The 57,671-nt window shown below is 54.7% G+C and carries 45 protein-coding genes and 1 pseudogene (2 of these 46 cut by a window edge); 31 read left to right on the forward strand and 15 right to left on the reverse strand.

Going from position 1 to position 57,671, the window contains the following annotated elements; genetic code table 11:
* Positions 1 to 1,072 carry the 3' portion of an FAD binding domain-containing protein gene (locus ABH912_RS31910; protein ID WP_429512850.1) on the forward strand. The gene continues 71 nt to the left of window position 1, outside the view, so 1,072 of the gene's 1,143 nt are visible here — the last part of the coding sequence; the start codon falls outside the window, past its left edge; it ends in the stop codon at positions 1,070 to 1,072.
* Positions 1,073 to 1,219: 147 nt separating this feature from the next.
* On the opposite strand, the gene ABH912_RS31915 is transcribed toward ABH912_RS31910, so the two are convergent.
* Both ABH912_RS31915 and ABH912_RS31920 read right to left on the reverse strand, forming a co-directional pair.
* Positions 1,220 to 1,477, reverse strand: coding sequence for a DUF2790 domain-containing protein (locus tag ABH912_RS31915; RefSeq protein ID WP_429512851.1), 258 nt, complete (start codon positions 1,475 to 1,477; stop codon positions 1,220 to 1,222).
* 232 nt (positions 1,478 to 1,709) lie between these two features.
* Positions 1,710 to 2,630 carry a LysR substrate-binding domain-containing protein gene (locus ABH912_RS31920; RefSeq protein ID WP_429512853.1) on the reverse strand — a complete coding sequence of 307 codons (921 nt, stop codon included), beginning with the start codon at positions 2,628 to 2,630 and terminating at the stop codon, positions 1,710 to 1,712.
* Positions 2,631 to 2,744: 114 nt separating this feature from the next.
* Between ABH912_RS31920 and metC the strand changes: the two genes are divergently transcribed.
* The 5 genes from metC (at position 2,745) to ABH912_RS31945 (ending at position 7,422) form a co-directional block, all read left to right on the forward strand.
* The gene (metC, locus tag ABH912_RS31925; protein WP_429512854.1) at positions 2,745 to 3,899 is read left to right on the forward strand and encodes a cystathionine beta-lyase; all 1,155 of its coding nucleotides are present in this window, start codon (positions 2,745 to 2,747) and stop codon (positions 3,897 to 3,899) included.
* A gap of 219 nt (positions 3,900 to 4,118) precedes the next feature.
* Positions 4,119 to 4,769: an amino acid ABC transporter permease gene (locus ABH912_RS31930; RefSeq protein WP_429512856.1), complete on the forward strand. Its 651-nt coding sequence runs from the start codon at positions 4,119 to 4,121 to the stop codon at positions 4,767 to 4,769.
* Positions 4,766 to 5,551 carry an amino acid ABC transporter ATP-binding protein gene (locus ABH912_RS31935; protein ID WP_429512858.1) on the forward strand — a complete coding sequence of 262 codons (786 nt, stop codon included), beginning with the start codon at positions 4,766 to 4,768 and terminating at the stop codon, positions 5,549 to 5,551. Before ABH912_RS31930 ends, ABH912_RS31935 begins: the two co-directional genes overlap by 4 nt.
* A complete protein-coding gene (locus tag ABH912_RS31940; protein ID WP_429512859.1) occupies positions 5,490 to 6,362 on the forward strand; it encodes a transporter substrate-binding domain-containing protein in 873 nt (290 codons plus the stop codon). Before ABH912_RS31935 ends, ABH912_RS31940 begins: the two co-directional genes overlap by 62 nt.
* Before the next feature lie 43 nt (positions 6,363 to 6,405).
* The gene (locus tag ABH912_RS31945) at positions 6,406 to 7,422 is read left to right on the forward strand and encodes a succinylglutamate desuccinylase/aspartoacylase family protein (RefSeq protein ID WP_429512861.1); all 1,017 of its coding nucleotides are present in this window, start codon (positions 6,406 to 6,408) and stop codon (positions 7,420 to 7,422) included.
* A gap of 185 nt (positions 7,423 to 7,607) precedes the next feature.
* Here the strand turns inward: ABH912_RS31945 and ABH912_RS31950 are convergent, their stop codons facing one another.
* Complete coding sequence (locus ABH912_RS31950) at positions 7,608 to 8,729, reverse strand: amidohydrolase family protein (protein WP_429512862.1); 1,122 nt, start codon at positions 8,727 to 8,729, stop codon at positions 7,608 to 7,610.
* 275 nt (positions 8,730 to 9,004) lie between these two features.
* On the opposite strand from ABH912_RS31950, the gene ABH912_RS31955 reads away from it, so the two are divergent.
* The 5 genes from ABH912_RS31955 to ABH912_RS31975 all read left to right on the forward strand — a co-directional run bounded on the left by ABH912_RS31955 (position 9,005) and on the right by ABH912_RS31975 (position 16,472).
* A complete protein-coding gene (locus ABH912_RS31955) occupies positions 9,005 to 9,904 on the forward strand; it encodes a LysR family transcriptional regulator (protein WP_429512864.1) in 900 nt (299 codons plus the stop codon).
* A gap of 319 nt (positions 9,905 to 10,223) precedes the next feature.
* On the forward strand, positions 10,224 to 11,357 hold the full coding sequence (locus ABH912_RS31960) for an efflux RND transporter periplasmic adaptor subunit (RefSeq protein WP_429512865.1): 1,134 nt from the start codon (positions 10,224 to 10,226) through the stop codon (positions 11,355 to 11,357).
* A 2-nt stretch (positions 11,358 to 11,359) separates the two neighbouring features.
* The gene (locus ABH912_RS31965) at positions 11,360 to 14,518 is read left to right on the forward strand and encodes an efflux RND transporter permease subunit (RefSeq protein WP_429512867.1); all 3,159 of its coding nucleotides are present in this window, start codon (positions 11,360 to 11,362) and stop codon (positions 14,516 to 14,518) included.
* Complete coding sequence (locus tag ABH912_RS31970; protein WP_429512869.1) at positions 14,515 to 15,900, forward strand: efflux transporter outer membrane subunit; 1,386 nt, start codon at positions 14,515 to 14,517, stop codon at positions 15,898 to 15,900. The genes ABH912_RS31965 and ABH912_RS31970 overlap by 4 nt, the downstream gene beginning before the upstream one ends.
* Positions 15,901 to 16,061: 161 nt before the next feature.
* The gene (locus ABH912_RS31975; RefSeq protein WP_429512871.1) at positions 16,062 to 16,472 is read left to right on the forward strand and encodes an SRPBCC family protein; all 411 of its coding nucleotides are present in this window, start codon (positions 16,062 to 16,064) and stop codon (positions 16,470 to 16,472) included.
* Positions 16,473 to 16,741: 269 nt separating this feature from the next.
* Here ABH912_RS31975 and ABH912_RS31980 read toward each other — a convergent pair whose 3' ends face one another.
* Positions 16,742 to 18,196, reverse strand: a complete 1,455-nt coding sequence (locus ABH912_RS31980; RefSeq protein ID WP_429512873.1) for a tyrosine-type recombinase/integrase — start codon at positions 18,194 to 18,196, stop codon at positions 16,742 to 16,744.
* A gap of 714 nt (positions 18,197 to 18,910) precedes the next feature.
* Positions 18,911 to 19,079 (reverse strand): annotated as a pseudogene (locus ABH912_RS31985) (DDE-type integrase/transposase/recombinase); the annotation flags it as partial.
* Between the two features lie 250 nt (positions 19,080 to 19,329).
* Here ABH912_RS31985 and ABH912_RS31990 point away from each other — a divergent pair.
* From ABH912_RS31990 to ABH912_RS32025, 8 genes are all read left to right on the forward strand, one after another.
* The gene (locus ABH912_RS31990; protein ID WP_429512875.1) at positions 19,330 to 24,735 is read left to right on the forward strand and encodes a sacsin N-terminal ATP-binding-like domain-containing protein; all 5,406 of its coding nucleotides are present in this window, start codon (positions 19,330 to 19,332) and stop codon (positions 24,733 to 24,735) included.
* Between the two features lie 200 nt (positions 24,736 to 24,935).
* On the forward strand, positions 24,936 to 26,054 hold the full coding sequence (locus tag ABH912_RS31995) for an HNH endonuclease (RefSeq protein WP_429512876.1): 1,119 nt from the start codon (positions 24,936 to 24,938) through the stop codon (positions 26,052 to 26,054).
* A 227-nt stretch (positions 26,055 to 26,281) separates the two neighbouring features.
* Positions 26,282 to 27,352, forward strand: a complete 1,071-nt coding sequence (locus ABH912_RS32000) for a hypothetical protein (RefSeq protein WP_429512878.1) — start codon at positions 26,282 to 26,284, stop codon at positions 27,350 to 27,352.
* Positions 27,349 to 27,885 (forward strand): hypothetical protein, encoded by a 537-nt coding sequence (locus ABH912_RS32005; protein WP_429512880.1) that lies wholly within the window; start codon positions 27,349 to 27,351, stop codon positions 27,883 to 27,885. The genes ABH912_RS32000 and ABH912_RS32005 overlap by 4 nt, the downstream gene beginning before the upstream one ends.
* A complete protein-coding gene (locus ABH912_RS32010; RefSeq protein WP_429512882.1) occupies positions 27,882 to 28,319 on the forward strand; it encodes a hypothetical protein in 438 nt (145 codons plus the stop codon). Before ABH912_RS32005 ends, ABH912_RS32010 begins: the two co-directional genes overlap by 4 nt.
* 4 nt (positions 28,320 to 28,323) lie before the next feature.
* Positions 28,324 to 31,653, forward strand: coding sequence for a DEAD/DEAH box helicase (locus tag ABH912_RS32015; RefSeq protein WP_429512884.1), 3,330 nt, complete (start codon positions 28,324 to 28,326; stop codon positions 31,651 to 31,653).
* Positions 31,654 to 31,886: 233 nt separating this feature from the next.
* Positions 31,887 to 32,432: a hypothetical protein gene (locus ABH912_RS32020; protein ID WP_168224076.1), complete on the forward strand. Its 546-nt coding sequence runs from the start codon at positions 31,887 to 31,889 to the stop codon at positions 32,430 to 32,432.
* On the forward strand, positions 32,429 to 33,586 hold the full coding sequence (locus ABH912_RS32025; protein ID WP_429512885.1) for a DGQHR domain-containing protein: 1,158 nt from the start codon (positions 32,429 to 32,431) through the stop codon (positions 33,584 to 33,586). Before ABH912_RS32020 ends, ABH912_RS32025 begins: the two co-directional genes overlap by 4 nt.
* Positions 33,587 to 33,968: 382 nt before the next feature.
* On the opposite strand, the gene ABH912_RS32030 is transcribed toward ABH912_RS32025, so the two are convergent.
* The 6 genes from ABH912_RS32030 to ABH912_RS32055 form a co-directional block, all read right to left on the reverse strand.
* Entirely contained in the window at positions 33,969 to 34,715 is a 747-nt protein-coding gene (locus tag ABH912_RS32030) for a hypothetical protein (protein WP_429512887.1), read from the reverse strand.
* Between the two features lie 188 nt (positions 34,716 to 34,903).
* Positions 34,904 to 35,500 carry a class I SAM-dependent DNA methyltransferase gene (locus ABH912_RS32035; protein WP_240961756.1) on the reverse strand — a complete coding sequence of 199 codons (597 nt, stop codon included), beginning with the start codon at positions 35,498 to 35,500 and terminating at the stop codon, positions 34,904 to 34,906.
* A gap of 11 nt (positions 35,501 to 35,511) precedes the next feature.
* Positions 35,512 to 36,567: a hypothetical protein gene (locus tag ABH912_RS32040; RefSeq protein ID WP_429512888.1), complete on the reverse strand. Its 1,056-nt coding sequence runs from the start codon at positions 36,565 to 36,567 to the stop codon at positions 35,512 to 35,514.
* A 453-nt stretch (positions 36,568 to 37,020) separates the two neighbouring features.
* Entirely contained in the window at positions 37,021 to 37,230 is a 210-nt protein-coding gene (locus ABH912_RS32045) for a hypothetical protein (RefSeq protein WP_429512890.1), read from the reverse strand.
* 119 nt (positions 37,231 to 37,349) lie between these two features.
* Positions 37,350 to 38,540, reverse strand: a complete 1,191-nt coding sequence (locus ABH912_RS32050; protein ID WP_429512891.1) for a hypothetical protein — start codon at positions 38,538 to 38,540, stop codon at positions 37,350 to 37,352.
* A 91-nt stretch (positions 38,541 to 38,631) separates the two neighbouring features.
* Positions 38,632 to 40,086, reverse strand: a complete 1,455-nt coding sequence (locus ABH912_RS32055; protein WP_429512893.1) for a tyrosine-type recombinase/integrase — start codon at positions 40,084 to 40,086, stop codon at positions 38,632 to 38,634.
* 480 nt (positions 40,087 to 40,566) lie between these two features.
* On the opposite strand from ABH912_RS32055, the gene ABH912_RS32060 reads away from it, so the two are divergent.
* Positions 40,567 to 41,055 carry an aminotransferase class III-fold pyridoxal phosphate-dependent enzyme gene (locus ABH912_RS32060; protein WP_429513192.1) on the forward strand — a complete coding sequence of 163 codons (489 nt, stop codon included), beginning with the start codon at positions 40,567 to 40,569 and terminating at the stop codon, positions 41,053 to 41,055.
* Positions 41,056 to 41,434: 379 nt separating this feature from the next.
* Here the strand turns inward: ABH912_RS32060 and ABH912_RS32065 are convergent, their stop codons facing one another.
* From ABH912_RS32065 to ABH912_RS32075, 3 genes are all read right to left on the reverse strand, one after another.
* The gene (locus tag ABH912_RS32065; RefSeq protein ID WP_429512894.1) at positions 41,435 to 42,406 is read right to left on the reverse strand and encodes a YCF48-related protein; all 972 of its coding nucleotides are present in this window, start codon (positions 42,404 to 42,406) and stop codon (positions 41,435 to 41,437) included.
* 14 nt (positions 42,407 to 42,420) lie between these two features.
* Complete coding sequence (locus tag ABH912_RS32070) at positions 42,421 to 44,781, reverse strand: efflux RND transporter permease subunit (RefSeq protein ID WP_429512896.1); 2,361 nt, start codon at positions 44,779 to 44,781, stop codon at positions 42,421 to 42,423.
* Between the two features lie 67 nt (positions 44,782 to 44,848).
* Entirely contained in the window at positions 44,849 to 45,544 is a 696-nt protein-coding gene (locus tag ABH912_RS32075) for a DUF1302 family protein (protein WP_429512898.1), read from the reverse strand.
* A 925-nt stretch (positions 45,545 to 46,469) separates the two neighbouring features.
* Here ABH912_RS32075 and ABH912_RS32080 point away from each other — a divergent pair.
* From ABH912_RS32080 to ABH912_RS32120, 9 genes are all read left to right on the forward strand, one after another.
* Entirely contained in the window at positions 46,470 to 47,246 is a 777-nt protein-coding gene (locus ABH912_RS32080; RefSeq protein WP_429512900.1) for a transporter substrate-binding domain-containing protein, read from the forward strand.
* A gap of 64 nt (positions 47,247 to 47,310) precedes the next feature.
* Positions 47,311 to 47,988 (forward strand): amino acid ABC transporter permease, encoded by a 678-nt coding sequence (locus ABH912_RS32085; RefSeq protein WP_180202993.1) that lies wholly within the window; start codon positions 47,311 to 47,313, stop codon positions 47,986 to 47,988.
* The gene (locus ABH912_RS32090) at positions 47,985 to 48,719 is read left to right on the forward strand and encodes an amino acid ABC transporter ATP-binding protein (protein ID WP_429512902.1); all 735 of its coding nucleotides are present in this window, start codon (positions 47,985 to 47,987) and stop codon (positions 48,717 to 48,719) included. Before ABH912_RS32085 ends, ABH912_RS32090 begins: the two co-directional genes overlap by 4 nt.
* Before the next feature lie 21 nt (positions 48,720 to 48,740).
* Positions 48,741 to 49,976 (forward strand): cysteine desulfurase-like protein, encoded by a 1,236-nt coding sequence (locus tag ABH912_RS32095; protein ID WP_429512904.1) that lies wholly within the window; start codon positions 48,741 to 48,743, stop codon positions 49,974 to 49,976.
* A 36-nt stretch (positions 49,977 to 50,012) separates the two neighbouring features.
* The gene (locus ABH912_RS32100) at positions 50,013 to 50,882 is read left to right on the forward strand and encodes a MurR/RpiR family transcriptional regulator (RefSeq protein ID WP_429512906.1); all 870 of its coding nucleotides are present in this window, start codon (positions 50,013 to 50,015) and stop codon (positions 50,880 to 50,882) included.
* Between the two features lie 53 nt (positions 50,883 to 50,935).
* Entirely contained in the window at positions 50,936 to 51,832 is an 897-nt protein-coding gene (locus ABH912_RS32105; protein ID WP_429512908.1) for an allantoinase PuuE, read from the forward strand.
* A 176-nt stretch (positions 51,833 to 52,008) separates the two neighbouring features.
* Complete coding sequence (locus tag ABH912_RS32110; RefSeq protein ID WP_429512910.1) at positions 52,009 to 53,142, forward strand: aminotransferase class V-fold PLP-dependent enzyme; 1,134 nt, start codon at positions 52,009 to 52,011, stop codon at positions 53,140 to 53,142.
* 114 nt (positions 53,143 to 53,256) lie between these two features.
* The gene (gene hydA / locus ABH912_RS32115) at positions 53,257 to 54,693 is read left to right on the forward strand and encodes a dihydropyrimidinase (RefSeq protein WP_109786217.1); all 1,437 of its coding nucleotides are present in this window, start codon (positions 53,257 to 53,259) and stop codon (positions 54,691 to 54,693) included.
* The gene (locus ABH912_RS32120; protein WP_429512911.1) at positions 54,690 to 55,436 is read left to right on the forward strand and encodes a 2-keto-4-pentenoate hydratase; all 747 of its coding nucleotides are present in this window, start codon (positions 54,690 to 54,692) and stop codon (positions 55,434 to 55,436) included. Before hydA ends, ABH912_RS32120 begins: the two co-directional genes overlap by 4 nt.
* 188 nt (positions 55,437 to 55,624) lie before the next feature.
* Here the strand turns inward: ABH912_RS32120 and ABH912_RS32125 are convergent, their stop codons facing one another.
* Positions 55,625 to 55,801 carry a hypothetical protein gene (locus ABH912_RS32125; protein ID WP_429512913.1) on the reverse strand — a complete coding sequence of 59 codons (177 nt, stop codon included), beginning with the start codon at positions 55,799 to 55,801 and terminating at the stop codon, positions 55,625 to 55,627.
* Between the two features lie 419 nt (positions 55,802 to 56,220).
* Here ABH912_RS32125 and ABH912_RS32130 point away from each other — a divergent pair, with 419 nt between their 5' ends.
* Both ABH912_RS32130 and ABH912_RS32135 read left to right on the forward strand, forming a co-directional pair.
* Complete coding sequence (locus ABH912_RS32130; RefSeq protein WP_429512915.1) at positions 56,221 to 56,757, forward strand: dihydrofolate reductase family protein; 537 nt, start codon at positions 56,221 to 56,223, stop codon at positions 56,755 to 56,757.
* Positions 56,758 to 57,115: 358 nt separating this feature from the next.
* A protein-coding gene (locus ABH912_RS32135) for a cystathionine gamma-synthase family protein (protein ID WP_429512916.1) crosses the window boundary here: on the forward strand, positions 57,116 to 57,671 show its beginning. Its footprint extends 722 nt past the window's final position; 556 of the gene's 1,278 nt are visible here — the first part of the coding sequence; the start codon lies at positions 57,116 to 57,118; its stop codon lies off the right edge, out of view.

Raw genomic sequence — 57,671 nt, forward strand, 5'->3', positions numbered from 1 at the left:
GTTACGCGCGATTGGTTGGCACGTCGATATTTTCGAGCGGTCGCCGGCAGCGATGGATAGCCGTGGCGGTGGCATTGTTCTGCAAGCGGACGTCCTGCAACATTTCCGCTATGCGGGCATTCATCATGCAGGCGCGCTCGGTGTCCGGTCCCATGATCGTCTCTATCTGGATCGAGCCGGTACCGTCGTGCATAAAGAGCCGATGCCGCAAACCCAGACGTCCTGGAACACACTGTACAGCTCATTGTTTTCTGCATTTCCCGCCGAACATTATCACCGTGGCAAGACGCTGGTGGATCTGGCTCAGAACGAGCACCGAGTGACTGCGATTTTCGCCGATGGCAGCAGTGCCGAGGCAGACCTGCTGATTGGCGCTGATGGCGCGGGTTCAACCGTGCGAAGCGTGGTGTTGCCTGGAACAGTACCCAGCTATTCGGGGTATGTGGTGTGGCGCGGGCTGGTCGATGAAGAGCAACTTCCAGACTTCGCCAAAATGCAGCTTTACGAGGACTTTGTTTTTCAGCAAGACCCTGAATCGCTGATGCTGGAATACATGGTGCCGAGCGTGAGTGGCTCTGTGAATCCTGGCGAGCGTCGGTTCAATTGGCTGTGGTATTTGAAAGCTGCACAAGGGGCGGAACTGGACGCTGTGCTCACTGACAGTGATGGCCATCGGCGTAGTCATTCCATTCCACCCGGGGCCTTGGCCACTGGGCAGGATGCTTACATACGGGACATGGCGCAGCGGCAGGCGAACCCGGCTTTTCGTGAACTGATTCGCCAGACACAGGATATTTTTGTGCAAGCGATCCTTGACCTGAAAGTCCCTCAAATGGTGTTTGGCCGTGTGCTGTTGACTGGCGATGCCGCCTTCGTGCCGCGTCCTCACACCGCCGGAAGCACGGCCAAGGCTGCCCGCAATGCATTTTCCCTGGCTCAAGCCATCAACGACACTGACGACCTCGACAATGCCCTGCAGACCTGGCAGCAACAGCAACTTGCAGAAGGCAAGCGCATGGGGGATTGGGGCGTGAGTATGGGCAATCGGATTATGGGTATTGCTCAAGCCTGATTCGATGGCTCACACCGGATTTATTGGCGGGATGAAAGCGGGGTGTAACTGTGGAATGAGTGCAGTTTTCCAGACTGAATAAAAAAGAGGAGATTAGCTTCAGATCGAAGCTATCTCCTCTTTTTTGCATCTGTATCCTTTGACGCATTAACCATTCTGGCAGTCGCCACCCAGTATCTTGTATTGCAGGTTGTGCGTCGTGCCCTTGTGATCCACATACACCATGTGCGCGTCCACCGGGCCGCAAGCGTTCTGAGTGTCCTCGACCGAAGTGATGTCGATGACCTTGGCGATATCCAGGTGTTCGGAATAGTTGTACTGCTCAGGTTCAGGGATCGAGGCGGTGTTGTTGGCGCCGTCATGGGCTGAAGCGTAAACGCTAAACATCATGAGTGAGGCGAGCATTGCATATTTCATCAGGGTGTCTTCCAGTAAGAGTCAGAGAGGAAGCAAGATCTCTTGGTTGCTTCTGGCGCTGATTGTGAGACTGAAAAGTGTTTTAAAAAAATCTTCAGTTTGGATACTCGGCATCATCGGAATTGATGTGGCGCGGGTGGACTCATGAGTGCGCAATCCTGATGGATTGAATAATCCTTGATAGTGAAAGAGTTTTCTCTGTCAGGTTTTTGCGGGCGTTCTATTGGATGGCTGACACTTTGCTTCGAGCTCTTTTCAGATCTTTGTTCAACTGGATACGCATGGCACTAATGAACTGTCTGGCGTTATCGGGCAAGGGTTTACCGGGGCGAAAGATAAGAATGCTGGAAAAGCGCACGTCGATGCTGAAAGGCTTTACAACCAATCCCCGGTCAAGAAAATCACACACCGTAATCGGCGCTACCACGCCTACGCCCTGTCCGAGCAGGGCCAGTTCGCAGATGGTGTGTGCGTAAGGGGTCTCGATGCGTACTTTTAACTTTACCCCTGCCGCCGCCATTGAGTCCTCGAGCCGGTGTCTGCTGCTGTCTTCGGGGTTGAGGGCTATAAAGTCGACATCGGCCAGATCGGCGGGATGGATGATTTTGCGCTTGGCCAGCGGGTGGGAGGCATGCATCACTACGTAGCCCATGGTGTCGACAAAAGGCGAATGCTCTAGCCCCGCGACAGGCATCTCATCGGCCATCAGGCCAAAGTCACATTGGCCGGCGGCCACTTCCTGATGCACTTCACGGGAGCTGAGGATTTTCAGCGAAACCTGGATATCTCTTTTGCCGGGCTCGAAAGCCGCCAATGCACGGGGTACGAATGAATTGCCCAAGGCTGGGTGGGCGGCCACTACCAGGCGCCCGATACCGTATTGGCGCAGGCTTTTGATGCGGTGCTCGATCGCCTCGAAGCCCATGTAGAACTTGTCGACATCCACCATCAGTGCCGTGGCTTCCTGGGTTGGCACCAGGCGCCCACGGGCACGAACGAACAGTTGCAGGCCCGAACTGTCTTCCAGTTTACGGATGGCCTGACTGACCGCCGGCTGGGAAATACCCAGCATGTTGGCAGCCTTGATGGTGCTGCCGGCGTTCACCACCGCGCGAAAAATCTCGATCTCACGAAAGCCCATGCCAGTTCCATCACCCTATAAGTTCAGCTTATAGGGTAAATAGTTTCCAGTGTTGTTGCCAGTTGCTTTCAAGAACAGACTCGGTTCACACAACAACACGGGGTTTTTTCCATCATGAGCTTTAAAGATCACGCCGATAATCCGTTTGCCAGCTTGTCACCTGCCGTGTGGCGGGCGTCCACCGTGGTATTTGATTCGTTCGAAGATTTCGCTGCACGCAAAAAACGTCAACCCGACGGCTACAGCTACGGCGTGACGGGAACACCGACGGCTCGCGGCCTGGAGCGACGAATTGCCGACCTCGAACATGCGAGACATTGCGTGCTGACACCCTCCGGCCAAGCTGCCTTGATGGCCGTAGTGATGGGGTTTGTGCGGGCCGGCGATCATCTCTTGGTGTCGGATTCCGCCTATGGCGGCTTGAAGGCATTCGCCAGCTACTGGCTGGCCGAACTGGGCATCGACGTCGAGTATTACCCGCCCACGGTGGATGGCGAAATCGAGGCACTTATCAAGCCCAATACCAAGATGATCTGCATCGAGGCCCCGGGCACCATCACCATGGAGATGCAGGACGTCGATGCCATCGTGGCCGTTGCCAAGCGACATGGTGTGCTGACCATGATGGATAACACCTGGGCCAGTCCTTTGTATTTCCGTGCCTTGGAGCATGGTGTGGACTTTGCCGTTGAAGCGGCGACCAAACTCTTTGGCGGGCATTCCGACCTGTTGATGGGCAGCATCAGCATGAATGACTTCAATCACTATGAAATTTTGCGGGAAACCCAAAGTGTATTAGGCCTGGCGGCCAGTCCGGAGGACTGCTTCCTAGTGATGCGCGGTCTGGATACTTTCCCGCTACGGATGCATGAGCAGAGCCGCAACACGCTCAAAATCGCGCGCTGGCTGGAGAGGCATCCGCTGGTCACCGATGTCCTGTTCCCGGCGCTGGAAAGTCACCCCGGCCATCGAGTCTGGAAGGAGCAGTTCGAAGGCAGCGGGTGCTTGTTTTCCTTCATCCTGAAATCTGCGCCGGAGGAAGCCTTCAGTAAGTTTTTCAATGCCCTTGAGCACTTTCCTATCGGCGCGAGTTGGGGGGGCACTCATAGCCTCGTTGCCTATTATCCCGCCAGCCAGCAGAAGGCTCGCAAGTTTGCCCTGACCGATCAGCCGATCATTCGCATTTCCATTGGCCTGGAAGATCCCGATGTACTCATCGCGGACCTCGAAAACGCACTGCGCCACTATCAATCTTTCACCGAGGCCTGAGCAACCATCGGGTCGGCGAAACGCCAGATTTCGCCACTCTTTGCACTATTGAACAGCTGCCACCTTAAGGTCCTCACATCGAGCCAACCTGAAGAAAGGATGGAAAAATGACAACAAATATCAGCGTTCTAAAACCGTATTGCAAATGTACCGAAGTCAACGCAGAGCTTATCAAGGCCACGGAAAGGCACGCGCTTGTTGCAGTAGAGGAGCAGTGACATGTTCGAACTTTTGATTCGTTCGTGGCCGCTGCTCAAGACCGCCATATGGGTAACCGTATGGCTGGGGCTGGGAGCCTTTGTCTTTGGTTCGATCCTCGGAATGTTGATCGCACTGATGAGAAACTCTACTTACCGACTGCTGCGATTTATGGCGTTCATGTATGTGTCGGTTTTCCGTGGTACTCCGTTATTAGTGCAGCTCCTTCTGATTTACTTCGGATTGCCTAATTACGGTATCGAGTTGGGGCCGATAACGTCATCGTTGATTGCTCTAAGTCTGTTTTCCGCTGCTTATCTGAGCGAGAACTTTCGCTCGGGTATCAATGCGGTTGACGTGGGGCAATGGGAAGCGTCGTTTGCGATGGGCATGGGGTATTGGAAGTGCCTGCAAAGAGTCATCCTGCCCCAGGCCATGCGTGTCGCGTTACCGTCCGTAGGCGGGCAACTGGTGGCGTTGATCAAGGACACTTCCCTGGCGTCGATTATTACCGTGGTGGAAATGACCAGTGTTGCTCAACAAATGGGGGCCGCGACTTTCCGTTACATGGAGATGTTCCTGATAGTCGGGTTTATCTATTGGTTGATCAACCAATGCCTGACGCTGGTTCAAACCTATATCGAAGGTCGGTTGTCGAGGCGTATATCATGAGTGAATTGAAAATCAATGTTCAGGGCTTGTCCAAGTCGTACGGAAACTTGCTCATCCTGAATAACATCGATCTGCAAATACGCTGCGGTGAAGTGGTGGTCATCCTTGGCCCTTCGGGTTCCGGGAAAACAACGTTGCTGCGCTCGCTCAACTTCCTCGCACAGGCGGACAGTGGTGCGTTGGAGGTCTGCGGGCATCGGGTCACCCTCAGGCCAGGCCACGCGCTAAGTCATGACGATCAGGCGCAAATCGCGGCTCTGCGGCGCAAAACCGCCATGGTCTTCCAGTCATTCAACCTGTTCCCGCACATGACCGCTTTGGAGAACGTGATCGAAGGTCTGGTCAGCGTCAAGCATGTGCCCAGGCGTGTGGCGATGATTCGGGGGCGAGAGTTGCTGGCGCAGGTGGGCCTGGCCGACAAGGCCATGTTCTATCCCGCGCGGTTGTCGGGCGGGCAGAAACAGCGGGTGGCCATCGCCCGGGGATTATCGATGACACCGGAAGTAATTCTGTTCGATGAACCGACTTCGGCGCTGGACCCTGAGTTACGCGATGAAGTGCTCACCGTCATGCGGGAACTGGCGGATGCCGGCATGACCATGGTGATTGTCACCCACGAAATGAGCTTCGCCCGGCAGGCGGCTGATCGGGTGATTTTTATGGAGGGCGGGCTGATTTTGCACGACACCTCTCCCGCGGAGTTCTTTGGTTCCAAGAGCAATGAACGTATCCAGCAATTTATTCGAATGGGGCATGCAGATCATGAATACACCAATGTTTAAACGTTACTTTCAGGGGCTGGTTTGTGGGTTGGCGCTGATTTCTTGTTCATGGGTACACGCCACCGAAGATGACTCGTTATCTCGTCTGGTTAAAACCGGGACCGTTCGCGTTGCTAATACCCAGACCAGTCCGCCCCTGAGTTTTATTAACGCTGAGAATAAACCGGATGGCTATGACATCGCTGTTGCCCGGGAAATTTTCAAACGCCTCGGCGTGCCGAACGTCGAATTTGTCGCGGATAAGTTTTCAAGTTTTGTCCAAAGCATTCAGACCCGAAAGTATGACGTGGTGATCAACGGCATGACCAAAACCCCGGATCGGGCGGCCGTGGTGGACTTCACATCGCCCTACGGTGTTGAAGAGTTTCGTATCTGGGTGAATGCAAAGAATGTCGACATACAGGATGTCGCCAGTTTAAAGGGCAAAAAAGTGGGGGCAAGTCTGGGCACCAGTAATGAGTTGTGGGAACGGCAGAATCTGAAGGAGTCGGAAATACTGACGTATGACGCCGGCGGCCTGCTTTACAACGATCTGGCGCTCGGGCGACTGGATGCGATTATCGAGTCCTATTTCGCCGGCAAGAAAATGCAGGAAGTGAATCACTTGCCGATCAAGCTGGCGGGTGAGCCGGTGGCTTATTCATTAGGCGCTGCCGTTGTACCGAAAGGCGCGGATGCACTCCGGCTGGCAATGAACGAGGCCATCGCCGGCATGATCGCGGACGGAACGATCACGCGTCTGGCGAAGCAGTATTTGGGTGACGATTATGACGTGGCGGGGGATCTGGCGAGGTCGGAATACAAATGGTGAGCCCAAGTTATCTCGTGAGTCTTCATTTATCCTGGAGTAAGCAATGAGTACCGCCAACCCGATCAAAAGCGATATCGACTTCGATGCCCCGGGCAAACAGGTTGGATACCTGCGTCTTCCTCATTCCGTGAACCGCTCTGCCTATGGCTGGATTCCAATCCCAGTGGCATCCATCCGCAATGGCACGGGGCCGACGTTCCTGATTACGGCCGGCAGTCATGGCGATGAATATGAAGGTCAGATCATCGTCGCCCGTCTGATTCGAGAACTGCAGCCGTCGATGATTCAAGGCCAGGTCATCTTGTTGCCGATGACCAACTTCCCGGCAGCGGAGGCGGGGACCCGTACGTCGCCGCTGGACGACGGCAATCTCAATCGTCTGTATCCGGGCAACCCCGCCGGTACGCCGACACAGGTCATCGCCCACTACATCGAGTCGGTGTTGCTGGCCCGGGCCGAGTACATGGTCGATTTGCATTCCGGCGGCACCTCGTTGATCTATGAAGGGGCCAATATGATGGGGCTGGAACCGCGAGATGCCGAGGAGGAGGTGCGGGTCAGTGGGTTGCTCAGGGCGTTCGGTTTGCCCAAGGCATTTCTGTACCAGCCCAACCCTGTCAATGTGACCGCTGCCGCTCGCCGCCAAGGCGCCATCTGCTTTCTCACCGAGTTGGGAGGTGGCGGCCAGGTGAGCTCCGGGTTGGTGGACTTGGCTCGCCAGGGCCTACTGAACCTGCTGGCCCATGTCGGGATACTGAGCGGCGAACTGGTTCCGGCATCGGCGCCGGCTGTTCCTCGGATGATGCGGATCGAGAAGGGTGTTCATTACGTCTACGGCCTCAACGCCGGGCTGTGGGAGCCGCTGGTGGAACTGGGTGATCAGGTTGAAGCCGGGCAGCCTGCGGCGTTGATTCATTTCCCTGACGACCCTTTGCGTGAGCCCGTGACAGTGTACTTTGCCGGAAGTGGCGAGGTAATTTGCAAGCGCGCCCTGGCCCAGGTCCGTGTTGGCGACTGTCTGCTGGAACTGGCGGGAGCCCGGTCGGGGAATATGGGCTGAGCTCACCTGAAACAAATCTTATGACGTACCCGGTTGCGCTGATCATTGAGCGATTGATGATGAGTGCAACTTTGCGTTTGCGTTGACCTCATCCTGTGTTGTTGGTCGACCGCTACTGCTGGAAAGACACGCAAAAAAAAAGGCCGGTCAGACCGGCCAAAGGGAAATCGGGCGTTTCGCCAATGCTATGCGGGAAGTCTCAGGATTCTGGCCGCGTTGGTGCCGAGCACTGCCGCTTTCTCGCGCGGACCCAAGCCTACACTTTCGACAAAACGCACCGGCTGTTCATAGCCCATGTCGAAGCAGTAGTCGCTGCCCAGTACCAGATGGTCGATACCGACGTTCGCGATCAAATAGTCCAGCACTGGACCGGAATGCGACACGGTGTCGTAGCTGAATCGCGTCAAGTAGCTGCTCGGCTTTTGGGCCAGGCGCCGTGTCTCAGGACGTGAGGTCCACCCGGCATCGAGACGTCCCACGAGAATTGGCAAAGCACCACCGGCGTGAGGCAATGACACATGCAGTTGTGGGTATTGATCCAATACTCCGCCGAGGATCAGGTGTGACGCGGCGATAGCGGTATCGAACGGGTTGCCCAGCAAATTGCTCAAATAGTAGTTGCTCAGGCGGGTGCCGCCGACCGTTTGTTGCGGGTGCAGGAATACCGGGAGTCCCAGCTGTTCTATGCGGGCAAAGATTGGCGCGAAACGCGGATTGTCCAGGTCCAGGCCGTTGATGTTGGTGCCCATGTACACCCCCCGAACCCCAGGCAATTCGGCTGCGCGTTCCAACTCGGCAATGGCATCGTCAGCCTCTAGCATCGGCAACGTGGCCAACACCACAAAACGTTGCGGGTGTTGGCGATGCACTGTCGATGCGGCATCGTTCCAGGCACGTGCCAGGCGGGCATTGAGTTGTCGATCTGCCCAGTACACCATCGGCACGCTAAGGGACAACGCCTGAACATCGACGCCGGAGTGGTCCATGTCGAGCAAGCGCGCCTGCACATCAATAAATTTCAAGGGCAGGGGGCCTAATCCACCGGCCGGGGTGGCGAAGCTGAACGTCGTTTCCTGGCGGGTATAGCTTCCACCGAACGCTTTGCCTTCACTTCCCAAGAGGTGTAAGAACTCTTCAGGGTAGTAATGCGCGTGGATGTCCACCGATCGCACCGGGACGTCGGCGCCTTTCTTGATCGGTGCCGCTGAGGACGGTGATAGACGAGTAACCAGCAGGCCACCCGCGGTAGCTGCCATGATGCCCAGCAGTTGGCGGCGGGTCTTTGAAAGACAGCAGGGGCATTGCATCGTTGATCTCCTTTTTATTGTTGTCGTAGCGAGTTCAGGTGCGTTCCTGGTTGCTTGCGCGGCCACTGAGAGACTGGTTTCCGCCGTGGGCATGTACCTGCTCCGAAATGCTCTATTAATCAATCGATCATTTGGTGATTTTTGATTATCATCTGATCAATTGGAAGGTCGCAAGCCTCTTTTATCAATCCGGCCACTGAGCACAGCCATGCAAGACTCCCATTGCCAGGTCATGCACAGTCGCTACCTTTACCTTTCGATCTCGGAATCCATTCATGGACAAGTTGCTGGCGCTGAAAATGTTTGTCGAAACGGTGCGCTGTGGGGGCTACTCATCTGCGGCGCGCAAGCTCGGCATCTCCACATCGTCTGTGACGCGGCAGGTCGCAGGGCTGGAAAGTGAGTTGGGCGCCAGCCTGCTCAACCGCACCACGCGCAATACCAGCGTCACGGTGGCGGGGCAGCACTATTTCGATAAAGCCGTGGCGATCCTTGAGGCCATCGATGAAGCGGATGCGGTCGTTGCCGACCGTGGCAGCGAAGCTCAGGGGCGTTTACGGGTCAGCGTCCCGGTGGAATTCGGCCGGCGAATCATCGCCCCGCACTTGGGGCGTTTGCTTGAACGCCATCCCGGTCTGGAAATCAGCCTCTCGTTGAGCGACGAGGTCAGTGACCTGCTCAGCGAACAAATCGATGTGTCAGTACGTCTGGGTTCATCGGTCGTCAGTGATGACATCGTCAGCAAGCGGCTGGGTGATTTCCAGCGTTGGGTGGTGGCGAGTCCCGAATACCTGACGCGAACCGGCTTGCCCCGACACCCTCGCGACCTGCTGGAACATCAGTGTTTGCGTTTCGATTACCGCACGGGCCACCACAACTGGACATTCCAGGGAGATGGGGACGTCATCCGTTTGAATGTGCAGGGACGGCTGCAAAGCAACAATGCCGATATTCTGCGCGAGGCTGCCTTGGCCGGTGGCGGGGTGACGCTATTGGCCGATTGGCTGGTACGTGAGGATGTCAGTGCAGGTCGGCTGACTCGCGTGCTGGAGCAATATGAAGTCAACCCAGGCAGTGCAAGCACCTGCATCAATGCGCTGTATCTGCCCAACCATCGTGGTTCCAGTCGCATCAACGTATTCATCGAGTTTCTTCAGGAAATTCTCGCGCCTTAAGCACCTCCTGTGCATCAGGCAAGACCGCGTTGCGCGTCGCTTTTGATCGAATTGACTGCCGCCCAATACCTCGCAGCGCACAGTTGCGCCGCCCGGATAATGCGTTCGAGCAAAAGCAGCGTTGCCCAATGCGCAATGAAGCCTTGCACAGGGCAGCGATTCTCCCCGCGTCCTCGTGTTCGTACAGTGGCACCCATCAACTGACCCCGGTCGTCAAAGCAGCATCCCGCGGCCACTGACAAAAAATTTCGTTTAGAACTCGCCCCGATTCGGCCGGCTACGGCTCGCTGTCGCCTGGCGAAAGTATGAGGAATGCCCCATGAAACCTACACAGACGGTTCCCTTGATCGTCTCCGCTCTGGCGTTGTCGATCGTGCTGGCGGGCTGCAAGCAAGAGGCGCCCGTGCAAGACGTCAAACCACCCCAGGTTGGAGTCGTTACGCTTCAATCACAGACTTACACCGTGCAAAGCGAACTGCCGGGGCGTACCGCACCTTTTCGCGTCGCGGAAGTTCGGCCACAAGTGGACGGAATCATTCAGCAGCGCTTGTTCGACGAAGGAAGCGAGGTCAAACCCGGCCAAGCGTTGTATCGCATTGATCCATCGCCATACGAAGCAGACGTGGCTCATGCCCGCGCCTCGTTTCAACAAGCCCGTTCCCTCGCAGACCGCTATCGACAGCTGATCGGAGAAAGAGCCGTGAGCCGCCAAGAGTTCGAAGATGCGCAGGCGCGACAACTGACGGCGGAGGCTGATCTCAAGCGTGCCGAGATCAACCTGCGTTACACCCATGTGCTCGCGCCGATTGCCGGCCGCATCGGACGCTCCAGCGTGACCGAAGGGGCGCTGGTGAACAACGGCCAAACGGGAGCCATGGCGTCTATTCAGCAGCTCGACCCGATCTACGTCGATATCACAGAGTCCTCTGCGAACCTGCTCAAGTTGCGTGATGACCTCAAGCAAGGTCGCCTGGAGAACGCGGGTGCGGACGCCGCTGTGGTGACCCTCGCGCTGGAAAACGGCAGCGCGTACGGACTGCCTGGGCGACTGAAGTTTTCTGAGGTGTCAGTCGATCCCTCCACGGGTTCGGTGACCCTGCGCGCGGTGTTTCCCAACCCCGAACATCTGCTTCTACCGGGCATGTTTGTGCGGGCGAAACTCCAGAGCGGTGTGCGGCAGGCCGCCATCCTCGCTCCGCAACAAGGGGTGACTCGCGACCTGAAGGGCAATCCCAGCGCACTGGTGGTTAGCGCTGACGGGACCGTGGAACAGCGTCCCCTGACGGCCAATCGCACAGTGGGCAACCAATGGCTGGTAGAGCATGGCCTCGAGGCGGGGGATCGCTTGATCACTGAGGGGCTGCAGTTCGTCAAGCCGGGCATGAAGGTCACCGTGACCGCCGCTCAAAACGTGGCGCCGGCGTTGGCCGGTGCCGTGGCTGGGGGGAACTGAGCATGTCGAGGTTCTTTATCGATCGACCCATTTTTGCCTGGGTACTCGCATTGATCGTCATGCTGGCCGGCGGGTTGGCAATCCTCAAGCTGCCTGTCAACCAATACCCTGACATCGCTCCGCCAGCGATCTCGATTCAGGTGACCTACCCAGGGGCATCGGCCCAGACTGTACAAGACGCCGTGGTCCAGGTCATCGAGCAACAGCTCAACGGCATCGACAACCTTCGCTACGTCAGTTCGGAAAGCAACTCCGACGGCACCATGGCGATCACGGTGACATTCAACCAGGGGACGAATCCCGACATCGCCCAGGTTCAGGTTCAGAACAAGCTGAACCTGGCCACGCCCCTGTTGCCGCAAGAAGTGCAGCAGCAGGGCATCAGGGTGACCAAAGCGGTCAAGAATTTCCTGATCGTCATTGGCGTTGTCTCCGAAGACGGCAGCATGTCCCGCGAAGACTTGGCCAACTACGTGGTCTCCAACATGCAGGATCCGCTGTCGCGCACTTCTGGCGTCGGCGACTTCCAGGTGTTTGGCGCGCAGTACTCCATGCGGATCTGGCTTGAACCTTCGAAGCTGGTCAGTTTCGGTCTGACGCCCGTCGATGTGAAAAGTGCGATACAAGCCCAAAACGTGCAAGTGTCGTCCGGTCAGATCGGCGGCCTGCCAGCACTGCCGGGCCAACAACTCAATGCCACCATCATTGGCAAAACCCGCTTGCAGTCGGCGGATGAGTTCAAGGACATCCAACTCAAGGTCAACCCAGACGGCTCCGAAGTGCGCCTGGCCGATGTGGCCGAGGTAGCGCTGGGTGGCGAAACCTACAGCGTCAACGCCCAGTTCAACGGGATGCCGGCATCCGGCATCGCCATCAAGCTCGCCCCCGGGGCTAACGCGCTGGATACCACCAAGGCGATCCACGACACCCTCAATCAACTGCAACCGTTTTTCCCTCGCGGCATGAAAGTGGTCTATCCCTACGACACCACGCCCGTCGTGCGCGACTCGATCCATGGCGTGTTCCATACCTTGGGCGAGGCGATTGTGCTGGTGTTCCTCGTGATGCTGCTGTTCCTGCAGAACATCCGTGCGACCATCATCACCACGCTGACCGTGCCCGTGGTACTGCTGGGTACGTTCGGCATCCTCGCGGTCGCCGGTTTCACCATCAACACGCTGTCGATGTTCGGCATGGTGTTGGCCATCGGTCTGCTGGTGGATGATGCCATCGTCGTGGTCGAGAACGTGGAGCGCGTCATGCGAGAGGAGCATTTGTCGGCGAAAGAAGCCACGATTCGCTCCATGAAACAAATCCAGGGCGCGCTCGTCGGCATCGCCCTGGTGTTATCGGCGGTGCTGTTGCCGATGGCGTTCTTCGACGGTTCAACCGGCGTCATCTATCGCCAGTTTTCCCTCACCATCGTCTCGGCAATGGCCCTGTCGGTGCTTACCGCGCTGGTGTTCACGCCTGCCTTGTGCGCCACGATGCTCAAGCCACATGACCCTTCACACGGGCTCGCACGACTCGGCTTCTTCCGTGCATTCAATCGTGGGTTTGATCGCGGTGTGCAACGTTACGAGCGTGGCGTCGCCGGGATGCTGCGGCACAAGGCGCCGGCTTTTCTAGCTTACCTGCTGATCGTCGCTGGCATGGTCCTGCTGTTCAACCGCATCCCCACCGCGTTTCTGCCCGATGAAGACCAGGGCGTGATTTTTACTCAGGTGCAGACCCCTGCTGGGTCCAGTGCCGAACGCACGCAGAAAGTGCTCGACAGTGTGCGTCAGTACTTGCTCGCCACGCATGAGCAGGGCGGTGAGGCCAGCGCGGTAGACGCCGTGTTTACCGTAAATGGATTCAACTTCGCGGGCCGTGGGCAAAGCTCGGGCATGGCTTTTGTGCTGCTCAAACCCTGGGGACAGCGCGGTCCTGAGGATGCGGCGCTCGCGTTGGCCGCGCGCGCTCAAGCGAAATACAAAGGCATGCGCGATGCACTGGTATTCGCCGTGGTGCCGCCGGCTGTGCGCGAGCTGGGCAATGCATCAGGCTTCGATTTATTCCTGCAAGACCAGGCCGGTGTCGGCCACGAGGTGCTGGTGCAGGCGCGCAATCAGTTCTTGCGTCTGGCCTCCGAAAGCAAAGTGCTGACGGCGGTGCGGCTCAACGGCCTGAGCGATGAGCCGCAGTATCGGTTGAAGATTGATGACCGGCGGGCAAGGGCGCAGGGGGTCTCGCAAACAGACATCAACACCACCCTGTCCGTGGCCTTCGGCGGTAACTACGTCAATGATTTCATTGATCGTGGTCGAGTCAAAAAAGTGTTTGTGCAGGGCCAGGCCAGCTCCCGCATGTCCCCAGAAGATCTGGACAAATGGTACGTACGCAACGCCGCCGGGAAAATGGTGCCGTTCTCCGCTTTCGCCTCTGGCGAGTGGGTTTTCGGTTCTCCCAAACTGGCGCGCTACAACGGCGTGCCGGCGGAGGAAATACTGGGTAGCCCGGCACCGGGTTACAGCACGGGTGATGCCATGGCTGAAGCACAAGCCATCGCGGCTCAGTTGCCGCCTGGGGTCGCGCTGGCGTGGACGGGCTTGTCGTATGAAGAAAAGCTGTCCGGTTCTCAAGCGCCGATCATGTACGCACTCTCCCTGCTGGTAGTGTTCCTCTGTCTCGCGGCTTTGTACGAAAGCTGGTCTATCCCGTTGGCCGTGATGCTGGTGGTGCCGCTGGGTGTTGTCGGTGCCTTGCTTGCGACGACATTGCGCGATCTGTCCAACGACGTGTTCTTCCAGGTGGGCCTGCTGACAACGGTAGGGCTGGCGGCGAAAAACGCCATCCTCATTGTGGAGTTCGCCAAGGAATTGCATGAGCAGGGCATGAGCTACACGCAAGCGGCGATTGAAGCGGCACGCCTGCGTTTGCGCCCGATTGTCATGACATCTCTGGCGTTCATCCTTGGGGTGGTGCCGTTGGCCATCTCTACCGGCGCAGGCTCTGGCAGTCAGCACGCCATCGGCACAGGCGTGATCGGCGGCATGCTGACCGCCACCGTCCTGGCCGTCTTCTGGGTACCGCTTTTTTATGTGTCGGTGTCGTCACTCTTCGCACGCCGATCGTCCGTCGTTCCGGCCGTGGCCGCTCAAGAGGAGGTCATGTCATGATCAAGCCTTTCAGTTTTCTGGTGCTCGCTTCGCTGCTGTTCAGTGGTTGCTCTCTGATTCCGGCGTATCAGCAGCCACAGGCTCCGGTGCCAGCCGTTTATCCATTGGCGCCCATGACTCGTGATAAGAGTGCGGCAGTGCTCGATTGGCGCGAATTCTTTCCCGATCCGATGTTGCATCGCTTGATCGAGACGGCACTGGCCAACAATCGGGATATCCGAGTCGCCACATTGAACGTCGAGGCCTACCAGGCGCGATATCGCATTCGCCGCGCGGATCTGTTGCCGGACGTCTCGGCAGCAGGAAGCGGCAGTCGTCAGCGCGTCCCGGCAGACCTGGCATCTGATGATAAAGCCACGATCGAGAGTCAGTACTCGGTCGGGCTGAACGTGAGCTACGAGCTGGACCTGTTCGGTCGTGTGCGCAGCCTCGATCAAGAGGCGCTGCAGCGTTATCTGGCCAGCGAACAGGCTCAGCGCTCAGCCCACATCGGGTTGGTTGCGAGCGTTGCAAGCGCCTGGCTCACCTTGCAAGCCGATCAGGCACTGGAGCGTTTGACTAGCGACACGCTCGATACCTATGAAAACAGCTACCAGCTGACACGTCGAAGCGCCGAAGTGGGTACCGTTTCAGATTTGGCGTTAAGCCAGTCACAAACCCTCGTACAAAGCGCTCGCGGTTCGATGGCCCGGTATCGTCGGCAGGTCGCCGAAGACCGCAACCTGTTGGCGTTGTTAATCGGGGGCGAAATCCCGGCAGACCTGGTTGCCGGTAATTGGGAGCGACAATCCTTGCCTGAGGTTCCCGTCGGGTTGCCTTCGGATTTGCTCAGTCGTCGGCCAGATATTTTGGAAGCAGAATTTCTGCTGAAGGCTGCCAATGCGGATATTGGAGCAGCCCGGGCTGCATTCTTTCCCCGAATCAGCCTGACGGCAGGCGCCGGTTCTTCCAGCGAAGCATTGTCTGGGCTGTTCAACGGAGGGTCGGCAGCCTGGAGCTTTTTTCCACAGATCAGGCTGCCGATCTTCAATGCGGGCAGCTTGCAGGCGAGCCTGGATGTCTCTCAAGTCGAGAGGGACATTCAAGTGGCGCGTTATGAAAAGGCCATCCAGTCAGCCTTTAGAGAAGTCAGTGATGGGCTGGCTGCAACCGAGACCTTTGGGCAGCAGATTGAGGCACAACAAGGGTTGGTCAGCGCGAGTGCCAAATACTATCGGCTCGCGCAAAGTCGCTACCTGACAGGCATCGACAGCTCTTCGACTCTTTTGGACGCGCAACGGACGCTGTTCGCTGCACAGCAAGCATTGATCAGTGATCAATTGGCTGAGCGAGTAGCTTCCATCGATTTGTTCAAGGCGCTGGGAGGCGGGTGGAAAGGCTGATCTCCATCGGATAACGCATTCTCACGGTTACGGACAAAGCGCTGACGCTGAGTCAGCGCTGAGTTAAAGCGGTAAAGCCTGCGTCCTTAAAGTGCAGTTTTATTGGCATAGGCAGCCGCTTGAATGAGTTGTTGTCGATCCAACTATGATGAGGAACAGTTATGGCCAATGCAGCGGCATCAATTCGTGTACCCGCTTCAGCGGAAAAGGTCTGGGATTTGGCAGGTGGATTCAATTCGTTGCCTGACTGGCTGCCGGGTGTGACAACCAGCGAACTTGGCGAAGGCGGGCGCTTACGCAGCATCTGTCTAGAAAGTGGTGAAATCATCGTCGAGCGTCTCGAGTACTTTGATAACCAAGGGCGCACTTATAGCTATTCCATTACCGAAGGGGCGTTCCCGGTTACCGATTTTTTTTCGATATTTACCGTACTACCTGATGGTGAAAATGCGTCGATTGTTGAGTGGTCCGCAGAGTTCACCGCCAATGGTGTTAGTACCCAAGAAGCCGAGGCGATTTTCCTGGGTATCTATGAAGATTCCCTCGAATTTCTCAAAGCCAAATTCGTATGAGCAGTAACAGGAGCACACTCACGTTTCCTGCATCCAAGCTGGCATTTACGATCAGCCACCTACGTTTGTCTCAGCTAAACCTCAGTCTCGTTATCGAAAATGGAACGGGTTACCAGGCTCCACAAGCAGGTATTTGAATCGGTTGGCTAGATTGCTGGGAAGTTTTTTCCACCAATGTAAGTCTGTCACCTTTGCTCATCGTTAATTTTAAGGACACAACACGGGTTGTCGCGGTTGTTAAGTTCCGGAGAGCGCTGGGTGCAACAGTCTTATGACGGCGTCCGCGTCTCTGTCGCGGTGTACGCTGGAAAAGACATCATCGACTCGGTCGGTGAGTGCTCGTAGGTTGAGGACAACACCGCACTGAGTCGATCGCCCAACAGGTTCCAGGCGCGTTTCTTCTCTTCGGCATAATCGTGATGCAGGTAGTGGCGCCTCACCCGAGAGCCAGCCAGAACATGGTTTTGGCAGCGGTCGATGACGTCCAGGCTGATCCCCAAAGCTTGCATTATGGTCGCGCCCGTGCGGCGCAGGTCATGCGGCGTCCAGTCGCCGTTTTGGTCGTCGGCAAGGACCAGGGTATCGTCGTGACGCCGTCTGGAGAGGGCCTTACGGTTTTTGAACCGGGCCTGGCGATCGCCGACCTGTTTGCTCACCACTTTCACGTCCACATGCCCATCATCCTGCTTGTTCGGAAAGCACCATTGCGAGTCTCCCGTCAGGATTTTGAGTTCCTGAAAGAAATGCAGGGCGAAGGGGGAGAGGAAGACATGGTGGTCTTGTTTTTTGCCACGGGTGCCTTTGACATTTTCGCTGGGGAGGAACCAGGTCCGCTGGTCTAGATCGACATTTTTCCATTCGGCCTGCAGCAACTCGCCAATCCGGCACAGCGTGCCCAGGCTGATCCAGAGCGCAAGCTGTGTTTCCTTCTTTAGCGGTCGAATGCCGTCGTATTTTTGGCCCGCAGGGAGGGCGTCGTAATTGGCAGTCATTTGCTGGAAGCGGGTGTGCAGTTCCAACAGCTCAGCCGGGGAAAGGATGCGGCTTCTTTCCGCTTCGTAGTCGGCCGGGATCAGGGGGGAGATGTCGACCAGTTCCGTTGGGTCCCCCTCGATCAATAAGGCCCGCCAGGGCTGACGCTTTCTAGCCCAGCTAAACATCTGGGTGAGGTCGGCGAAGAAACTGATGGATTGCCGGTGAGCGCCGCGGTTGACCACGGCCCGGATCAGCGCCCGAACATCGTGTTCGGACACACTACTTACCGCTGTCTTGCCAAGTGCCGGGAATAGGTCCTTGTTAAAGCGCCGTTGCAACTCGGCATTGCCGTCTTTACGCGCGACGCCATCCAGCAGCCAGGCCTTGGCCAGATCCTGGACGGTCAGCGTTTTCACCTTCGTCGACTTTTCCTGATCGGCTTTTGCGTTCGTCGCGGCATGAGCCTGTGCTTTGGCGGTTTTCTTGTGCTCGTTGGGATTGATCTGCTCATCAATGAGCGTCCTGGCCTGGTTACGCGCCTTGCGGATGTCCGTCAGGGATTTGCGCGGCCAAGACCCGCAGGAGTACTCTTTGTTCTGCTCGCCCCACCGATAGCGATAGAAAAAGCTGACCGACACGCCGTCCTTACGCAGGGAAATTCGGCCGGCGAGATTGCCATCTTCCCGGAGGATGCGGCCGGCATCTTCAGCGGTCAGCGACTCGAGTTCTTTGATGGTGATTTTGGCCATAAAATGGGTTCCCCCTACTTTTACCCCCACAAAAACGTCGGCTCTTGATGGACGTTACTGGACTCTCGTAGAGCAGAACACCGCTGGAGCTCAAGTAAATACTAGCTTAGAAAAATCCACAGTAAAATTTTGGAGTCTTTCAAGACGTATGAAAAAGGAGATGGGGTGCTAGGGGGCGAGTGTTCGAATCACTCCGTCCCGACCATATAATTCAAAGGGTTGCGAGATTTTATCTCGCGACCCTTTTTTATTTTTTGTCGTTTTTACCCCTACAAAACGACTGGCTCTCAATGGAATTCCCGCCTTTTTCGAGCACTTGAACATTGCGTGTTGAGCTAATCACGCTTCATATTTGCTACAGGAAAGCACTATCCGGCGGTCGAGCGGATAGTTGAGGTGGATAATGCAGACTCGACACGTATAAACCTGACCTAGGTATTGTGTCGATCTCCTATAGGGCGTTGATAGCGCACAATAAAAGCCCGACACAAGGGTCGGGCTACCTGTTTTTTTCGGGTCAGCCCCCAAATGAGAGAGAGTGGAGAGTTGCCCGGAAAAAGCAGAATGGCATCACGCCAAAAGTGGCTAATGGACCTCAAAAAAATGGGGTGTAGTGGTCAACTAATTCCGGAGACAATGTTAAGTTTTCTCAGTCTGAGCGCGCGCCAGCCTGCCGTAATGCGAGCCCTGATTTGAGTCACACAGCAGCCCTTAAGGCCTAGAGCGTTGCTCGTAAGCCATGTCCAACGCCTTGATGACTAGATCCGCATCCGGCTGTTTGACAGTGCCCTACCCACAATTCAGCGTGCGTAGAGATCCAGAGCGACAGCTAGGTAATGCCATTTTCCTCGGCCCAGATGGTGATGTCGCCACAACTTGTTTGGGTGCCGACATATCAAGCTCTCAATTCAAGATGTTCGGAATAGGCCAACTGACGCCGCCAGATGCCGATTGCTGAATCTCATATGCTGCCCTTTGCGTACAGGTCCAAACATCACATTAATTGAGGATTCTGTACTAGCTGAAATAAAGACCTAAAAATCTGCTAGGGCCACTAAACTGGCGAACGACTGGTACAGACGCTGGGCCCAGCAAACCTGCGAGCGGTGCCATAACAAGGAGGTATACGTTGAATGTCTGGAAGTATTGAAATGCCGTTAGTAGACCAAGAACTCGGCCCTGCGGAATCAGTCGAGAAGCTGATGAATCAACGTATCTCTAATTACCTAGCTGCTCGCAACGATCCCAGCCTTTATCAGAGCGTACGGAATATGTCGCAGTTCGTCTCAGATGACTACGGCAACCGTTTTCTCGTAGAACTTATCCAGAATGCTCATGATGCTCACGATCCAACGCGTACAGATGGTGAAATTGCCGTAGCGCTGGACATTACTGAGGGCCATGGTTGTTTGTATGTTGCTAACCGTGGTACTGGTTTTACTGGTAAAAATTTGCAAGCTATTACCAACATTGCGCTGAGTAGCAAACCCGTCAATGCCGGTATCGGAAATAAGGGGCTGGGATTTCGAAGTGTGCTTCAGGTGTGCAGTTGGCCCGAAATCTATTCGGTTCGTGGCGAAGGGGGAGGAGCCACCTTCGACGGATTGTGCTTCCGGTTTGCGACCATTGATGATCTGCGTGCTCACAAGGATGTGCACTCAGCCGACGCCGCTGAAGAGATGGCCAGCAACCTACCTTGTTGGCATATACCAGTCCTCACTGAGCCCGATGACAAGGTTACACGATTTGCCGAGGCAGGCTTTGCCACCGTTGTCCGATTACCTTTGAAATCGTTAGAAGCCCTGCAATCCGTACGGGCGCAAATTGACGTGCTGATGAGCTTGTCCACACCGCTTCAGTTGTTTTTGGATCGGGTCGGACGTATATCTCTCGATTCTGGAATGAACGAGCCTTTCGTCCTAGAACGGTCGGTAGAGGAGACCTGGCCTGTAATACCCAAGGGCTTGAAGGTGGACTCGCCAATCACTGTGGCCAAGCTCTGCCTCGGCAATGCGAGGTTTGTCGCGGCTCATTGGGACATCGATGACCAGCTGTTCAGGCAGGCGTTGAACGCAAGCCTTGAGAGGGAAGAGATACCGGAAAGTTGGAGGGATTGGGACGGTATCGCGAGGATCAGCATCGCGGTCCCGCTGGGTGCCCCCTTGGAGATGGGAAGGCTGTATTGCTTCCTACCGCTTGGTGCGGAAGGCAAAGCACCGTTCTGCGGCTACATCAATGCTAACTTCTACACGAAGATGGATCGAAGAACTGTCGACGTATCGATTGGCCTCAACGAATTCTTTATGCGCACGGCCGCCTGGTTAAGCTGCCAACTGATCGACTTTATGGTCAAGAGTGGGTGGGCGCAGGCGCCGAGTGCGGTCGTCAGCCTTCTGTGTTGGGACGAAGCGTATCAACCCGCGTTGAAGCTCGGCATGGGCGACGACGGCCAAGGCATCTTGAATCGGGAGTTTCTCCCTGTACGTGGAAATGATGAAACGATTTCCTGGGCATCGCCCAAGGAAACGTATTCATGGATAGCTCCCGGCAATGCCTGTCTATCCACTAAGGCAATTTGCGAGATTGGAGGCGGAAAGGTATTAGTCGATTCGCTCACGCTGTCGCAGAGAGCAGCATTGGATCGATTGTATATACGACTTAGGCAGTCTGACTTTAAACCTCCCGCCAAAGTGGTCGCGGGCTGGATTGAGGCAATCGCCGTAAAAATGCATGAGCAGATCGCCGCCCCGGAGCGGTGGGCTGATTTTTATGATGAAGTGTCTACCGTGATGGCGGGCCATGCTTCGTATCTTTCCGGCAAAAAGTTTCTGCTGAGCGTCAGTGGCGACTTAATCAGCAGTGAGTTACCTGCGAACACTAACTCCGGCCGCAGCCGGCGGGCAGCGGATGTCTATTTCGCGCCAGTACTGTCTGTCGATGCAGACGTCGACGATGAAGCTAGCAAGCGAGCTTTACCTTTGGATCAACTCCCCGCAACGCTGCGTAAGGGATTCGCCTTGTTGAGCCGAGATATACCCTGGTTGAAGGACGATGGCGGCCATCGACCTGGCCGTTCCTTCCTCATTGCCGGTAAGCTGGCCCGCGAATACGACACCCGAGACGTACTTCGAACCCTTGCCGGAGTGACTCGCTCATCCGCTCCTGACCGTACACGAGAACAGGCCCTTGAATGGGCCTTTAGATTATGGAGCAGTGGTCGGTCGCTTTCCGACAAGGAGACGCGTTCGGCTGATTTCTTTGTACCGACCGCCAACAACTGGGTTGATGCGAAGACAGCTATGTTTGGCGCCGGTTGGGAGATTCCGAATGGCAGCAAGTTGCAAGCGTTGCTACGGATCACTGCCGATGACTCTGACGATATGAAGGTTTCTTTGGCACGCTTGGTGCCGGAATTCGTTGCGTGGCCAATTCGTTATGGAACCCAATCCGAATGGGTTCGTTTTCTCAATGCCAGTGGCGTGGTTGATTGCCTGCGCCCCATTGGCGGTGAAAGCATCACCGCAAATCCTATTGGCTTCCCCGCACTATTGCCATTAATCGTCACACGCGATTTGCCAGGAATCACCGAAACGTTGCGCTCCCACTGGAAAGCGCAAATTACGCAAGACTGTTCCCAAATGTATTTTACACGCAGCTACCGGGCAGAAATGCGGCCTTGGCGTATTCCAGGTCAGGGTGAATGCGAGTCCTTTCCGCCAGATTTCAGGAGAGACTTTGCAGTACAGGTTGCACTGGCTATGCGATCGTTTAGTGACGAACATCGTTCATTCCGCGCCGTACGGACGGAGATCGGCAATGGAGAGGTACACCGGCTATCAACTCCACTACACGCCTTTCTAACCGGAGCTCAGTGGTTACCGGTGATTCACCCGGGAGGTAAGTTACGGTTCGTTAAACCCTCAGATGCATGGTATTTCAACAGCGAAGAGGAGCGCCCCCCGCGCTTCGTAGAGTTCGTGGCCCACCAAGTGGCGGTAGCGATTGACTCCCAATCGCTCGAATGGCTTCAACGCGAAGCGAAGTTTGGATTGTTCAATAATGAGTTGCATGCTGGGCGTGCGTTGCTCGCACTCATCGAATCAGCTTCTGGGGGAATCTCCGATATTCGGGACGTGCGGCGGTTTCAGGAGTGGTTTAGACGCCTATGGATCCACGCACGTAAGAAAGGTACACCTGAGGCTGGCACTTCTGTGCCAGTACGTATAGGCAATGAAATTCGAGTGCTCACCAGGACGATCGAAGAAGATACCGAGCCATACTTCGATGATGAGCGTGATGGGGTAAAGAAGCAGTTGTTGGAGGAGGTCGGAGAACCTATTTTCGACTTCGTGCCGGGAGACACTGCAGCTGCGTGGGGGTGGGTGAACAGTAGTGTTCCGCAAAGGTTTCGACTCATCTCTGACGAGCCAGCTGAGGTCTACGTCGACGGCATCAGATTTGATGACCGTACGCCAAGTCGTCTTCTGAGCGATGTCATAGGGTCATGGTTTGTCGAGTTCCTTGTGTGCATTGCAGAACACAAAAGCAGTGTATTCATGCAGTCAACCCAAAGAACACTTGGGCGCATTCGACGTGCGGCATTGTCGTTGGAGGTGGTTAGCGGGCAAAAAATTCAAATCGCCCACGGCAACAAATGGGTAGCCATGCCTTTGTCACTGCGTGGTTCACTTGTTCTCAATCGTGCGGCTGGTCCTGTACTGATAATCCAAGCAGAGCAGGAGCCTTTGACACTGGAGCATGTTGCAGGAGCATCAGCCCAGTTGGCTGTTGCTCTGGGGGCGCGAGATTTGGCGCATGGTCTTGATGCTGCTTTGTTGCGCCTTGCCTCCACAATGCGGAATGGGGGCGAAGAAACTCCCGATGATACGATTTTGGCATCGGCTCTGGGGGTGGAACCGGAAGCAATCCGGCAAACACGGCTTCTCGTAAGTGGTGATTTGATTGGAATGCTCCATCTCGCGATACCGCTTTCGGCCTGTAAAGGGTCAGCGCAAACCACGGCACGCCTACAAGAGCTTTCTACGCAGAGCGAACCTCAGGATGAAGATCTGCGTGCGGTATTTGAAGCGTTGGCATTCGAGATTGGCATGCCGCTTCCAAACCTTGAGGCTCGGATGATTCATCTGACCGATTTGTCCGATCTCAAGGTGGAGTTCTTACTTCCGATCGCCCAACTCAATGAGGCCATTGCTGTTCTTGGCGACCAATACAAACTCGCCAGCAATGAGCATATGCATCTAGAAGCCTGGATTCGCCATTTGCGCCTACAGCAGACAAACACAATCGAACGCTTGCGAGAGCGTAGCGTTGGTTTATTCGATAAGAAGCTGAGATTGGATGCATACATCGCCGCTAGGGAAGGGGTGCTTGCTATCGCTCCACAGCCAAGCTGGTTCACAACGTATGACGAATTACCCGCAGCAGTGATGGATACCCAAATCGATAGTTGGATTGATGGAGCGATGCCTGCTAGCGCTTCGGATGTGTCATTGGACCTGACTCTGACTGAATGTCGAGCGTCCAATGGCGCAAAACTTCGTAATTTTTTGACTGATTACGCACCGATACTGTCGGCCTGGGTTCGCGCTGGCGGAGTCGCCACAACTCACTTGGTACGCCAGACATGGAGTACCCCAGAAGCGGCGCGTGACACCTGCATCGCCCATGCGCGTGACTGTGGTTGGCTGGACTTTCGTTTATTGGATGATGATCAGATCGTGCAGTGGTTGTCCCAAGCCAGTATCTGGCCTATTGGGAAATCCGCAAGCAAGGATTTGACGTATTGGGGGTTATCCGCGGACAGCATGGTTAGCAATGAGGAGCGGGCGAAGAATATTCGGCTTGAACAACAGCGACTACGTACGCAGGTAGAGTTTGACGGTGTATCCATGTCCGCGATCTCGGCGGGTTATATCGACATCGCCGCGGCAGTTGTTGCTGCGGCAGCGCAAGCACCCGCTTTGAATCACGTTTCATCGAAAGAGGCGACGTTGCAAACGATAGATTTGTATAAGACAAACGGGACCTCGGGCGGTGGTGGGATTGGAGGTCTGCCCAAGTTTTCCGAGACGAGCATGTCAGATGAGCAGAAGCTCGCGGTGGGTTTAATGGGAGAGCTTTGGGCCCGGGAATGGCTTCGCCGCCTACACAAGCTAGAGTCAGTTGACGAAAGCATATGGGTATCCCGCTATCGCGATGCAGTATTAAACACGAGCGGCGGTTCGGACAGTTTGGGATATGACTTCATTGTCGCTACCAAGAGCCGTACTTACTACTACGAGGTTAAGGCTAGTACTGGAAACCCATTGAGATTCGAGCTGGGGCCTACCGAAATCTTTGCGGCACAACGCTATCGTGTCGATAGCGAGCACAAGTACCGAATCCTATATCTCGCCAATGTGGGAGACCCCGCTCGGATGACTCCTACACTCCTTGCCAATCCTTTCTCGAGTAAAGGTGCTGGAACGTTTCGGGCGATTGGGAAGGGAAGCGTTGTGTACGAGTTCAATCCAAAATGAAACACGCTTGCGGAAACGGTCTGCTAGGACTTTAGGGCGACGACACAGCAGTCAGAGGGATGCGTGAGATTACGTAGAAATTGTCGTCCTTAATGCTGAACTTTGTGAAGTGTGTTCCCGGTACGCCTACGGATGTGCTGCAAAACGCCTTACAACCTAAACGAACCATCGATACCAATTGAACAAGGACGAGCAAGAACATGGCGCTGTTCATTCAGAAACCCATCTTTTGGAACACAAACCAGTACCTTGCGCCTTCCGGAGTCCTTGGAACAAGTGGCTTCCCTGAAGCAAACGGATACGGCCATGAGGAGTGGAATAACTCTTCAAAAATGGTCCTTTTGCGTGGAAAGAATCGTTTTCGAGTGTTTCATACAGAGGGGGTGGGCGCGGCACCAGTTGACCAAAACGCGGGGCAGACATTCGTGTTTTTGACGACGTCGCATGACCGCATTCAACAGCTAGTTGGTATCGCAGGGAATGCAGTCGGACTGTTCGACGACCACCATCTTGCTCAGCGCGAAGAAATTGTTCGCGAGTTATCGCTAGGCGACTTTTGGGAGGACGCCTGGAATGTTGAAAATGTCCGAAAGCGGTTCGCTGGTAACCAAAAGAAATTCCTGAAAGCTTGGGAGAAGGACCTGCACTGGATTCCAAACTGGATCTGCCCAGAGGATTATTTCTGGTGGTTTGAAAAGCCAATTACTCTGGACCCATGGATGATCACGGGAAAGGAGAGGTTGCTTGGAATGTACAGTACCTACACCGATCTGGATCTTCCGACGGTAGGGCGAATTCTGGACGCCATACCTGCAGCTCAGCGATATGAAAAATGGGATCGCCTGATTGACGCTATTCAATGCGCTCCTTCCGAGCCATTGCCGGCCGAGGACATCACAGAGGGAAGTGAACCCATCACAGAGGTGCTTACTCGAGTTAATGCCCGTCGCGGACAGGGTAGGTTTCGTGAGGACCTGATGCAGATTTGGGGCGGCGCTTGCTCCGTAACGGGGTTGGCGTGCAGGGAGATTCTTCGTGCTTCACATGTGAAACCTTGGATCGACTCTACTGCCAAACAACGCCTTGACCGCTACAACGGCCTTCTATTGTCTGCGAATTTAGACGCTTTGTTTGATAAAGGGCTAATTACATTCGATAGCTTGGGCCAAATGCACGTTTCAAAACGTCTTGATGGAAAACACAGAGAGGATCTAGGCCTGCCGAAGCCGCTGCGTTTTGTCCCGAAGGAACTGGTGCCTTACCTTAAATACCATGAGGAAGAAGTCTTTCAAGATAGCAGAAGCGGGATCACCTACTGATCAACGCTGTTGCTCGTGGCGGGCTGGACGCGGAAATGGGGTCTCGACTTTGCCCGATTCAGCGAAGCGCTTGACGCGACTCAATCGTATTCGAGAACTGTAGTGGTCTGCAGCCAATCTGACTGACAGCGAAAAATTGATCGCTGTTGGGGCTGCAAAGAACGCCAACCGGCGTTACCATGATGTCAAAATGTCATTGTTCTCATGAGCATAGTCAGGTACGACGGTTGACAATCCATAGCCAATACACGTGCGCCATTGAAGGCAGTCTACGTGTGCATGTCCCAGTTCGGCTTTATGAGCTAACACTCAAGCACCGCCTACTTGACCAGTTGGGTGGTTTTTCGCATTTGATTTTAGAAGCGCTCGATGTGATGCCTGATAGGGGTATCGGGTGGGTTATAGAACGGACAGCCCTCAATCCCCAGCAACTGCATCCTATTATTCGCCGACTCGAAGGGCTTGGGTTGGTGGAGAATTTCAATCTGACCGCTCGCGCCAAGCCTCTTCTCAAGGCTAAGCGGTTACTGCATGCGCAAACAAAATACCTGTGGCTCGACGGAGACTACAGGCGCCACTCGTTTTGCGGAGTACACACGCTGCAGACGTCAGAGCTTAATGACGAAACTGAGTTCGTGATTCGGTCATGGCATCGTGGGGAAGGTAAGCCACGTTTATGGCCGAGCAGTGACTGGGGGGAGGATTGTGAGCGGCAGAAAAACCGAATCTGGGATGTTCCCGAGCAGTATCTGCCGGTCGCTTTCGAGAGTTTCAACGAATGTTTTCGAGACCAGAAATTTGTCAGGTCAGATTGGGCTCTGTCCGTATGGGTGGCAGCGGAAATATCACGCGACGTCCGTGCTATTGAAGTTGAGCTCAAAACTGACTCTTTGCGACATGCGAGACCCAACGATTTTACGTTTGCTAGCCCAGTCGTTTGCCTTTCGACTCGATTCAATATGCCCGAAGGCGCGCCTGAGCATTTGAGCAGTTTGCTCCCCGCTAACCATTGCAGGTTCACCACGTTTGTTGATCACGATGATGAGTCAGTAGGAGAGCTAGAGCTTACTGATGATCCTAAAGCTTCCTGGGTGTGGCCAGTCGTCGAGCGAGCGACCAAAGATCAAGTCATCGAGCATCTCTTCCAAGAGCTGGCGTTGGCTGAGGAAAACGTCTCATCGGTTTTCAATCGTCACCATGCCCTAGAGGAGCGTTGGCAGCATCTAGGCTTCAACTGGGCAATGATTCAAGAAAGCTTGGATTTAGATGGCGTGTATCCAATTGAGGATGATCAATGAAGGTCGTTGATGTGTTCGCCAATATGGCTGAGCAAATGGTGGATGACGCCCAGGTTCGGCGTTACGGAACCATTTTGCTCACGCAAGGCGCAAGAGGACTGGGGAAGCTGAATCCCACTGTCGTGTGGGTTGATGCTGCAATCGCCGTCCTCGAAGCGACAGCCAGCTACCTGCGTTTCTGCGCGGCTCGTGAGGTCACAGCACAGCTGAGGGAGTTCAATAAAACACTCGAGGCAACGCTCGCACAAGACCTGCGCATTGGGGAAAAACAGCTCCAACAGCTGCAGCGCGAACGTTCTGGGCGTAAGGAACAAATAACTCAGGTGTTGAAGCATTCCAATCAACAAAAATCGTTGACCCTCAAGAAAGTTCGCCAGCAACTCGATACCTTGAAACGAGTGCATGTGCTGCTTCAAAAGGAACGACAGGACCTAGGTAATTTCCAGCAGTTGATCGGCCTACAGGTATGCCTTGATCAGTGCATTGACGCGACGTTGGCACTACTGCTCACCCCAACCGGAGAGAACACATGAAAGCACCTCGCAAACCTACGCCCCCCAAGCCCACTTCAGGCAAATCCGCTCCCAAAAAAGGTGGAGGTGGATTCAATGTGAATCAAGCGATGCAGATGGCCAACACATCGATTGATGCATTCAAGTCGTTTGTTGATTACAAGAAAGAAGAGGAAGTCACCAAACGGACCGTGATTGAAGGGCAGCGACAAATTCTGCTTGGGGAGCAGCAGTTGAAAGAAGCTGAGCTCGAGGATGATCAACACAGGCGCGATCATTGGGCAAGAATTCAAGAGCTTTCAAACCAGAGCCGAGAGGCCGATCAGCAGTACGACATAGCAATGACCACGCTCGAGACTAAGGCTGATAGAGAGGACCGGGTACTCAAGCAGCTCGAGTCTGGAAAAATCACGGCAGAGGACGCTGCCATGTTGCTAGGTGGCGGACAGGAATAAGTTTATGGCAGCTCCACTCGTTGTCGGTATTGGCGTTGCGATTTTTGCGGTTGCTAAAGTCTTCAGCTGGCTAGCTAACAGCATGACTGAGGAAGAAGAGCGAAAACATGCGCAGGAGCACGCCCGTACGGACGAGATTCGACGCCGGGCAGCTGCCGCTCAGGCGCGTCAAGAGCAAAGGGCGTGGGAAGAATATCGGGAGATGGTTCTTGAGCACGTTCAACTTTTACGTAGAGTGATCCGGGAAAACCGCGAGGCGATAGTTGGTATTCCAGAGGAGCTGAGTAAGCTCGAGCAGATGGTTGCCCGGGAAATTTCTGATAAGACCTCCAGCCCCTACCGTAAGTCAGCACTGCGTCGAGAGTACGCACGTGTCGAAGATGCTGTAGTACGCATGAAAGAGTACGAGCGTTACCTGACATTCGCGGAGAATGAAGTCGACACTTTGCTTGTGGATGAACATTACGCGCTGTTGCTAGCGCTTGACCCGGCAGACAAGCTTCTTCCTCTGGAATGGCTTTACCCAGGAAAGCTCGTATTGGTGGCGATGGAAGAAATTAGCAGGCCACTCCCACGCTTCGGGCATCGAATCTCGTTCGGTACTGACGACGTGTCTCAAAAGGCGTTAGCGCTGCCGTTCAACGATGAGATACCCGTGCTGATCAAGTCTGCTACCAAGTGGGACAATGGATCCTTCTATGGCTGTGTGGCCCGAGGCGCGCTTTACTACAACCACGTCATTACCGGTGAACCCGTACCTTTCATTGTTGAACGAAAGCAGAAGCAATCGATGATCGGGACGTTGTTTGATGGGCTGATCCGCGCCACACTTCCTGTCAGCCAGCTAAAGCATCCTGGCGTACGACTGCTCTCGGGCCAAAAGATCTTAGTGCATCTGACGCAGTACGATCTGTGTTTGCTACGTAATCCCTTTGAGCAAGGACGCACCAATATAGAGGTCAGCGAGTTCAACTATCGCGCTCGTGGTGTTCAGTCCTATCAGCAGCTTTATTTGACCGTAGATGAGAAGCATCTTGAGGGTGTGACCGACCAACAATTCTTCGAAGAGGATGAACCTTGGACTCTGCTCGGCTACTCTGGCGCGACGGGAATGATCTCTCTGGGCAAAGCCTCAGTGAGGGTGGAGTGTGCGCCAACGACCGGTTTTAGCTTGCTCGAAGTCCATCAGGTTGTTCAGACGGGGACTCTGCAGATTGGTCTTGATACCCCATTTCGGTTCACGCTTCTAAATCAGAATCTTGCGGCGATGTCGCAGGTTGGATGGCGAAGCGGTGTAGAAGAGTTCCTTCGCTTCTGCTCACAAAATGCAATGGATATGAAAGACTCACCTGAGCGCTTGGCTCACAGTCGTTTCTACCAGCGCTGGGAGCAGGTCATCGCGTATCAACGCAGCCAGGAAGAAGTTTCTGCACTGGATTTTTCAGCAAGCATGCTCCTGGTTCAAGAAGACGATGTGCTTGTACTCCAACGAGACAGTCTCCCTCCGTCAGATCACGAGGCTTTCGAAGGCTTAGTCGAGAAGCTTCGCGAGGTACTGTCAGACAAAAATTTCCTTAACCCTGACCACTGTGTCCGACTCTTGCTATGGGATGCAGACCGTTGTGAGTTTGTGCCTGCTGTCTCCCGCGATCGCCGCCGGCGTCCTTTGTACATTTGCACTAAAAGCAGTATTAGCATCGAGAGCGCTTTCTCGTTGCCAGAAGAGCCAAATGCAATGCTGCGTTTGGTTGTCACTGTACCCAGCGCAGCGCTCAAGCGTCAGGCGCAAGCGTTAGAAGACTTTTTCAACGATCAACTGGTTAACCCGGCGCTCAAGAGCATCTTGCTCGCGCCAGAGCATTATCTCGCCGAACCGGCAGAGCGGAGTAGGGACATAGCATGGTCCGGGCCTCTAGATGAGAGTCAGAAACGAGTAGTGGAACTAGCGCTGAGTGAGCGAAATATCGCGTTGATTCAGGGGCCACCTGGCGCTGGTAAGACAACGGCTATTGTTGAGATTTTGTATCAGCTTTACCGTCAGCGCTCTGATCTCCGAATTCTAGTGGTGTCGCAACAAAACTCTGCGGTGGACAACGCCCTGGAGAAGTTTCTAGTCGAGCATGCCGATGGCTTCGACCACGCGATTCGCACTATTCGGATAGGTAATCCTGAGAAGATGAGTAGCGTCATCAAACCGCTAGGGTTCGACAGCCAATTCAGTGAATACCTTAAGGATCTCGAAGATCTCGCAATTGCCGGCGCCGTCAGCCTACCGGATAATGAAGCCGCGTTGTGTCACATGTGGCTTTCCTCGATCAAGCAAGCCTCACAGTCGCGCGCCAACCAGGACGAATTTTTTATTACGCTCTTGGCCGACCGCAACCTGGTCGGTGCCACCTGTGTGGGCTTGGCTACGAACAAGGGAGGTATAGATCAACTCCAGTTCGACGTAGCAATCATTGATGAGGCGGGCAGGGCCACTATCCCGGAAATCCTCATTCCCATCTTGCGATCAAACAAGGTGATTCTTGTAGGCGATCACTACCAGCTTCCACCAAGCATCGCTCCGTTGCTCCGAGAGGATGAAGCCGTAGAAGAACTTGGGTTCCTACGTGAAAATTTCTTGGATACCAGCTTCTTTGAATTGATGTTCGAGCGCCTTCCGCCACAGTGCCGCGAGACTTTGAGTTTGCAGTATCGAATGGCGCCGGCGATCGGGGATTTGGTGGCAGAACTTTTCTACATGCGTGAAGGTAAACGTGTGCTTCACAATGGCCGAGATGACGCGTATTTCGAAGAGCGATATTTGCTCGAAAAATCGATTTACTGGGTCGACGTGAAAGGGCGTCAATCTCAGCCGAAAGGTTCGCAAAGCAAAGAAAATCGGGAGGAGGCGAAGGAGATAACTCAGTTTTTGGCTAATCTTGCGGACAGTACAACGAAGCCTATTTCGGTGGCTGTCATTACGCCGTATGGAGCGCAGAAAGAATGTGTGCGTGCGAGCTTGCGTAAGATTGGATGGGTGGAAGGGAAGCTTGGTCAATTATCGATAGCTGTTGATACAGTGGATGCGTTTCAGGGGAGTGAGGCGGACATCGTTTGTTATTCTACTGTTCGCACCGAGGGGAATCTTAACTTTATCCTCGACCGGAAACGTCTCAACGTGGCTTGCTCTAGAGCGAAGCTTCACCTTCTATTTTTTGGTCATCGTGACTTTCTTCGACGTTGGAATTCAAAGAAAGGTGCTGAAGAGAACCTGTTTCCGAGGTTAATGCAGCATGCTTGGAATGTACCAGTATCATTAAAAGTTAATGATTTTGAAATGATGAAATGAAAGTCTAATTGACGCAGGAAAAGGGCTAGCGGTCCTGCATAATAAATCGGAATGTGGCTCGCTTAATTCATAGGTAGAGTAAATTTTGTTCGCATTAAGTCGGCCCGGTCCAGGGCCTGCCATTCATAGACAGATTGAAGGACTATTAGGGGGGGCGGTTATCTTGGGTTTTGCTTAGTGCAACATGGCTGCAGCGTTGGTGAATAAGTTTTCCTCTGGTATGGAGTTGCGCGGTGGTTAGCATATATGAGGCTTTAGATGAGGGTATGGCAAGTTTTGATGAGAATGAAAAAAGAGAGGCATATTTAGGTTTTTTTAAAAATACTTTTCCATTCCTGTTATGCCCCGCACTGTTCAAGCGAAATGATGATTTGCCTTCTTTGAATTGGGTGAGAGTTAAGTATGACGACCATGCAGGGCATGATTTTCCTGAACAGCAAGGGGTGTATATGTTCATGGTTAGTGTTGAAAGTCAAAAGCTACCCATGAACTCCTACGTGATGTATGTTGGCAAGGCTGGGGATACGGATTCGTCAAATACAATTGCCAAAAGATTTATGGATTATGTGAATGTCTCTGGCTATAAAAAAAGACCGAAAGTAAAGAAGCTATTAAAATACTTCTCCGAACATCTTTTTTATTATTATTCTGTGGTGCCGGATGGTGATGCGACCTCAGTAGTAGAGCGGGCGTTGGCTGATATTTTTGTCCCACCCTGTTGCCAGATGGATTTTTCAGGTGAAGTCAGGAGTCTGTTGCGTGGAGTGCGGATCATATGAGTAAGCGATTGGTTTTGCCGTGTTTGCGAGGGTACATGGGATCATGGGACACCTATAGTTGCATGATGAGGCTTTCGGATGCCGCAGATCTGATCGGCTTTGCTGAAGAGCTGCATCGGATTGGCAAGCTGTCGGATAAAATACAGCGAGAATTGAATGAGGAAAGGGCGAAAGAAATATCTGATTACTTGTTAAGCAATGAAGACAGGTTTTTTAATTCGCTAGTTGTGGCGATTTATGACGGCGATCCAAACTGGCACGATGTAGAAAGTTTGCGACCTAATACCGAAGAGGTTTCACTTCTAGAAATTCCAGAGTATGCTGAAAGTTGCCTGGGTTTTTTGTCAATAACCAGAGGTGAAAAGCTTTTTGCTCTAGACGGGCAACATCGCTTGGCAGGTATCAAATCTGCAGTAGAAAGCGATAAGCAGTTAGGCGCTGATTTGATTAACGTCATAATTGTAGCTCATTCGAATACCCCAAGTGGGAAAGTTAGATCTAGGAGGCTTTTTACAACCCTAAACAAGAAGGCAAAGCTAGTGAGTAAGGATGCGATAATCGCATTGGATGAAGATGATATTTCTGCGTGTGTAACCAGAGCATTGATCGAGTCAGATGAATATCCTTGGTTTAATGAAAGCAATGTTTCATTCAGCTCGGGGCCTGTCAGGGATGGCACCAGCATTACTTCAATTGTTAATATATATGACAACATACAGAAGCTCGCAGCGTACAATCTCGGCGTAAAGGTCTCGGACCTAGATTGCTATCGCTTCAAGGGTAATGAACACATACTGAAGCAGGTGGTGGATTTTTTTAAGTATACGTTTGAATATTGTTCAGAGTTAAGCACGGTTATTAATAAGGGGGCGGAGGTTTCTGATTACAGAGGGGGCGATGATGGTGGGCACCTTCTGTTTAGACCTGTGGGTTGGGACTTATATACGGATATTGTGATATCTGGATTAAAATCAAATAAAGGTGATGTGGAGTCAGTAATAAAAAATATCCTATCAAAGGATTTGTGCTTGGGTGGATCGATTTTGAAAGATAAGATATGGTCACAGAAGCGAGAAGTCATTATTAAGTTGAACGCGAAGAACCAGAAAATAATATCTCGAGAGTTTCTTTCGAAGTTGTCGGAAAAACAATGAGTCCTTGGCTTCTACAGGGTGACGGATGAATAAGTTTTACCCTTTCTATGCGTGTATAGGAGGACGTCCTATTATTTAGCCGCTTACGGTGCCCGAACATCAGGTAAACGATGGATCTTTCTGCCTTGATGAATGGCTTCGTTGGAATCCTAGGCCCAGTTGCAGGTATTTCTTGGACTACCTGGGCTCTAGATGGTTTGGTGTGAAGCTTCGTTGTCGGAGGAAAATGCTTGAGGTAGGGCGATCGCGTTTGTTTAAAAAAACGCGGACAACATCACCCGAAATACTGGAGTTCGATAGGTGACTTGGCCGTGCGCTTGCGTACTTCACGCAGAAGTGACTCCTTGATACATCCTTTAGGTAATTACACATCTCAATTGGATCATAATAAATTTACGATCTCATTCACCTCCGCTGAATCAGCACAGCATCTCCGCCAAGAGTCTTTGTACTCTGTAAAACTTAAATTCTCATGGCAGTTCCATTGATTCAGCATGCCTACACACGCCCATCCCGTTGACTGGGTGCTGAATCTATTATTGAAAAGATATCTAGCCACCACCCCATTAAGTTCCCGATTTTCAGAGTTTCTTTCAAGCTCTTCGATATTGATAGCGAGCCACGAAATAAATGCATCTTGACTTTTAGGCACATAACCGGTCATCGAGTTAAGAGACTCAGCGTATTCTTTTATGCTGGCAGCATAATTATATCTATGCATACTGGTTTTATTCCACTGCTCACTCAACTCAATCAAAACTACAATCGAGCACATCTCACACAAGCTTTCTTCAAACCATTTATGTTTGTGACCTTTCGAGTCAGCGTAGTTACTGTGGAGATGGCATAATTCATGTGCGAGCTGATAAACGATCTGGCACCAGCTCAGACCAGATTTGACGCAGAGATGCACTTGATAGCATCCATCCTTCATGTCATAACAAGCAAGTGGGTTTTTGGTGTTTGGGTAATTGGTAATCAATACTGGACTACGAAGCTTTTTACCAAATAATTCCTCTACTATATCAAAAACAATATTTATCAATTCCTTCGTGATTTCGACATCTGCACCCGGCCATAGGCCTAAAAGATCAAATCGCACCACCGGTTTTGTTTTTTTAGTATTCATACTCAATTCTCCCCGATGCTCATAATATCTTACGTTGTAACTCATAAACTTTTAAATGCAAAATATAGAGTCATGGTTGATTTTTTTTCGATGGCTAAATAAGAATATCACCATTTTAGCTACGGCAATAGAAGCTGCCAAGAGCTCGTATGCTCCCGGTGGCGGGGTGTAATAACATAATAGAGCTATTAGTTTTTCTGTATAATCATATTTATCCAGCTAATATCACCGCGACCTGCTGAATCTGACGTTGCCCATGATTTGATGATACTGGCATTTGTCAAGGTCGAGACGATTTCATGAAGATCTGACTTCGTAAAATAACTAAACAACCTTCCGTCATTAAGTCGAGTTTGACCTTCACCTTCCTTGAGCGAAATGTATAGGTAGCCTCCCGATTTTAGAGCCTTGAGGATTGCTTTCAAAGTTTTAACGAATAACGCCTTTTGGATATGTACTAAAGAAGCGCATGCCCATATCCCATCGTAGCTATCGATGAAGTTAATGTCTTCAGCCGCCATGTTGAAGATAGTGGCGTTAGTTTTGGATCTGGCGATTGCGGCCATTTTTCTTGAAGGCTCAATGCCATCAACTAAAAAACCTAGGTTCTGGAAATGTTTGATATCACGCCCTGTACCACAGCCGACATCAAGAATTTTTGCACCTACATTTAACATGCTTGCGAAGCTATTCCACTGATCTGTAAGTTCAAGTTGAAATGTTTTTAAATCATAGGATTTTGCGAAGCTGTCATAGTACTCTATGGTTTGAGGGTCTGCTTTCATCGAGTTCAAAATTATCCCCTCTCAATAGGTTTAGCTTGATTTTCCCATACTTCAATCTGAGTATTTATCTCGTCATAGTCCTTCTTTGCTAAATCGTAGATTTGGCGGGGGAATACGGCGGTATACAATCTAGTCGGCTCAGATTGTCTCGGTTTCTTGGCCTGGGCATAAGCATCCTTTAAAGCTCGCAAGTGGGCCAAGTAAGTACCGAGACATCCACTTAACTCTAAGTTTTTAGGGTTTGCAAGGCCGGATGAGCGCTCAATTAGCGCAGAGAGCTGCTCACCTACCTCAATGATTACCAAGACTTGGGGGAGTGAAGCTCTTATATGCTTACCTAAGTAAGGTAGGTCTTCTATTAATCTAAAGGGGGTGGCAGTACCTTCTGTAAAAATATGGAGTGCTTTCTTTGGCCGGGGCTCCATTAAGTTTGTTCTGTACTTATAGCGAGAGCCGTCAAATTTCTGAAGCTGATCATGTAACTGGGAGCTAAGCTCTTTGCTTTGGGCTAAAAGAACTAATAGTGGACCATAGAAGTCATTATTTTGCTTGTTTCTATATTCAAATATTTTTTGTTTTACTTCAAATGAGAACTTTTCTTTGCGCTCCTTAAGATTATGAGAAAGTTGACTTCTGTGAAGAAAAAAATTGATACCTCCGCCAATCAAAATACCTAGAAAACCGAATATTGCCGGATACAATTTTTCAAGTGTAGTTTGTTTTAGTGTCTCAATTCTTTTTACTATTTCGTCATTAGTACGTGAAATCGAATCCAATTTATCCACAAGGATGTGCTGAGGTTGGATAGAGATCTCTTTAGCTTTAAATTCTTCAGTTGAAGAAGGGGCTTCAAGCGGCTGGGGTGATGCAGATGGTTGCTGTGACTCAGCGTTTTGAAACTGAGTGCTCAAGGGCTTTGATTCAGTTAACTGAATGGCAGTAGGTAACGGTTTTGATTCTGCTGACTGGGCACCGGGAGGACTATTAACCGAAAGCGAAAGCTCGTCAGCTAGCAATGGGGTGCTCATGATCGAGAGAGAGAAGAATATCCGACAGTAAAATTTCATGGTGACCGGCTCAATTTGCACAAGCAGATATTAAGCCATGACTAAAAAAATTTGGCTACTGAAGATAGATGCTCGAGCATTCGGTAATGATGCGGTTTTTTATGAAACTAGAGAATTATCATATGCATGATGAACGGGGGAGCAGGCGGAGATGGATGCTTATTTCTATAGGAGGGGATACTTTAATATGTGTCCTAGCAAGTGGTCCAATGTCCTGCCGGCGGAGTGTTCCGCAACTATTATGCCAGAGATTTATTAATCCAAACTCAAAAAACTTGAGTTTGGATTAATTCTGAAGTGTCAATTCGTCCGTTGAGGTCCATTCAAATTGTGGGCTTCGCAGGGACATGAAATTCGGCTCCATGGAGAACCTGGGCGGCGTTTTTGGGGCGGTGGCGGTGAGATCGGGTGTTGCCCGCGGAGGCGTTAAGCGGGGCGCGCCTCCAGACGACGTCACTCCGGCGACATCAGCACCGCGAGTGTCATTTTGATAAACTCTTCGTTTTTGCTGATTGTGTCTAGCGCACCGCGAACATTCTCGGCGACGTCAGCAGATCCGCGATGCTCGACCCAAAGTGTTAGCTCCATGATGGCAGCTTCGAGGGCGAGTTGGTTTTGATTGATCTTGAAAAGCAGGGAAGGGAGTAGATCTGAATTGGTCATTGGTTATTCTCCGTGTGAGGACAGCGTAGTAGTAGGAAAAATTGCGATGACCAATTGTCTAAACGTTACGGTTAGAGTCCATTCAAAGTCGTGTTTCCTGAGGTCTATATCGTCGCCAACTACTCAGACCACCAACTTTTCTCTGCCTGTCCGTAATGTGAGCCATTGAACCAGCTTTCTAACTCTACGTCCAAAGTGGTAATTAATGCCAGATTCCCCTGCAAAGGATCCAAGAGATCAGCCTGCTTGCTAGCCCAGTCGATCCAAGGATTTGCCATTTCTTGATCTGCGATCGGGGCAATTTTCAGCCGATCTTCCACCGCTTTTATGAAGGCTCGTAAGCGCTCGGCTCGTTCCCATCGCTCTGTATATTTAACGACGCTTAGTCTGAGGCGACGTTGAGTTTCTGTGGTACGGGCTCGTTCAAGACGTCGTCTTTCATCTTCAACCCATTCACGATCTCTTGCCTCCTCTTTCTCTCGGAGGTCCTTGATAGAAAATGATGCGGAACTCAAGCCCGCCAGGATGCAAGACAGTTTTTTCTCGAGCGGAGCGGTCTTGGTGTCCTTCCAGTTTTTCCGTTCTCCGTAATCCATCCGCGCTTCGATCTGAAACGTCAGTTCACCCGTTGAGGTCCATTCAAACTGCGGGCTTCGCAGGGACATGAAATTAGGCTCCCATGGAGCACCAGGGCGGCGTTTTGGGGGCGGTGGTGGTGGTATCGGGTGTTTGTCTAATCGCTCCATGAGTCGCACGGCTATGGGCTCATCGTTGACCGTGACGATTGTTTTTCCTTCAGCGTTGATCTTCCATGAATAACCTTCAGCCTCACCCTCTTTGATCAGTGCATCAAAAAGGATTGCGCAGCGTTCGATCAATGTCGACGAGACCATCACATTCAAGACACGCTTGCCTGCGTAATCGAGGTAACCCTCCTTGAGCTTCGACGCTTCTGCAGACTTTAGCCATTGGCTCACTAGCGCGTGAGGCTCAGTCAATTGAGAGGGGGCTGCAATCGTTCGCCGGGTTACTGGTGAGTTCGAATCAGTGCCAGTCTTGCCGGGCAGAGTGTCACGGTCGAGAACCTGGAATCGGACCTTGCCTTCGATCTGAGGAGGCTTGGGTTTGCGTTGTCGCTGCTTTTCCGATTTTGCCCAGTGGCCACGGCCAGGGAGAGGGATGCCGGCTTTGCGGCAAGCTTTGGCGACGGCGACGTCGGAAACACCAATGTCGTGGGCCAATTTGACCATGGGCGTTTGCCATACTTTTTCGAACAGTTCCGCAACGGTGAAGCTCACGAATGTGTACATGTAGCCTGTCACCTTTGCTTATCGCGAATTTAAGGTCACATCACGGGTTGTCGCGGATGTTAAATTCCGGAGAGCGCTGGGTGCAACAGCCCTATGGGGGTGTCAGCGTCTCTGTCGCCGCGTACGCTGGAAAAGACAACATCGACTCGTTTGGCGTGTGCTCGTAAGTTGAGGACAGCACGGCACTGAGTCGATCGCCCAACAGGTTCCAGGCACACTTCTTCTCTTCGGCATAGTCGTGATGCAGGTAATGGCGCCTCACCCGCGAACCCGCCAGCACATGGTTTTGGCAGCGGTCGATGACGTCCAGGTTGACCCCCAAAGCCTGCATCATGGTCGCGCCCGTGCGGCGCAGATCATGCGGCGTCCAGTCGCCGTTTTGGCCGTCGGCAAGGACCAGCGTGTCGTCGTGACGCCTTCTTGAGAGGGCCTTGCGGTTTTTGAACCGGGCCTGGCGATCGCCGACCTGTTTACTCACCACCTTCACGTCCACATGTCCGTCATCCTGCTTGTTCGGAAAGCACCACTGGGAGTCTCCTGTCAGGGTCTTGAGCTCCTGAAAGAAATGCATGGCGAAGGGGGAGAGGAAGACATGGTGGTCCTGTTTCTTGCCCCAGGTGCCTTTGACGTTTTCGCTGGGGAGGAACCAGGTCTGCCGGTCCAGATCGACATTCTTCCATTCGGCCTGGAGCAACTCGCCAATCCGACACAGCGTGCCCAGGCTGATCCAGAGCGCGAGTTGAGTTTCTTTTTTTAAAGGCCGAATGCCGTCGTATTTTTGCCCGGCGGGCAGGGCGTTGTAATTGGCGGTCATTTGTTGGAAGCGGTTGTGCAGTTCCAACAGCTCCGCCGGCGAAAGGATGCGGCTTCTTTCTGCCTCGTAGTCGGCAGGGATCAGAGGGGAGATGTCGACCAGCTCAGTCGGATCGCCCTCGATCAATAAGGCCCGCCAAGGCTGACGCTTTCTAGCCCAGCTGAACATCTGAGTGAGGTCGGCGAAGAAACTGATGGCTTGCCGGTGAGCGCCGCGGTTGATCACGGCCCGGATCAGCGCCCGAACATCGTGTTCGGAGACGCTGCTCACCGCGGTCTTGCCGAGTGCCGGAAAAAGGTCCTTGTTAAAACGGCGCTGCAATTCAGCATTGCCATCTTTGCGCGCCACGCCATCCAAAAGCCAGGCCTTGGCTAGATCCTGGACGGTCAGCGTTTTCACCTTCGTCGTTTTTACTAGTTCAGCCTCTACGTTAGCCGCGGCGTATGCTTGTGCCTTGGCGGTTTTCTTTTGCTCGTTGGGATTGATCTGCTCATCAATGAGCGCCCTGGCCTGATTACGCGCCTTGCGGATGTCTGTCAGGGATTTGCGCGGCCAGGTTCCGCAGGCGTACTCTTTGTTCTGGTCGCCCCAGCGATAACGATAGAAAAAGCTGACCGACACACCGTCCTTGCGGACTGAGATTCGACCGGCGAGATTGCCATCCTCCCGGAGGATTCGGCCAGCATCGTTGGGAGTCAGCGACTCGAGTTCTTTGATGGTGATTTTGGCCATTAAACGGACTCCCCCTACTTTTACCCCCACAATAACGTCGGCTCTTGATGGACGTTACTGGACTCTCGTAGAGCAGAACACCGCTGGAGCTCAAGTAAATACTAGCTTAGAAAAATCCAGAGTAAAATTTTGGAAGCTTTCAAGAAGTATGAAAAAGGAGATGGGGTGCTAGGGGTCGAGTGTTCGAATCACTCCGTCCCGACCATATAATTCAAGGGGTTGCGAGATTTTATCTCGCGACCCCTTTTTTATTTTTGGTCGTTTTTACCCCTACAAAACGACTGGCTCTGGGTGGAATCTTCAGCTGATACCAAGGTCGGAGTTTTCCCCATGGGCTTTAGTCCCGGCTTGATAAGTGAGTTGAGGACGGTTTTTGGGTTCATTCCTGTCACGCGTTACCGGCGCTATTGGCCGATTGCTGCCCTTCAGAAAGAATGGCTATCCAAACAGCTGTCGTCCTCCTATTAGCCCATTGCAGCCATATTAATTAACGACGCTGTTTACCAAGACATTGCCGACCAGAGCCATTCGATTGGCACCTTAGGGCATGGCTTCACTGGTAGCGGGCACCCGCTAGCTACTGCAGTCGCCCTGGAGAATCTTAAAATTATCGAAGAGGAGGGCCTGGTTCAGCATGCTGCTGAAATGGGGATTATCCTTCGCAAGGGGCTTCAGCAGTTTGCTGATCATCCAATGGTTGGTGAGGTTCGTGGTGTGGGGTTGATTGCTGCCGTTGAGTTGGTAGCCGACCGGCACACAAAAGAGCCTTTTCAGGCTGTTGGCAGACTCGGGCGGTATCTGTCCTCTCAGACCCAGGAACGTGGAATGATCAACCGAGTCATGGGAGATGCATTGGCATTCTGTCCTCCGTTGATCTCAACGGAGAAGGATATCAATGAAATCCTTGGAGTTTTTGCGGCTTCTTTGGATGCGACACAGCACTGGTACCTCGAACACACTGCACAGTAGTTAACGCCACTCACTACAGGCAGAGCCGGAATGCGGAGTCCTCTGTCCAGCAGCTTCATACCCGCTGCTATCAGGCGTGGAGCGATTAGTGTCAAGGTGCAATAGACTGGCACGGTGGCGAGAAGGGAGCGTCGAGTGATCATGGTGATTTTGGCCATGAAATGGATTCCCCCTACTGTTCCCCCCCCAAAAAAAAACGTCAGCTCTTGGTGGACGTTACTGGACTCTCGTAGAGCAGAACATCGCTGGAACTCAAGTAAATACTAGCTTAGAAAAATCCAGGGTAAAATTTTGGAGGCTTTCAAGATGTATGAAAAAGGAGGATCACCGCAAGGCAAATGGCCGCGTTCTGTACAGGCACTGGGTCGGCCTGAGCCACTCATTGCCGCGATGACAGCCGCTGATGCAACACACCCTGTGGACTGAACAATGTCAATTGATCGTCATCCACAGCCAGCAGCGCAGAAAGGTTCAAGCGGTCTTCACGAATCGCGGTACTGAAATGCTTTAGGTCAGCATCCGCGACGCTCACCAGCCCACCATTACCAACCACCACCACGCGGCCATCGGCCAACTGGATCACGGCGGTGATCGCCTCCTGGCTGCCGATGTCCAACTCGCGCCAGGAATCGCCGCGGTCTTCGCTGACCAGCACCCGCCCGCTCATGCCAGCCAGTAGCACGCGGCCGTCGCGCAATGTGATGCCGCTCCATAACGAGCCACTGACGCCGGTATGCAACGTCTCCCATGTCACACCGTTGTCGCGCGAGCGGTACGCGTTGCCGCCCTCCGCGGCGATGAACAGGCTGCCATCCGGTGCGCAGAAGATGTGATTGAGGTGATAGTCATCATCGTTCGCGCCCAGGCTCAGGCGTTGCCAGCTCTGGCCACCATCCTGGGTCTCGCTGGCGTAGCCATAGGCGCCGGTGACTATGCCGTGGCGGGTGTTCTCGAACCAGACGGAAAGCAGTACGGGTTTGTCTTCCAGGCGCTGCTGCAGAGTCCAGTTTTCGCCAGCATCGCTGGTGTGCAACAGCACGCCGCCATGACCGACCGCCCATCCATTTTGCGCGTCGGCGAAACTAACCGCGGTCAGCAGCGTATCGACAGGAACCACCCTGGATTGCCGCCAGTCCTGCCCCCCGTCGGAGAGCGCCACGACGCCATAATCGCCCACCGCGACCAGGCGCTCACCGGCCTGGCTCACCGCCACCAGCGGGGCGTGTTGTGCTTGGGCTTGGCGCATGGCGGGAGTCCGTTCAGCAGCACGGCTGTAGAGGACCATGTTGGCGCCTGCCAGCAAGGCGCAAACCAGTAGCAAACGCACGGGAGTGAAGTCTCTCTTGGGCATTTCGTGTCCTCCAATCAGTGCGCAACCAGAGGCGCGCAAACCGGCCCCCGACGCGGAATTAGCACATCCAGCATCACTGCGATGGCCGGTAACAGAGTAATCGCCATCAGCATGTTGACCATGAACATGAAGGTCAGCAGCAGCCCCATGTCAGCCTGGAACTTCAGCGCCGAGAACGACCAGGTGGCCACACCGATGGACAGGGTGATGGCCGTGAAGATGGTCGCCACGCCGACCTCGCGCAGCGCCAGCTTGAAGGCGTTGGCGATGTCCAGCCCCTCAGCCAGGTGCAACTGCAGACGGTTATAGATGTAGAAGGCGTAATCCACGCCGATGCCGACCGCGAGCACCATCACCGGCAAAGTGGCGACAGTCAGGCCAATATCCAGCGCCTTCATGAAGCAGTAACCGAGAAAGGTGGCCAAGGTCAGCGGCAGGCAGCAGGCGACCATCGCTCGCCAGTCGCGGTAAACCAGAAAGACTAGCAGCACGATGGTCAGGTAGACGTAGAGCATCATCGGTAGCTCGGAGCTTTCGACGATCTCGTTGGTGGCCGCCTGCACCCCGGCATTGCCACTGGCGAGGCGCACGTTCACCCCCGCCATTGGGTGCTCGGCGCGGTATTGCTGAACGGCCTCCACCACGGTTTTCAGGGTGCTGGCCTTGTGGTCGGCCAGATACAGGTTGACCGGCAGCAAGCTGCAATCTGCGTTGTACAGCCGCAGCCCCTCGGGTACCTGGCGCACCGCTTCACCGAGTGACAGCTCATCCGCCGGTAGCGCCACCCATTTCGGATTGCCCTCGTTGACTCCGGAGGCCGAGAGCTTGGTCAGTACAGGCAACGACTGCGCCGAGAGAACACCCGGCACATTGGCCAGGTACCAGGTCAGCCGGTCGATGTAGGCCATCACCTCGTGCTGATAGCAGCTATTCTTCGGCGTTTCCACCGCGACTGTGAAGAGATCCAGGCCGAGACCGAAATGGTTGACCACGCTTTCCACGTCTTTGTTATAGCGCGAGTCGATATGCAGCTCCGGCGCACCCGGCAGGACATGGCCAACATGCCGACCCTGACTCTGCCACACGGCGGCGACCAGCAGCACCAGACACAGCACCGCCCCGATTGCCGCATTACGCGTCTCGGCGATGCGCCCGAGCTTGAGCATGGCGCCGTCACGCCCGCGGCGAAGTCGATCGACGCGTGTCACATAGGCCTGATCGAATCGGAAATAGCTGGCCAGCACCGGCAGCATGATCAGGTTGGTGACTATCTTGTAGGCCACCCCAACCGAGGCGGTGATCGCCAGTTCGCGAATCATTGGGATTGGCACCAGCACCAGCGTAGCGAAGCCGACGAACGCGGTGATCAGCGCCAACGTGCCGGGAATCAGCAAGCCGGAGAAGCTGCGGCGCGCGGCGGTCATGCCATCGGCGCCGGCGCAGACCTCCTTGGAGATGAAGTTGACCTGCTGCACGCCATGGGACACGCCGATGGCGAACACCAGGAAAGGCACCAGGATCGCCAGCGGGTCGAGGCCGAAGCCGAGCAGCGTGATGGTGCCGAATTGCCAGACCACCGACACCAGCGAACAGCACAGCGGCAGGAAGGTCAACGCCCAGGAGCGGGTGTACCAATAGACCGCCAGCACGGTGAGCAGGAACGCCAGGGCGAAGAAACCCATCACCGACGTGGCGCCAGCGCCGATGTCGCCCATCTGCTTGGCGAACCCGATGATTTGCACCTCGTATTGGTCGTCGCCGTACTTGGCCCGCACTTCGTCCTCCAGGCGCTGGCTGAACTCCAGGTAGTTCAGGCGTTGGCCGGTCTGCGGGTCAGGATCGGCCAGCTCGGCCAGCACCATGGCCCCGGAGTAGTCGTTGGCCACCAGGCTGCCGACGAAGCCGCCGACCAGGGTGCGCTCACGAATGCCGACTATGGCCTGGTCGCTCAGAGTGGCCACGGTGACGTCGCCCCCCACCACATCCTCGGCCTTCATGCCCTCTTCGGTAATCTGTACCGCGCGGGTGTTCGGGGTCCACAGCGAGGTCACCGTGCGGCGGTCGATGCCGGGCATGAAGAACAGGGTCTGGGTCAGGTCGTTGAGCTTGGTCAGCGCCTCCTTGTTCCAGATATCGCCGTTCTTGGCGTGCAGCACCACGATGATGCGATTGGCGCCGAACAGCACGTCGCGGTACTGGTTGAAGGTCTTGATGAACTCGTGCTGCTGCGGCAGCTGCTTGTCGAAGCCGGCAGACATGCGTAGCTGCGCGGCGAAGCCGCCCATCACCAGGGTAATCAAGGCCAGCACGCCGAGGGTGGCAAGACGATTACGGAAGAAGAAGCGCTCGAGGCCGAGCACCAGGGAAGTCAGCATGGTTATGCCTTCCTGAAATTACCAAGCGAACGGAGCAGGGCGGGACTGGCCCGCCTTACGCCGGCGGTCAGAACGAGTAGGAGATGTTGCCGCTGATGAAATCGCGGTCAGTCATCAGGTTGTTGTCGCCGCCGCCCCAGTACTGCACCCACTGCAGGCCACCCTTCCAACGGTCGCGGTAGTTGAACAGCAAGGCGCTGGTCAGCGACTTGCGGCCCTCGACGAATGGCGATGCGTTCGGCGTGGTGCCGTTGACGTCGTGGTAAAAGTCCAGCTGCGGCGTGAGGGTGATACCGCTACCGAACGCATTCGGGTAGTTGATGCCCATCTCGGCGACGTAGCCCCAGGAGGTTTTGTCCGGCAGTGAATAGTCCGGGAGCAGGTATGGCGTCTCGCCCGAGGTGTCCAGATCCGGATAGTGTGTGACGACCGCCTCGGCTAGCAGGAAGCCATCGGAGGCGCCCAGGCTCCTGGGAATGAAGCCCAGCGGGTCGCTGGCCGAGAAGCTGTAGACGGCATTCACATGCGCCTGCCATTTCTTCTCTTCGACATACCCCTTGCTGACGCCGTTGTCGTACACGCTGAATTGATTGAACTGGCCGGTGAAAGCCGCGCCAAAGGGGACCAGAGGGTCGATGCTGACGCTGTCGTTGGGCCGGTAGGACAACTCCGCGCCGACCGCCACCGGTCCCACCATGGTGTTCATCGACAGGCCGAACAGATTCTTGTCTTCGCCGTAGTTGATGAAGTAGTTGTCGACCAACAGGGTATCGGGGGAGCGGGTGGCTGTGTAACGCCTTGTTTCCGGGCAATTAGGGCGTTTTCCCTCACCCGCTCCGCGACGCTAAACCCTGGAAGCTCAGTTCCGATTCTTCGTTCTTAAAGGTCACCATCCCAAATCAGAGAAACCGGCTGTACGTCACGCGGGCCGTGCCTTTGAAGACAAACGGAAGCAGCGAAAGCCGGACTTCCGATTGTGCGCTAGGGAAACGGAATAGAGCGCGGGGAGGGCGCATCTATTCGAATTGATTGCTGACGGGCTGTGGGCCTTGTGAAGCCTCGTTGATTACAAAGCCCAGGGGCCGATTTGGAATCAAACCATCGCGTCCGAGAGCCTGCCTCATACCTCAAAAATCGACGTTTTTGGGCCCAAACCGCAGTGCCAAACAGACCGCAAACTCACCCGATTTCTTGGTGTTTTGGTGACAAATCATTTTGCAGGTAGTTGGCACCGATTGAGTGCCGCTGAACCCTCGAAAGATCCGTCGGCCGCGGCTTCTAGCGGTCAGCTCGGAATCTCTTGCAAGGTCCTGGTCGGTGCCAAATCCGCTGCTAACTCACACTACGAAACGACTGGCTTTTGGTGGAACCCTCACCTCTTTCGGAGGGTGCTTTGAGTAAGCTTCCGGGGAGTACGCTTTGCGAAGGTCATATGGGAGACCACTGATGCGGCAGCAACTGGCCGAGTTCTGCCTGTCGCGAAGTCCGTTACGGCGGTCACCTGGATCGGTTCTGACTGTGATTGACCCTTTGGACGTGAGCTTTCGGAAAGCTGAAGACGATAGCGGAGTAAAAAATTCACAGACAAGTGGTGTTGAAATAAATAATCCATTGATTTACTCTCGATCCCACGTTGTACGAGTTCAACTGCTGTTAGCACCTAAAAAAACAAACAATCGGGAGCAAACATGAAAGCGAAAATGATGTTGGGACTGTTCATGACGGCCGCAGTTTCTCTGCCAGCCTGGGCCGCGGACTGGACCGTAGGTGCTAACGTTGGCAACGTGCCTTGGGAGTTTCAGGATTCCAAAGGTGAGTTTGTCGGCTTCGAAGTCGATGTTGTAAAAGAGGTGGCCAAGCGAGCCGGGAAAAGCGTCGAGTTCGTCAATATTCCCTTCAACGGCCTGTTCAGTGCCGTGCAATCCAAACGTGTCGACATCGCTATTTCATCGATCACCATCACCCCGAAACGCCTGGAGTCGGTAGCCTTTGCGCAGCCTTACTTCGATAGTGATCAGTCCCTCACCGCGCTGACCACGTCCAAGGTCAAAAGCCTGGCCGATATGAATGACAAGGTTATTGGTGTCGACACCGGCTCGACTGGCGACATGTGGGTTGGCCAACACAAGGATGAGTACAAGTTTTCCGATGTTTCGCGTTACGAAGGGCTTTCTCCGGCCATGCTCGATCTGGGTTCGGGGCGAATCGATGGCTACCTCAGCGATATTCCGGCGCTGCTCTACTACATCAAGGACAAGCCGCAATACACCATCGTCGCGCGTATTCCCACCGGTGAACGTTATTCGCTGATGCACGCCAAAGGCTGGGCAATGACTGATCAGGTCAACGACATCATCAGCAAGATGAAAGAAGACGGCACACTTGGAAAGATCCATAAACAGTGGTTTGGCGCCGAAGCCGATAAGGATTCGAGCACCATGAAAGTGACCGCTGTCCTCAAGTAAACCCTGCCGATGCTGCATGTAAGTGGCGACACCTGTTCGCCACTTGTATTGACCGAGGTATCCCATGGATCTTTTGCAGACGTTTTTTAACTGGAACGTGCTTGTCGAGTCACTTCCGCTGATGATGCGTGGACTGGGCGTGACCATTTTGCTGGGGGTGGTGAGTATCGCCCTGGGTCTGGTGGGCGGGCTGTTACTGGCATTGTTGCGGTTGTATTCCTACGCACCTGTTCGAGCGCTCGCACGTATCTACATCGATATCATGCGTTCCATTCCATTGCTGGTTTTGCTCGTCCTCATCTATTACGCGTTGCCTTTTGTCGGCATTCGACTGTCGTCTTTTGCGGCTGCCGCCAGTGCGCTCTCGCTGGTCTCCTGCGCCTACAGTGCAGAGATTTTTCGCTCCGGCATCGAGGCCATTCCCCGTGGCCAGTTCGAAGCTTCGGCTTCTCAAGGCATGAGTTTCTTCAACACCATGCGCGATGTCGTGTTGCCGCAAGCCATCCGCATCGTAATGCCGCCAATGACGAGCAATTGCATCAACGTGATGAAAGACACGGCGCTCGCCTCAGTCGTCGCCATGCCCGATTTGTTGAAGCAGGCCACCCAGGCACAGGCACTGGCGGCCAATCCGACGCCACTGGTGGGCGCAGCCTTGCTGTACCTGTTGCTATTGCTGCCGCTGGTACAAATGGTCAGCTGGGTTGAACGTCGTAACGCCTCTGGAGGAAAAACCGCATGAGTACGTTGATTGACATCGAAAAGCTCGACAAGTACTACGGCAGCTTCAAGGCGTTAAGCAATATCAATTTGCAGGTTGAAGAGGGTGAAGTGGTGGTCATTCTTGGCCCGTCTGGTTCGGGAAAATCGACCTTGATTCGCTGCATCAATCTGCTTGAAGACTACCAGCAGGGCGATATTCGCGTGGGGGGGGAGCGGGTTGAAAACGGTCCGCGACTGAGCGCCATCCGTAGTGAAGTGGGCATGGTGTTTCAGAGCTTCAACCTCTATCCACACCTCACTGTTCTCGACAACGTGTCGCTGGCGCCGATCCGTGTTCGCGGGCTGAGTCGGCGTGATGCTCACGCCAGGGCCAAGGAACTATTGGTGAAGGTCGGCATGGGCGATCACGCTCACAAATACCCGAGTCAATTGTCTGGCGGCCAACAGCAGCGTGTTGCTATTGCCCGTACCATGGCCATGGAGCCGCGGGCGATTCTGTTCGACGAACCGACTTCGGCGCTGGACCCGGAGATGGTTGGCGAAGTACTCGATGTCATGCAGAACCTTGCGCGCTCCGGCGTCACGATGGTCGTGGTCACTCATGAAATGGGCTTTGCCCGTCGGGTCGCCGACCGGGTGATCTTCATGGAAAGTGGACGCATTGTTGAGCAGAACATCCCAGAACCGTTTTTTACCGCGCCTCAGGAACCTCGTACGCAAGCGTTCCTGCAAGCCATCTTGCATCATTGAATCTGACTGGAGAAAAGTAGAGTGAACCCTCTCGATATTGATTACGTTCGCAAGCAGTTTCCAGCGCTGGCCGATGGTTATGTCTACATGGATAACGCTGGAGGCTCGATGGTGTTGAGCACTGTGGCAGAGCGGGTGTGTGATTACCTGCTGAACAATAGTGTGCAACTGGGTGCTTCCTACGAACCTTCCGTTGTCGCAGGCGAGCGAGTGATGCAGGCGCGTCACTCGGTCATGCAGTTGATCAACGCCGAGCATCCCGAAGAAGTGATCATGGGTGGCTCGACTACCCACTTGTTGCAAATACTGTGTCGCGCCATCGCTCCGTCAATCGTTCCGGGCGATGAAATCATCGTCACCAATTGCGATCATGAGGCCAACATCGGTCCATGGGTCAAACTGTGCGAAAGCCGTGGTGCAACCTTGCGCGTATGGCGGGTCAATCTCGACAGTTGTGAGCTGGAGCTGGATGACCTGCAGGTCTTGCTCAATGACAAAACCCGCTATGTTGCGATGACCCACACCTCGAACATTCTCGGCTCGGTCAATCCCGTCGCCGAGGTTGCGCGGCGCGTGCATGCGGTGGGCGCCAAGCTGTGCGTGGACGCCGTCGCTTATGCGCCACACCGTCTGGTTGATGTTCAGGCGAGCGGCGCCGATTTCTACGTCTATAGCTTCTATAAAACGTTCGGCCCGCACTTTGCCGTGCTCTGGGGGCGTCGCAATTTGTTGCTGGAGTTGCCGAGCCTCAATCACTTTTTCATCGGCCAGGATGTGGTGCCCTACAAGTTGCAGCCAGGCAACGTCAACTACGAGTTGTCATTCGGTTGCATCGGCATTACTGACTACTTGCTCGACATCGGCACCCGGCTTGGAGCACAAGGCAGCGAGCGTCAGTGCATGCAGGCTGCGTTCGATGCCTTCGAGGTGCAGGAAGACTTGCTCGCCGAGCGTCTGCTGGCCTTTTTGCGTCAGCGCGAGGGTGTTCGGATCATTGGCAAAGCGCATACCCGCAATCGAGTGCCAACGATCAGTTTCGTGGTTGAAGGCGTTCGCTCGGAGGCTGTTGTGCGCAGGGTCGATGAGCGCCGGATCGGCATTCGTTTTGGTGACTTCTATGCGCGGCGACTAATCGAGGCTCTAGGGCTTGATCAATTTGGTGGAGTGGTGCGAGTGTCGTTTGCGCATTACAACACGCTGGAAGAAGTCGATCGCCTCATCGCTGCGCTGGATCAAGCCATCACCGCATTACATTGATCGACGCACACACTTTTAATTTTACGAGCTTTCCCTATGGCCTTACCTGAAACCTTTGCAGAGCTGCGTGACAGTATTGCGGCCCAGCACGAACAACTGACAGGTCGCCTGCGCGATGCTGCACGATTCCTGATCGACAACCCGCATGAGGTTGCACTCAATACGGTGGCCGAACTGGGTAAGCGTTCAAGCATCGCGCCTTCCGCTTATATTCGGCTGGCTCAGGCCCTTGGGTTTTCAGGTTTCAAGGACTTGCAACGATTGTTTCGCGCACCGCTGCAACAGGCTGCCGACACCCACAGCGAACGTATTCGGCACTATGGCGGTGAGACGTTGCTGGAGGACCCGAGTGACGTCGGCGGAATTTTGCGGGAGTTCAGCCAGGCCAACATCGTTTCTCTGGAACACCTGGCTGAAGGCGGCGAACAGGCCAATATCGAAGCCGCGATCGCCCATCTGCAAGTGGCGCGCACGACCTTCGTCATCGGCATGCGTCGCGCGTTTCCGGTGGCGGCTTACCTGAGCTACGCGTTGAGTCGTGTGGGCCGGCGAACCGTGCACATCAGCGGCGCTGGCGGCACCTTGCCGGAGCAGGTCAGCGCCATTGCCGATGATGATCTGTTGATCGCCATAAGCTTCCCGCCGTATGCCCATGACACCGTCGAGGCTTGTCGTCAGGCGCGGGAAGCAGGGGTGACGCTGGTGGCGATCACGGACAGCGTTCTGAGCCCTATCGGGCAATTGGCCGATACGGTGATTGAGGTCAACGACGCCGAGTTACTGGGCTTTCGCTCGCTCACCGCTTCGTTCTGTATTGCGCAAACCCTGGCCATGGGGCTGGCCTTCAGCGAGTGGCAATCGGACAGCACCTTTAGTCATGACCGGCTGAAAGAGATCGACTGCTAAGTCGCTACTCTCGCCACGTACTTATTTAACCTTCACTTCAGGAGAAGATCCCGATGGTTTTACCTGCACGCGATTTAGTGGGCTACGGTAGACAGCGCCCACAAGGCACCTGGCCCAATGGCGCACGTTTGGCCATCAGCCTGGTGATCAACTACGAAGAAGGCTCCGAACGCTCGCTCGCCATGGGCGACCCGGATCAGGAATCAATGACCGAGTGGGGTAGCTATTCAATACCCGACGGCACACGCAATCTGGCGATGGAATCCATGTATGAATACGGCTCGCGCGTCGGAATCTGGCGAATTCTGGATATCCTCGACCAGCAATCGGTTCGCGCGACGTTTCATGCCTGCGCAGTGGCGTTTGAGCAGAACCCCGATGTCGCCCGTGCGGCGGTAGCCGGAGGTCATGAAATTTGCAGCCACGGATATCGCTGGGAGGAAGTGTTTCGCCTGACCGAAGAACAGGAGCGCGAACACATGCGCCTGGCAATCGAGTCATTCGAACGTACCTGTGGCAAACGTCCCGTTGGCTGGTATTGCCGGTATGGTGCCAGCGTCAATACACGTCGGCTGGTCGTGGAGGAGGGCGGTTTTATGTACGATTCCGATGCCTACAACGACGATGTTCCCTACTTTGTCGAAGTCGAGGGTAAGCGTCACCTCGTGGTGCCTTACACCGCCGACGTGAACGATTTCCGCTACTGGAACTCTCCGGGGCTTTCGCAGGCATCGGACTTTTTCGAGTACATGAAAGAAAGCTTTGAAGTCCTTTATGAGGAGTCGGCTGAGGGGCCCCGCATGATGTCGATCGGGTTGCACCCACGGATGGTGGGCCGTCCCGGGCGGGTAAGGGCGATCAAGCAATTCATCGAGTATGCCAAGCAATACGGCGGGGTCTGGTTTGCCACGCGCGAAGAAATCGCCCGTGCCTGGCTTGAACGAACTTGATTGCGTGGCACTCACGCCGGATCAAAAAATGAAGCGCTATTCCCCACAGTGGTGAAAGAGTTCAGGGGGAACAGCCAGCCGCTCGACAGAAGTTGCCAATCCCGAGCAATCTTGTCATTTGCCAAGGCTTAGGGCAGGGTCGATACAACTGATATCCCTGCCAAAGGAGTCACCCCATGTCAAAGCTATATCCCAGTATCGATCCCGAGGGGCTGGTCGAGTACTCAGTGGTCTACACCGACCGCTCGCTCAACCACATGTCGCAGTCATTTCAAGCCGTGATGAAGAACATTTCCAAGACCCTGAAACAGGTCTACAACGCTCAGGCTGTTGCGGTGGTCCCGGGCAGCGGCACATTCGGCATGGAAGCGGTGGCGCGACAATTTGCCACCGATCAGCAATGCCTGGTGATACGCAACGGCTGGTTCAGTTATCGCTGGAGCCAGATCCTTGAGATGGGCAACATCCCGGCGGCCACTACGGTGCTCAAAGCCCGACCGGTCGAGGCTGGTCGCCAGGCGGCCTACGCCCCGCCGCCTCTGGACGAAGTGCTGGCCGCCATTGCGGCGCAGAAGCCACAGATTGTCTTCGCTCCCCACGTTGAAACCTCATCAGGGATTATCCTGCCCGACGACTACCTGCGGGCCGTCGGCGACGCCGTGCATGCGGTGGGTGGCCTGTTCGTGCTGGACTGCATCGCCTCAGGCACGCTGTGGGTGGATATGCACAAATGCGCAGTCGACCTGCTGATCAGCGCACCGCAGAAAGGCTGGAGTGCTTCCCCTTGCTGCGCCCTGGTGATGCTCAGTGCATTGGCCCTCGAGCGCATCGAGCAGACGCAAAGCAGCAGCTTCGCCTGCGACCTGAAAAAGTGGCTTCAGATCATGCAGGCCTACGAACAGGGCGGACATGCCTACCATGCGACCATGCCCAGCGATTCCCTCGCGCGGTTTAACGAAGTGATGAAAGAGACGCAAGCCTACGGTTTCGACAAGGTCCGCGACGAACAACAGGCGCTGGGCGACCGGGTGCGCGCAATGTTGACCGGCAGAGGCATCAAAAGCGTGGCCGCAGCCGGTTTTCAGGCCCCCGGCGTAGTGGTGAGCTACACCGATGATGCCGACATCAAGAACGGCAAGAAATTTGCCGACCAAGGCCTGCAGATCGCCGCCGGAGTGCCGTTGCAATGCGACGAGCCGGCCGACTTCCAGACCTTCCGCATCGGTCTGTTCGGACTCGAAAAGCTGCGCAATATCGAGCGCACGGTCAGCACTCTCGAGCAGGCACTGGACGAGGTGATGGTTAACTAAACCGGTATTCGACACCGTTACCACAGTGGTCTGGGACATGTTGAAAACCAAGGGCGTAGACACGCGCCGCCTGATCGGCTGGGGCCGGTTACTTCTGGAAGAGGCCTGATTGATATGCAACCTTTTGATACGGTGATTCGCAACGCCCGCGTGGTAACCGCCGCGGACACATTCACCAGCGATATCGGTATTCGTGATGGGCGCATCGTCTCCCTTGGCCTGGACCTGCCGCAAGGTCACCAGGAAATCGACGCGGCAGGCCGGCATGTCACCCCCGGTGGCATCGACAGCCACGTGCACCTCGACCAGCCGACTGGCGATGGCTCGGTGATGGCCGATGACTTCTTCAGCGGCACGGTCTCGGCGGCCTGCGGCGGCACCACCACCGTCATCCCGTTCGCCTGCCAGCAGAAGGGCGAAAGCCTGCGCTCCGCCGTCGATGACTACCATCGTCGGGCGGGTAACAAGCCGGTGATCGATTATGCCTTTCACCTGATCGTCACCGACCCCACCCCGCAGGTGCTGTGTGAAGAACTGCCGGCCTTGATTGCTGAAGGCTATACATCGTTCAAGATCTACATGACCTACGATGCGCTGAAGCTGGGCGACCGGGAGATTCTCGAGACGTTGTCGGTCGCGCGCCGTGAGGGCGCCATGGTGATGCTCCACGCCGAGAACAGCGATTGCATCGCCTGGCTTACCGAGCGACTACTGGCGGCCGGGCTGACTGCGCCGCGCTACCACGCCGCGTCGCGGCCGATGCTGGTGGAGCGCGAAGCGACCCATCGTGCCATCGCCCTTGCCGAGCTGGTGGACGTGCCGATCCTGATCGTGCACGTGTCGGGTCGCGAGGCCGTGGAGCAGATTCGCTGGGCCCAGAGCCAGGGGTTGAAGGTGTACGCCGAAACCTGCCCGCAGTACCTGTTCCTGACCGCCGACTCGCTGGGGTGTGACGACAGCTTCGAAGGTGCCAAGTGCATCTGCAGCCCGCCGCCGCGCGATGCCGCAAACCAGCAGGTGATCTGGGATGGCCTGGAGAACGGCTCGTTCGAGATTTTCTCGTCAGACCACGCACCCTTTCGCTTCGATGGCCCGGATGGCAAGAAGGCCCACGGTGAAGAGGTGTCGTTCGACCAGATCGCCAACGGCATTCCCGGTGTCGAAACCCGCATGGCACTGCTCTGGTCCGAAGGCGTGCGCAGTGGGCGCATCACCCCGCAAACCTTTGTTGCGCTGACCTCCACTAATGCCGCCAAGATGTATGGGTTGTATCCGCGCAAGGGCAGCATCGCTATTGGTGCTGATGCCGACCTGGTGATCTGGAACGAAGGTGAGTCGGTGCACCTGTGCAACGAAATGCTGCACCACAACGTCGATTACACGCCTTACGCCGGCATGACGCTGAGCGCCTGGCCGGCCATGACCTTGTCTCGCGGTGAGGTGGTCTGGGACGGCGAGCCGCGCGGTGAGGCGGGTCGCGGCCGGTTTCTGCCGTGCGAGCGCCCGGCGCCCGCGCAACTGCGCCGACGTAAGACTGAGTTGGCATTGTGAGTGCGGTCGCGCAGGTGGCCGCCATCCTGATTCGTGGTTGGCGTGAGGGGCGCCAACAACCGTTGCCAACCCTGGAACTGGCTAACGAAGCCGAAGCCTATGCCGTGCAGCGCCAGGTAGCGGATGCCCTCGGCTGGTTCGCCTCCGGGCCGCCAGCGGTCTGGAAACTGGGCGGCGCTCCGGGAGGGCTGATCAGCGCCGCCGGGGTACCGGCAATGGCGGTACACCCGTCGGGTTGGCAGGTTCCGCCGGGCGATGCCTTCGGTTTCGGGATCGAGGGCGAACTGATCGTGCGCCTGTCGCGCGACCTCGACCAGCACACTGATCTGGCCATGGCCTGTGCGGCGGTCGATGTGTGGATGCCGGGCATCGAACTGTGTGGCACGCGCTGGCTGCAGGGCGATCAGGCCGCGCCACTGCTTCGACTGGCTGACCAGCAACTCAACCGCGCGCTGATACTCGGTGCACCGCAAACGCTGGGGGACATGCCGGATTGGTCAAGACAACAGGTGGCGTTGCGGGTGGCCGGGGAACCTGAATTCGTCGGCGTTGGCAGCCATCCATTCGGTGAGCCGCTGAGTTCGCTGCCATGGCTGGCGCGTCACGCTGCAGCACTGGGCAGCCCCTTGCGAGCCGGTGACCTGGTGGCTAGTGGTAGCTGGACCGGTATCTACTGGGCGTCGGCCGGGGTGCAAGTGGAAGTTGAGTTTGCCGGGATAGGACGGGTTGCCTTGTCGACGTGATGCGTTTCAAAGGCTTGCTGATTTCCAGTTTACGGAGCCAGTCGGCGCATTGCTCCTGCTTAAAAGGCGTGGGCTTCTGAGGCTTGCCTCTGGGTATTCCCTCAGGCCCCTCTCCCTACGTTGGCTTGCGAGTTGGAAGCGCTCTGCAAGACACCGCACTGTTAGAGATACGCCAGCGGCCATTCCAATCAAATAGATCCTCGTTCGCCGTCATGCAGCTTTTCGATCGTCTCCATTGCCTCCAGAAGCTCTGTATCCCCACGCTGTTTTGCCAGCCTGAACATTTCCAAGGCAGCTTCTTCGAGGGAATATGCAGCGGCTTTCAAGTCGCGGCGTAACTCTTGATTGGGTTTGTTAAGTGCCATGACAACCTCCTACCAATCCCTGCCGCGATCATTGACAGTGGTCCGCCTTCGCCGGCCCGACTACCTGACCTGCACCGATTTCTTTAATCCAGCCATCTAGCAAAAGCTGCAATTGGCCCATTGTCGGCTGTCACCAGAAAGATTCGGGCGCATCGCATCGGACATTCAGAGTCGAGATTGGAGTTCAACGACCGCAACGGCGCTCTAGGCTGTCTCGGAGTTCATGGAAGCGGTTTTGTCTTGGCCTTGCCACTATCTTGGGAGATTGTGAATTGCCCTGGGTTTGATGAAACCCCAAACCCATAAGGGTGTTGCTCCTCTTTGAGGGCCGTACCTATGAGCGGTAGCAAACGAAGGCGAGCCTTATTCGGCTTATGATCATGTATTGACACACACACCGTATAAATAAGGGGCACCTGATGACCACTGCACATGTTTTCATCGCCACCAGTCTGGATGGCTTTATCGCCCGACTCGATGGCGACATCGAATGGCTTTTGCAGCGCGATGATCAGACCGAGGATCATGGCTACTCAGATTTCATCGCCGACAAGGATGTAATCGTGATTGGGCGGGGAACCTATGAGAAGGTGCTGACTTTCGACACATGGTTCTACGACCGGCCCGTGGTGGTGCTGTCTGAGCAGCTGGCCGACTCGCCGGTGCCCGAGGCGCTGAAGGGCAAGCTGCGTTTTTCCAACCACGCACCTAGGGACTTGATAGAGGAACTGGCGAGGCAAGGCATGCGTCGGGTCTATGTCGATGGCGGGCAGTTGGTGCAATCATTCCTGCGCGATGGACTGGTCGCCGATATGGTGATCACCACCGTTCCCGTGCTGATCGGATCGGGTAGGCCATTGTTTGGGGGCCTTCAGCAGGATGTTGACTTGAAACTGTTATCCAGCCGCTGCTTTCCTTCGGGGTTGGTGCAGTCCACCTATCGGCTGGCCCCATGATCCGCCCGTGTGGATTTCCTAACCAAGGCAAGGGTAAAGGGCGCAAATCTCAGTGGTACGGTTCTTATCAACGCCGTCATCGCGATGTGGCCACCGCAGTGAAAAGTTGCGCCACCTTACCCGGCTTGTCCGACAATTCAGATACCTGATCGCACCGCCTCCGTGCCTGGCCAGCCGCCGTACTCCGCCTTGTGGCGAAAGGCTGCAATTGACCTGGCTCCACGCAATCACAGCCATTAAAAAAAGCGGCCCTTTGGCACCGATAACATCGTTTCTCGGCGGCGCTGCTTTTCACTATATTGGCCGCCAGATCCGGTGAGTGGCTCAACATTCGCCACCCTAAGTGCGAGTAGTCTTTATGAATAAAAAAACAGGTAGCGAAGGGTTTGTTAATGCGGGTGCGGGAACCCGTGCAGTGTGGGGTGGGGAGCAAGTCAGGCATCCCTACAACGCCACTCAAACCCCCATCGTAGTCAGTGCTGCATATGGTTACGACGACATCGACGTCTGGTACGACGTAGCGTTGGGCAAGACGCCCGGCTTTATTTACAGCCGCATGAGCAATCCGACAGTCGAGACCCTCGAGGCAAAGATTTGCGAGTTGGAACTGGCCGAATCAGCCGTGGCCTTCAGCAGCGGGATGGCGGCGATCAGCAGCGTGCTCTACACCTTCCTGGCCCACGGCGATCGGGTGGTCTCGACCAGGGACAGCTATGGCGGCACAAACAAGATTTTCGAAGAGTTCCTGCCGCGCACCGGTGTGAACGTGACGTTGTGCGAGACGTTCGATCACGAAGAAATCGAACGCGAAATCGCCAAGGGTTGCCAATTGGTGTATCTGGAAACGCCAACCAACCCGACGCTGAAAATACTCGATATCGAGCGCCTGGTGGCTGCAGCCAAGCGTGTCGGTG

This window comes from Pseudomonas sp. BT76 TE3572 (genome assembly GCF_050435365.1).
Taxonomy (GTDB): Bacteria; Pseudomonadota; Gammaproteobacteria; order Pseudomonadales; family Pseudomonadaceae; genus Aquipseudomonas; species Aquipseudomonas fluorescens_W.

Excerpts from the sequence above, each read along its gene's own strand:
- ABH912_RS31915 (WP_429512851.1), bottom strand. The coding sequence starts at position 1,477 with ATGCTCGCCTCACTCATGATGTTTAGCGTTTACGCTTCAGCCCATGAC.
- ABH912_RS31920 (WP_429512853.1), bottom strand. The coding sequence starts at position 2,630 with ATGGGCTTTCGTGAGATCGAGATTTTTCGCGCGGTGGTGAACGCCGGC.
- metC (WP_429512854.1), top strand. The coding sequence starts at position 2,745 with ATGAGCTTTAAAGATCACGCCGATAATCCGTTTGCCAGCTTGTCACCT.
- ABH912_RS31930 (WP_429512856.1), top strand. The coding sequence starts at position 4,119 with ATGTTCGAACTTTTGATTCGTTCGTGGCCGCTGCTCAAGACCGCCATA.
- ABH912_RS31935 (WP_429512858.1), top strand. The coding sequence starts at position 4,766 with ATGAGTGAATTGAAAATCAATGTTCAGGGCTTGTCCAAGTCGTACGGA.
- ABH912_RS31940 (WP_429512859.1), top strand. The coding sequence starts at position 5,490 with ATGAACGTATCCAGCAATTTATTCGAATGGGGCATGCAGATCATGAAT.
- ABH912_RS31945 (WP_429512861.1), top strand. The coding sequence starts at position 6,406 with ATGAGTACCGCCAACCCGATCAAAAGCGATATCGACTTCGATGCCCCG.
- ABH912_RS31950 (WP_429512862.1), bottom strand. The coding sequence starts at position 8,729 with ATGCAATGCCCCTGCTGTCTTTCAAAGACCCGCCGCCAACTGCTGGGC.
- ABH912_RS31955 (WP_429512864.1), top strand. The coding sequence starts at position 9,005 with ATGGACAAGTTGCTGGCGCTGAAAATGTTTGTCGAAACGGTGCGCTGT.
- ABH912_RS31960 (WP_429512865.1), top strand. The coding sequence starts at position 10,224 with ATGAAACCTACACAGACGGTTCCCTTGATCGTCTCCGCTCTGGCGTTG.
- ABH912_RS31965 (WP_429512867.1), top strand. The coding sequence starts at position 11,360 with ATGTCGAGGTTCTTTATCGATCGACCCATTTTTGCCTGGGTACTCGCA.
- ABH912_RS31970 (WP_429512869.1), top strand. The coding sequence starts at position 14,515 with ATGATCAAGCCTTTCAGTTTTCTGGTGCTCGCTTCGCTGCTGTTCAGT.
- ABH912_RS31975 (WP_429512871.1), top strand. The coding sequence starts at position 16,062 with ATGGCCAATGCAGCGGCATCAATTCGTGTACCCGCTTCAGCGGAAAAG.
- ABH912_RS31980 (WP_429512873.1), bottom strand. The coding sequence starts at position 18,196 with ATGGCCAAAATCACCATCAAAGAACTCGAGTCGCTGACCGCTGAAGAT.
- ABH912_RS31990 (WP_429512875.1), top strand. The coding sequence starts at position 19,330 with ATGTCTGGAAGTATTGAAATGCCGTTAGTAGACCAAGAACTCGGCCCT.
- ABH912_RS31995 (WP_429512876.1), top strand. The coding sequence starts at position 24,936 with ATGGCGCTGTTCATTCAGAAACCCATCTTTTGGAACACAAACCAGTAC.
- ABH912_RS32005 (WP_429512880.1), top strand. The coding sequence starts at position 27,349 with ATGAAGGTCGTTGATGTGTTCGCCAATATGGCTGAGCAAATGGTGGAT.
- ABH912_RS32010 (WP_429512882.1), top strand. The coding sequence starts at position 27,882 with ATGAAAGCACCTCGCAAACCTACGCCCCCCAAGCCCACTTCAGGCAAA.
- ABH912_RS32015 (WP_429512884.1), top strand. The coding sequence starts at position 28,324 with ATGGCAGCTCCACTCGTTGTCGGTATTGGCGTTGCGATTTTTGCGGTT.
- ABH912_RS32025 (WP_429512885.1), top strand. The coding sequence starts at position 32,429 with ATGAGTAAGCGATTGGTTTTGCCGTGTTTGCGAGGGTACATGGGATCA.
- ABH912_RS32030 (WP_429512887.1), bottom strand. The coding sequence starts at position 34,715 with ATGAATACTAAAAAAACAAAACCGGTGGTGCGATTTGATCTTTTAGGC.
- ABH912_RS32035 (WP_240961756.1), bottom strand. The coding sequence starts at position 35,500 with ATGAAAGCAGACCCTCAAACCATAGAGTACTATGACAGCTTCGCAAAA.
- ABH912_RS32040 (WP_429512888.1), bottom strand. The coding sequence starts at position 36,567 with ATGAAATTTTACTGTCGGATATTCTTCTCTCTCTCGATCATGAGCACC.
- ABH912_RS32045 (WP_429512890.1), bottom strand. The coding sequence starts at position 37,230 with ATGACCAATTCAGATCTACTCCCTTCCCTGCTTTTCAAGATCAATCAA.
- ABH912_RS32050 (WP_429512891.1), bottom strand. The coding sequence starts at position 38,540 with ATGTACACATTCGTGAGCTTCACCGTTGCGGAACTGTTCGAAAAAGTA.
- ABH912_RS32055 (WP_429512893.1), bottom strand. The coding sequence starts at position 40,086 with ATGGCCAAAATCACCATCAAAGAACTCGAGTCGCTGACTCCCAACGAT.
- ABH912_RS32065 (WP_429512894.1), bottom strand. The coding sequence starts at position 42,406 with ATGCCCAAGAGAGACTTCACTCCCGTGCGTTTGCTACTGGTTTGCGCC.
- ABH912_RS32070 (WP_429512896.1), bottom strand. The coding sequence starts at position 44,781 with ATGCTGACTTCCCTGGTGCTCGGCCTCGAGCGCTTCTTCTTCCGTAAT.
- ABH912_RS32080 (WP_429512900.1), top strand. The coding sequence starts at position 46,470 with ATGAAAGCGAAAATGATGTTGGGACTGTTCATGACGGCCGCAGTTTCT.
- ABH912_RS32085 (WP_180202993.1), top strand. The coding sequence starts at position 47,311 with ATGGATCTTTTGCAGACGTTTTTTAACTGGAACGTGCTTGTCGAGTCA.
- ABH912_RS32090 (WP_429512902.1), top strand. The coding sequence starts at position 47,985 with ATGAGTACGTTGATTGACATCGAAAAGCTCGACAAGTACTACGGCAGC.
- ABH912_RS32100 (WP_429512906.1), top strand. The coding sequence starts at position 50,013 with ATGGCCTTACCTGAAACCTTTGCAGAGCTGCGTGACAGTATTGCGGCC.
- ABH912_RS32105 (WP_429512908.1), top strand. The coding sequence starts at position 50,936 with ATGGTTTTACCTGCACGCGATTTAGTGGGCTACGGTAGACAGCGCCCA.
- ABH912_RS32110 (WP_429512910.1), top strand. The coding sequence starts at position 52,009 with ATGTCAAAGCTATATCCCAGTATCGATCCCGAGGGGCTGGTCGAGTAC.
- hydA (WP_109786217.1), top strand. The coding sequence starts at position 53,257 with ATGCAACCTTTTGATACGGTGATTCGCAACGCCCGCGTGGTAACCGCC.
- ABH912_RS32125 (WP_429512913.1), bottom strand. The coding sequence starts at position 55,801 with ATGGCACTTAACAAACCCAATCAAGAGTTACGCCGCGACTTGAAAGCC.
- ABH912_RS32130 (WP_429512915.1), top strand. The coding sequence starts at position 56,221 with ATGACCACTGCACATGTTTTCATCGCCACCAGTCTGGATGGCTTTATC.